The organism is Rathayibacter sp. CAU 1779, assembly GCF_054551755.1.
In genome coordinates this window covers 377,416-435,086 of the sequence record NZ_JBTOLK010000002.1, presented here as the reverse complement: position 1 = coordinate 435,086, position 57,671 = coordinate 377,416, and the positions used below count along the sequence as shown (strand labels likewise).

Here is a 57,671-nt window from a genome sequence, read left to right as displayed (position 1 = left end):
ACCTGCTTCGCGATGGCCGACTTGCGGTTCGCGGCCTGGTTCTTGTGGATCACGCCCTTGCTGACGGCCTTGTCCAGCTTCTTCGACGCGTGGGCGAGAGCCGTGGTGGCCTTGTCCTTGTCGCCGGCGGAGATGGCCTCGCGGGTGGAGCGGATCGCGGTCTTGAGCTCGCTCTTGACGGCCTTGTTGCGCTCGCGCGCCTTCTCGTTCGTCTTGATGCGCTTGAGCTGCGACTTGATGTTTGCCACTGAAGTGTTCTTTCGTTGTGAACGGACTGATGAAAGCCGCCAGAGGGTAGAGGGGCCGCCGGCGGCCATTCGCACGCGTGTGGGACACGTGCGCAAGCCGACTAACCATGGTAGCAGAGCCCCTGAGTGACATGCTGCAGTCTGTGCCGCCACTCGATGACGGACTTCGTTCAACGGCCCCGGTGCTCAGCCTTCCGAAGTGGGCACCGGGGCCGTTGCGTCCTCCGGGAGGGATCGGATGCGACTGCACGTCCCGATCCCTCCCATCACGTGTCACTGCACGGACATGGCGAAGATGTGGATCGCCGATGTCGACGGCAACTGCACGCTCTGCACGGTTTTGCCCGCCGTGAGCGGAATGGAGTTCACGAACACGCCGTATTGGTAGTTGGCATTCGCGTAGCCGGACGGCGTCGAGCGGCCGTTGGTCGTGATCGCCAGGGTCGAGCCGTAGTCCGTCGGCGGGTTCGCTGCGGAGAACAGCCAGTTCGGGAAGCCGAGCGTACCGGTCGATGTCGTCCCGTCGGTGTAATCGACCGTCACGGTGCCCGACGTGAAACCGGCCTCGGCTCCCAGGAAAGCGAGGCGCGATCCCGACCCGGACTGCAGGACGAGCTGGCCGGCGGCCTGTACGTTGTCGTTCGTCCCGACCGCCGCACTGGGCCACGTGAACGTCGCGCCCGCCGCGGTGACTGTGCTGCCGGGGGTCACGCCCGCTGCCGCCAACTGCTCAGCAGAGTAGGAGTCGCCGGAACCGTCGAAGTTGCCGTTCGTCGTTGCCGTCTGGGACGTGACGCCCACATTGTTGAAAGCCGAGGCGAGGTTCGGATACGGCGCGTTCGTCAGGACGTCGAATCCACCGGAGACGGATGCTCGCGATGACCAGCCCCAGCGGTAGGTGGCCGTCGCTGTCACGACCGTGTCCTGCGGCCCTGGCTGCGGCGCCGACACCTTCACCGTGAACCTCGCCGTCGTCGAGCCGCCGACCGGGATGCTCCCGAACCCGCGCGATGCAGGACTGATCTTCCAGCCGGACGGCGTGGAGAGGGCGATGGTGCCGCCGCTGATGCCTTGGCCGCTGTAGTTCGTGGCGATGACGGTGACGGTTCCCGAGTCGCCTGCGCTCAGCGTGCCGGATTTCACAGTCAGCGCCACGGCCGGCGCCGCGTGGTCGGTGTCTCCGACGTGCACGCGGTACATGACGGTTCCGTGCGCCGCGACATCCGCGGAGATCGTTCCGAGGGTCGAGGTTGCTGCACCGGTCACGAGATCCGTCAGCTTCAGCGGCGATGCGCCTGCGAGACCGATGTTCGCAGCGGTCGTGGTGATGGTCTGCGCCGAGGAGCCGCTGTTGAACAGCACGACCGACACGTCACCGTTGGACAACGGCTTGGCGAGAACGTCGTAGTTCGTTCCGGACTGCACGATGCTTCCCTGTGTGCCCAGACGATCCTGGTCCACCGCGATGATGTTCTTGTTCGACAGGATCTTCAGTGCGGCGGGCGACAGCTTCGTGAGGTTGGTGCTGCTGATGAGGGGCGACGCCATCTCCGCCCAGAGCGCAACCTGGGACTGCATCTCCGCGTTGCTCAGGCCGCTGTCCCCGGCGAGCAGGAAGTCCGGATCGTTCCAGTGGCCGGGTCCCGCGTACTGGCCAAGGCCCACGTTGTATCCGTAGTTGTACGTGATCGCATTCCACTTCGAGGCGGCCGATTCTTGTCCGAGTGCGGTGTCGGCACCCTCACGCCAGAGGTTGGAGATGGTGCTTGTCGCGGCGATCACGCTCTGCCAGTCAGAAGTGCCCTGGAAGTACGCCGGAGCGGATGCCGAGAAGACGATCGGACGTCCCGTCGCGATCAGCGCCTTGCTGAACTCCGCGTACGCCTGGTCGTATGTCTGGGCGTCGGTCTGTCCGGCTACCGACGGCACGTTGCACCCGTCGAGCTTGACGTAGTCGACACCCCATGAGGCGAAGAGATCCGCGTCTTGCGTGAAATGTCCCCAACTGCCGGCGTATCCGCCGCACGTCGACGTGCCCGCGTCTTCGTAGATGCCGAACTTGAGCCCGAGCGCGTGGACCTTGTCCGCCACGTACTTCATGCCGTCGGGGAACAGGGTGGTGTCCGCCTGCAGGTTGCCGTCGGCATCGCGCTGCTTCTGCATCCAGCAGTCGTCGATCGTGACAGTGTCGTAGCCGACCTTCGCCAGACCCGTGGTCACGAGTGCCTTTGCCTGCTGAAGGATCAGGCTCTCGTCGATGTTGCACTGATAGTACGACCAGTCGTTCCACCCCATGGGCGGCGTGAGTGCCAAGCCGTTGTACGACGCGTTAGTGGTGGTGGCACCCCCTTTCTTGACGGCCTTGGCGGTCTTGGAGTCGGGCGACGCGGTTGCGGTCGGCGAAGCGGTTTCGCCAGACGATGCCGGTGCAGGCGTCATCGTGGAGGTGGAGGTGGAGGTGGACGTTGGGGTTGGTGATGGTGTACCGGGTGGCGAGGCTGCGAAGGCCGGAGACGTGAGGCCGGCCAGCCCGACGATCAAACCGATGGAGACGACAACTGCACCACTTCGCATGCGCATGCGATCCCTCTTCTCTCAGGACGGTTGAGTCGACGGCACCCCACGTGACTTGGCAGACCGCTGGCCCGGAGGGCCCCCTGAACTGGGGTCTCAATGAGGCAGAGCGATGCACCCGGTTTGCGCGAAAGTGCACGTTTGGTCCTGACAGTACGCAGGATCAATCAGCTGCCAAGTGTTCTGTCGTTTCGAGCATCTTTCTGATCGACCGTGGAGCGCCGCGCACCGAATGGTCCCGTTGAGGCGAGGCGAGACCCGTTCCGTCGCCGCGCGGAGCATCCGACGGTTCATGGGAGAATTGCCGAACGATGTCCCCACGTGCCACAACGGCCCTCGAGCCCGCCGCGACAGACCCTGCGCGCATCCGCAATTTCTGCATCATCGCGCACATCGACCACGGCAAGTCCACGCTCGCCGACCGCATGCTGCAGCTGACCGGTGTGGTCGAGGAGCGCGCCATGCGCGCGCAGTACCTCGACCGCATGGACATCGAGCGCGAGCGCGGTATCACCATCAAGAGCCAGGCAGTGCGCATGCCGTGGCAGTTCGAGGGCGACACGTACGCCCTGAACATGATCGACACGCCCGGTCACGTCGACTTCACCTACGAGGTGTCGCGATCCCTGGCGGCCTGCGAGGGCGCGATCCTGCTCGTGGATGCCGCACAGGGCATCGAGGCGCAGACGCTCGCGAACCTCTATCTGGCGCTCGAGAACGACCTCGCGATCATCCCTGTGCTGAACAAGATCGATCTGCCTGCTGCGGAGCCTGAGAAGTACGCGCGCGAGCTGGCGGATCTCATCGGCGGAAGTCCCGATGACGTGCTGCGTGTCAGCGGCAAGACCGGGGCAGGCGTCGATGCGCTGCTCGACCGTGTGACGGCGCTGGTTCCCGCGCCGACGGGGGTGAAGGATGCTCCGGCGCGGGCCATGATCTTCGACTCCGTCTACGACAGCTACCGCGGTGTCGTGACGTACGTGCGCATGGTCGACGGGCAGCTCACCGCGCGCGAACGCATCCAGATGATGTCGACGCGTGCCACCCACGAGCTGCTCGAGATCGGGGTCAGCTCGCCGGAGCCGACCCCCACTCGCGGCCTCGGCGTCGGTGAGGTGGGCTATCTGATCACCGGTGTGAAGGACGTGCGCCAGTCCCGGGTGGGCGACACGGTGACGAACGCGACCAAGCCGGCATCCGATCCGCTCGCGGGATACACGGACCCCAAGCCGATGGTCTTCTCCGGCCTGTATCCGATCGACGGCAGCGACTACCCCGACCTGCGCGAGGCGCTCGACAAGCTCAAACTCTCGGATGCCGCCCTCGTCTACGAGCCGGAGACCTCCGTCGCGCTCGGCTTCGGATTCCGTTGCGGATTCCTCGGTCTGTTGCACCTCGAGATCGTCACCGAGCGCCTCGAGCGCGAATTCGGCCTCGACCTCATCACGACTGCGCCGAGCGTGATCTACGAGGTCACGACGGAGGACGGCAAGCAGATCACGGTGACGAACCCGAGCGAGTATCCGACGGGCAAGGTCAAGACGGTGAGCGAGCCGGTCGTGAAGGCGGCGATCCTCACGCCCAAGGACTATGTGGGCACCGTCATGGAGCTGTGCCAGTCCCGCCGCGGATCCCTGCTCGGCATGGAGTACCTGGGCGAAGACAGGGTGGAGATCCGGTATTCGATGCCGCTGGGAGAGATCGTCTTCGACTTCTTCGACCAGCTGAAGAGCCGCACGCAGGGCTACGCGAGCCTGGACTACGAGCCGTCCGGCGAGCAGGAGGCGGATCTCGTGAAGGTCGACATCCTGCTGCAGGGCGAGCAGGTGGACGCGTTCAGTGCGATCGTCCACCGCGACAAGGCCTACGCCTACGGGGTCATGATGACCGAGCGTCTGAAGAAGCTGATCCCGCGCCAGCAGTTCGAGGTTCCGGTGCAGGCAGCGATCGGCGCGCGGATCATCGCCCGCGAGTCCATCCGCGCCATGCGCAAGGACGTGCTCGCCAAGTGCTACGGAGGAGACATCACGCGTAAGCGCAAGCTCCTCGAGAAGCAGAAGGAGGGCAAGAAGCGCATGAAGATGGTCGGTCGCGTCGAGGTCCCCCAAGAGGCGTTCATCGCGGCGCTGTCCGGCGACGTCGAGGGCAAGGACAAGTCCAAGTAGAAGTTCGGTGGAGGTGCTCAAGGCTGTCCGAGCCGGGCGCCTCCACCCGTCACCCGACGGCGACCCGCTCGGTGTGCCGGTCCCCGTCGAACGCGCCACGCCAGGCATCCCTCGGAGCCCTTGCCGTCACGATCGCCACCCACAGACTGGCGGCGAACAGCAGAGCGTCTGCTGCGAGGCCGGAGAGGATGCCCGCTGCATACGAGCTCGGCCTCGTGCAGCCCGGTGAGGATGCCTCCGGCAACGTCGGCTAGACTGCCTGGGCGAAACGGGGGCGCGGGGTTCGTCCCGACGAATGCCCATTGCTGACACGAAGGACGAGTCCACGAACGCTATGCGCCGAAGTACCTTCACCGATCAACCGGTGACCTACGCCGCCGTCGGCGCGACGCTCGCTCATGACCTGACGCAGCATCCGCCGAAGGGATACCGTCCATACGCGCGGTCCATCAGGCTGGGCAGCGGCGACGACCGTTTCGAGACCTCGTCCCGCGCCCTGATGACCTGGGGCGTGCAGCGCGGCAGCGACGTCGAGGTCGTCAGCGTGGATCCCGGCACCGGCGAGGAATACGCCGGTGTGCGCTATGCGGACGATGGAACGCCGGAGCGTCTCGAGCGCCATCGCGGCACGGAGGCGGTGTTCGACGAGGACGGGCATCCGTACATCTCCAACGGCATGACGGCGCTGCTGCGGGTGCCGTTCGGACCCTTCCACCTCAACGCGCCCGTACGTGTGGTCTATGTGATCGAGGAGGAGAACCGCGTCGGATTCGGCTACGGGACGATGCACGGGCATCCGCTCTCCGGCGAAGAGTCCTTCGTGCTCGAGAAGCGCGACGACGACTCGGTGTGGCTCACGATGCGGTCGTTCTCGAGGACGGCAGGGGGTGCCAAGGCGTTCATCGCGCCGTTCGTGCGCATCGGACAGTCGCAGCTCGCCAAGCGCTATCTCCGGGCGTTGCATCCAGTGACGGGCAACCCGGTCATCGCAGAGGCCTCGGCGGCCGGTGAGACGGATGAGGCGACAGCGACGATTCCGTCCGTCGATGTGCAGATGCACCGCGACCCCGCTGCGGAGGCCATCGCACGGGTCGAACATGCCGAGCACACTGCCGATCGCTGATCCCGCCCCATCGGACGGCCTGCTTCCGGCATCCGCGGCCGTCGATGCGAGCTCACGGGATTTCGGCGTGTACCTCCATGTGCCGTTCTGCCGTGTGCGGTGCGGATACTGCGATTTCAACACGTACACCTCCACCGAACTCCGTGGCGTCCGCCAGGCCGACTACGCGGAGCAGGCCGCGACCGAGGTGGCGTTCGCCGCGGAGGTGCTGGAACGCTCCGCTGTGGCGAGCCGTGAGGCCGCGACGGTCTTCTTCGGGGGCGGTACGCCCACTCTCCTGCCGTCCGCCGACCTCGCGTCGATGCTCGGTGCGGTGCGATCGACGTTCGGCCTCGTGCCGGGCGCCGAGGTGACGACCGAGGCGAATCCCGACAGCGTGGATGCCCGCTACCTTGCCGACCTCGCCGACGCCGGCTTCACCCGGGTTTCGTTCGGCATGCAGTCCGCCGTGCCGCACGTGCTGCGCACCCTCGAGCGCACCCACGATCCGGAGCGGATCCCGCTCGTGGTGCAGTGGGCGAAGGATGCGGGCCTCCAGGTGAGCCTCGACCTCATCTACGGCACGCCGGGGGAGTCGCTGACGGATTGGCAGACATCCGTCGAGGCGGCGCTGGCATGCGACCCCGACCACCTGTCTGCCTATTCGCTCATCGTCGAGGACGGCACGAAGCTTGCCAGGCAGATCCGCCGCAGCGAGGTGCCGGAGCCCGACGAGGACCTGCAGGCCGACATGTACGAACTCGTCGACGAGCGGCTCGAGGCCGCCGGCTTCCAGTGGTACGAGGTGAGCAACTGGGCGAAGGATGCCGCGCACCGGTCCCGGCACAACCTCGCGTACTGGCTCGGCCACGACTGGTGGGGCGTCGGACCCGGTGCGCACAGCCATGTTGGCGGCGTGCGGTGGTGGAACGTGAAGCATCCGGCGGCATACGCTCAGCGCGTCATCTCCGGAGAATCGCCGGCGGCCGGCCGCGAGACGCTGGATGCCACCACCCGCGAGTTCGAAGACGTCCTGTTACGCGTACGCATCCGCGAAGGGTTGCCGGTCTCGGCGCTGCATGGTGCGGGGCGATCGGCGGTCGCCGGCCTCATCGCCGACGGACTCGTGGATGCCAAAGCCGCCCTGCACGGGTCGGTGGAACTGACCAGGACAGGGCGGCTGCTGGCCGACGCCGTTGTGCGTCGGCTGGTGGCGTAGCGGGCGACTTTACTTCACGAACGGGATCGACAGCGGATAGTTGTACGGCTGTCCCTGGTTCGCGCGAACCGCGGCGATGATGCTGAAGACGATGATCAGCACCTCGACGGCAAGGATGACGAGGATGCCGATGATGATGAACGTCAGGATGAACCCGACGATGTAGGCGATCAGCATCGTGAGCTGGAAGTTCAGTGCCGAGGCGGTGTGCTGACGGATGAACGGACCGCGGTCCTTGAGCACCAGGTAGCCGATGAGCGCCGGGATGAAGCTGAAGAAGATGCCCAGCACGTGGACGAGGATGGCCCACAGCTTTTCATCGGAGGGATTGAGAGGCTGCTGCGGCTGCTGGTACGGGTTCTGGGGCGGTGGGGGCGGGGGAGGGACGTTACTCATCACTGACTCCTTCGAATGGCCGCGTCACAGTGCGCGACGCTTCGCGCCAACAACATAGGGCACGACGGCTCGCAGGGGAAGAGCCCGGGACGGCGCGCCGTCCCGGGCTCCTCGTGCTGCTCAGCAGCCGCGCTTGGTCACTTGATGAAACGGAAGTTCCACGGGTAGCGGTAGCTGCCACCCGCGTTCACCCGGACGCCGCCGATGATCGAGAAGATCACGTTCAAGATCCACAGGACAAGCGGCAAGAGTCCGATGATCGGCGGCAGGAACCACAGCCCGACCGCGTAGAAGATGCCGTTGATGATCGAGACGACGATCCACAGGGCGACATAGAGGATCGTGAAGGTGATCTGCCAGTTCAGGGCTTCCTTGCCTTCGACATTCGTGCGCGGTCCGCGGTCCTTGAGCACCAGCCAGATGATGAGCGACGGAAGGAACCCGATGATGCCGCCGATGTGCGCCCACATCGCCGCCGACTTGTCGCCTTCGGGGCTCAGCGGCTGGGCGGGAGCCGCATAGGGCTGCTGCCCGTACGGCTGCTGCTGACCGTACTGCGGTTGCTGCTGTCCGTACGGTTGCTGCTGGCCGTTGGGCTGCTGCCCGTACTGCGGAGGCTGCTGCCCGTACTGCGGTTGTTGGCCGTACTGGGGCGGCTGCCCGTATTGGGGCGGCTGAGGAGCCTGCGGCGGCTGCGGAGCAGGCGGCTGCTGGGGCTGATCTGGCTGCTGCGGCTGGCCCGGCTGCGCGGGCTGTCCTGGCTGCTCAGGGCTGTTGGGATCGCTCATGGCACTGTGCCTTTCGATGGCTCGGTCGCTGTCTCGCTCTGGGCGGGAACGGGCCTGCACAGCCACGTCGCCGCGCGAGTTAGCGCTACGGTACTGCCCACGACTGTCCGGCCGCAAAGGTCTCCGTCACGGAGCGGAGTGGGCTGATCGCTACCAGAGCTTCGTTCGTGACGCCCGGTTTCGCGGTAGACAACTCGGGTCGGTATCCTGAGGCTCCTTTCACCGCGCGCACAGCAGCGGTTCAGCCGATGAGGAGACCAGCAGTGACCGATCAGGACGGCCAGAACGCCGCCCCGGCGCCCGAAAATGGCGCGCTACAGAGCCCGACCCCGGCCGCGGAGGCGGCTTCTCTCCCGACCATCGCCGATCCGCCCGCCGTGCCCGTCGCCGGCGACGCGCAGGCGCTCCCCGCCTCCGGTGCCGCGTCCTCCACCGCACCCGAGGCCCATCAGGCTGCGGCATCCGTGAACGGTGCGCAGGAAGCGGATGCCCAGGTACCGGCATCCGCTTCTCCGCAGGCAGGACAGGAGTATCCGACGCAGCCGGCCGAAGCGCCGGCACTGTATCCCGCTCAGCCTGGCCAGGCGCAGCAGTATCCCGCGTCCGGGTCGACGCAGCAGCACCCCCCGCAGCCCGGGCAGGCGCAGCCGTATCCTGTGCAGCCGGGCCAGGCGCAGCAGTACCCGGCGCAGGCCGGCCAGACGCAGCCGTATCCCGGGCAGCCCGGCCAGCCGGCACAGACGGGACAGCCGTATCCGCCCGGACCGCCGTATCCGCAGCAGGGACAGCCGACGCCCTACGGCATCCAGCCTCCTGCGCGGCCGCGGAAGGGCGTGCGTGCGTGGGTGTGGTGGCTGATCGGCGGCGTCGGCGCGTTCATCGTGCTGGGCGTCGCGGCCGTCGTCTTGATCGTGGTTCTCGCCGCGAACAGTGGCGCCAGGCCCGTTGCGCAGCAGTATGTCGACGCAATCGCGCACGGAGATGCGAAGACAGCCGACCGTCTGGCGCGCGTCACGCCGTCGACGAAGAACGATGAGCTTCTGACCGATGCGGTGCTCTCGAAGGCCACGAAGAGGATCACGCACGTGCAGGTGACCAAAACGGTCTCCAGCCGGTCGTCCGATCTGACGTATGCGAGCGTGGCGTTCCAGCTCGACGGCAAGTCGTACCACGACACGATCGAGCTCGACAAGGATGCCAACGGCTGGTTCGTCCGCGAAGGACTCACCTACCACCTGCCCGCGCTGTCCGACTCGTCGGTGTCGAGCGATGCCGGATACGCGTTGAAGGGCGGGGACGTCGCCGTCACCTCGGACACGTACGATCTCGTCGCCTACCCGGGCGTGTACACGCTCAGCGCACCGAACGAGTACTACACGCTGTCGTCCTCGACCGACATCACCGTCGCGCCCGACGCTGCGACCAGCATCTCCGGAGTGAAGCTGACGCCGTCGCAGAAGTACATCGATGCCGTGCAGCAGCAGGTGAATGCCCACTTCGACAAGTGCGCGGCGCTCACCGATTACTACGACATCGAGGACTGCGGCATCGAGTTGGGCTACACGCAGAACGTCATGTCCAGCGGGTCGAGTGTCGCGGTCAAGGTGACCGCGTATCCGAAGGTCGTCGTCGACGATTCCGACAGCTACAACCAGTTCAAGCTCGACGGCGGCTCGTTCACCGCCACGATCACCGGCGAGACGTATGACGGCGGACAGGGATCCGAGAGCATCGACGCCGGCGCCGGATACACCAGCGCCGACATCACGATCAAGGACGGCAAGGTCACGGTCACGTTCGACTGATCGCGTGGCCGGGGCCGCCGAATGTGCGAAGCGGTGACGTCGACGAACGGGGCGGGGAGGACATCCTCGCCCCGTTCGCGTCTGATGCCGTGCCGCGCACCCTGCGGCGCGGCTCAGCGCGGGTCGAGGACCGCACGATATGATTGGCACTCGAATGCCGTGAGTGCCAGCAGGCGTCGGTCACCACCGGATCCCGCGCACGAAGACGGTCGACGGACTTCAGGAGCGGGAGGGAGCGATCGCGATGGTGTCGGAACGCAGTCTCGAAGTGCTGCGGGTCATCGTGCAGGACTACGTCGCCTCCCGCGAGCCCGTCGGATCGAAGAGCATCGTCGAGCGCCACGGATTCGGTGTCTCGGCCGCGACCATCCGCAACGACATGGCGGCTCTCGAGGAAGAGGAGCTCATCGCGGCTCCGCACACGTCCTCCGGTCGAGTTCCCACCGACAAGGGCTACCGCCTGTTCGTCGACCGGATGTCCGAACTGCGGCCGCTCTCCAGCGCGCAACGGCAGGCCATAGAGCTCTTCCTCGGCCAGTCCGTCGACGTCGACGACGTGCTCGCCCGAACGGTGCGCCTGCTCGCACAGCTGACGCAGCAGGTCGCGCTTGTGCAATATCCCTCGGTGTCTCGCGCCAGAGTGCGTCACATCGAGTTCGTGCCTCTTGCTCCGCAGCGCGTGCTGTGCGTGCTCATCGCCGATTCGGGCGTCGTGGAGCAGGGCATCGCGGAGCCGGAAGGCGAGCTGTCCGAGGACGCCCTCGCCGAGTTGCGGGCGCGGGTCAACGCGGAGGCGGCCGGTCTGCGATTGTCGGACGCGGCATCCGTGCTGCGCTCGCTGGCCGAGCGGCTGCCTGCCGAGCGCTGGACGCAGGCGCGGCGCGAGGTCGCGGCATCCCTCTGCCAGGTGATCGTCGATCAGATCGAGGGCACAAGGCAGGAACGGCTGATCATGGCGGGCGCGGCGAATCTGGTGCGCACCGAGCACGACTTCAGCGGCAGCGTCACCCCGGTGCTCGAGGCCATCGAGGAGCAGGTCGAACTGCTGAAGCTGTTCGGCGAGATGGCGCAGGATCAGCACGGCGTCGCGGTGCGGATCGGACGCGAGAATGCGTCGGTGCCCCTCTCAGAGGCCTCCGTGGTCGCGAGCGGATACGCCGGGCACGGCAGCGACGTCGCCCGGCTGGGCGTGCTCGGTCCCACGCGCATGGACTACTCCAACAACATGGCCGCTGTGCGCGCGGTCGCCCGCTATCTCTCCCGCGTTCTCGGGGAATGACCCCGATCGAACAGCGGCAGCCCCCGTCTTCACACCCCCAGAGTTAAGGAATCCCCCTTCGTGGCCGACCATTACGAAGTCCTCGGTGTCTCTCGCGACGCCAGCCCCGACGAGATCAAGAAGGCGTACCGCCGTCTCGCCCGCGAACTCCACCCCGACGTGAACCCGAGCCCTGAGGCGTCGGAGCGATTCAAGCTCGTGACGCACGCCTACGACGTGCTCAGCGATCCTCAGCAGCGCCAGCAGTACGACCTCGGTCCGCAGGCCGGCGGATTCGACGGCGCCGGTTTCGGCGGGTTCGGCGACATCTTCGAGACGTTTTTCGGTGGGGGAGCCGGCGGATCGCAACGCGGTCCTCGGTCCCGCCGCGAGCGCGGACAGGATGCCCTGCTGCGCGTGGAGGTAGACCTCGACGAGGTCATCTTCGGCGCGCACCGCGACCTCGAGGTGGACACCGCAGTCGTGTGCGAGACGTGCGGCGGATCCTGTTGTCAGCCAGGCACCGCGCCCGTCACGTGCGACATCTGCCACGGAACCGGCAGCATCCAGCGCACCGTGCGCTCGCTCCTCGGCAACGTGATGACCTCCTCGCCCTGTGGAACCTGCCGCGGCTACGGCACTGTGATCGCCACGCCGTGCGTCACGTGCCAGGGACAGGGACGTGTGCGTGCGCGCCGAACGGTGCCGGTGGACATCCCCGCCGGTGTCGACACGGGACTTCGGCTCCAGATGCCGGGCAGCGGCGAGGCAGGCCCCGCCGGCGGCCCCAACGGTGACCTGTACCTCGAGATGAAGGTGCGCCACCACGAGATCTTCAGCCGCGACGGAGACGACTTGCTGTGCACGCTCAGCGTGTCCATGGCGGATGCCGTGCTCGGCACCCACGCGAAGGTGAAAGCCCTCGACGGAGACATCGACGTCGAGCTCAAGCCGGGGGTGCAGGGCGCAGACGTCATCACCGTGAAGGGCAGGGGCATCACCCACCTGCGCGGCACCGGACGCGGCGACCTTCGGGTCGGCATCCAGGTGGTCACACCGACGAAGCTGGACCGCAAGGAGCGCGAGCTCATCGAGCAGTTCGCGTCGCACCACAAGGCCGAGACCCCCACCCTCGCGCGGTTCCAGCAGGGCCTGTTCGCCAAGCTCCGCGACCGTTTCCTGTAAGAAGGCAGGCATGGCCAATCTGTACCTGCTCGAGGAGCTCGCGGATGCCGAGCCCGGCGCCGACATCGTCGTGGCGGGCCAGGAGGCCAAGCACATCGTCTCGGTGAGCCGCACGCGGGTGGGTGATGCACTGACCGTGTCGAACGGACGCGGGCTCGTGGTCGACGGCGAGGTGCTCGTCGCCGATCCGTCCCGTGTGGTCGTGCGAGCGGATGCCGTGCGTCACCTCCCTGCACCCCGACCGCGCTTGGTGCTGGTCCAGGCCCTGGCGAAGGGCGACCGCGACGAGCTGGCCGTGCAGACCTCCGTGGAGCTCGGCGTCGACGCGATCGTGCCGTGGCAGGCATCCCGATCCGTGTCGCGCTGGAGCGGCGACAAGGTGCGCAAGGGAGTTCAGCGCTGGACGGCCATCGTGCGCGAGGCGTCGAAGCAGTCCATGCGGCCCTGGATTCCTGAGGTGCACGAACCGGTGACATCCGTCCAGTTGGTGCAGTCGGTGGCGACGAGCCGGGTTCTCGTGCTCGAGCCGGGCGCGAACGAGCCGCTCAGCGGCATCCGCTTCGAGGAATCGGACGATCGGGACATCGTGGTCGTCGTCGGCCCGGAGGGCGGGATCGCTCCCGAGGAATCGGAGCGACTGGCAGCAGCGGGCGCGACGTCGGTGCGGCTGGGCGAGTCTGTGTTGCGCACGTCGAGCGCGGGGCCTGCGGCCATCGCACTTCTCAACGTCGCGCTGCACCGCTGGTAGACCGTGGATCCGCAACGGACGTACGGCGGGACGGTCAACAGGGCGGAAGTCACGCCTGCGGCGAACCACGCTGCTTTCCTGACCGGTGAGCGTCCCCTTTTCGTAGAATGGACGCCATGACGCAGACCGAGCCGAGCATCTTCACGCGCATCATCGACCGGGAGATCCCCGCCGATGTCGTGTACGAGGACGACCGAGTGATCGCGTTCAACGACATCGCACCGCAGGCCCCCGTGCACGTGGTGGTGGTGCCCAAGACGGCTGCGTTCGGCGATGTCGTCGAGCTCGCGGCAGCCGACCCCGAACTGCTCGCGCACCTCGTGAAGGTGGCGAAGCAGATCGCCGACGAGAAGGCGGACGGCGAGTTCCGTCTCGTGTTCAACACCGGCGAGGCAGCCGGTCAGACGATCTTCCACGTGCACGCCCACGTGCTCGCCGGAGGTCTTGCGGAAGGAACCCTTGGCTCGAAGTGATGAGGCGCAGGCACCGTCCGGTGTCGCGCCAGAGGGCTCTGAGGCCCGCCTGCACGTCGACGGTGTGGCCATGGTGCGGCTGCTGGGAGCCCAGGACCGCCTCCTGACGACTCTCGAGAAGCAGTACCCGCTGGTAGACGTGCACGTGCGGGGAAATGACATCTCCATCGCCGGCGATCCGGAACAGGTGGAATCCGCACGCAGACTCGTGGAGGAATTGCTGATCATGGTGCGCGAGGGACAGGACCTCAGCCCGGTCGAGGTGGCGAGCTCTGCTCGCATCATCGAGAGCGGAACGCGGCCGGCGGATGTGCTGGGGCAGGTCATCCTCACGACGCGCGGCAAGGCGATCCGTCCCAAGACGCTCGGGCAGAAGCAGTATGTGGACGCCATCGACCAGAACACCATCGTGTTCGGGATCGGACCCGCCGGAACCGGCAAGACCTACCTGGCGATGGCGAAGGCCGTTCAGGCGTTGCAGCGCAAGGAGGTCAACCGGATCATCCTGTCGCGCCCGGCCATCGAGGCCGGGGAGCGGCTCGGATACCTCCCCGGAACCCTGACGGACAAGATCGACCCGTACCTGCGTCCGTTGTACGACGCGCTCAACGAGATGCTGGACCCCGAGCTGGTGCCCAAGCTGCTCGCCAGCGGAACGATCGAGGTTGCTCCCTTGGCGTACATGCGCGGTCGCACGCTCAACGACTCGTTCATCGTGCTCGACGAGGCGCAGAACACCACGCCGGAGCAGATGAAGATGTTCCTTACGCGTCTCGGATTCGGATCCAAGATGGTCATCACCGGCGACATCACGCAGATCGACCTGCCGAACGCCGCCAGCGGCCTGCGGCTGGTGACGCGCGTGCTCGACGGCATCGACGACATCCACTTCACTCGGCTCACCAGCGACGATGTCGTTCGGCACACGCTCGTTGGACGGATCGTGGACGCCTACACGGAGTACGACGCGCGCAAGCAGGCCGACCACTACGAACGCGAGCAGGCGCGGGAGTTCGCGAACCGCGCAGAGCGCAGGGCTGGGTCCCCGCGGGACCATCTCCCCAAGCGTCGATGACGCCTCCGCAGGCCCGGGAGCGGGCACCGATCCCAGCGACCATCCCGACGAGAACGAGCAGGACACCGTGAGCATCGAAGTCAACAACGAGTCCGCGATCGAGGTCGACGAGGCGGCGTTGCAGCGCCTTGCCGCCTACGCGCTCGACATGATGCACGTGTCCACCGAGGCGGAGCTGGCGATCCTGCTCGTCGACGAGGCCGCGATGGAACAGCTCCACGTGCAGTGGATGGACGAGCCGGGCCCCACGGACGTGCTCAGCTTCCCGATGGACGAGCTCCGTCCCGGAACCGAGGACGAGCCGACGCCCGCCGGACTGCTCGGCGACGTCGTGCTGTGCCCGCAGGTCGCGGGTGCACAGGCGGAGACCGCGGGACACGACCTGATGGACGAGCTCAAGCTGCTGACGGCGCACGGCATCCTGCACCTGCTCGGATTCGACCACGCCGAGCCGGAGGAGGAGCGCGAGATGTTCGCCATCCAGCGCGACATCCTGGTGGGCTTCGCGGTCGCCGAACGCCGACGATAGGCGGCGTGCCGTGATCGCGCTGTTCTTCGTCATCGCGCTGCTCCTGGTGGCGTTCGGAGGACTCATGGCCGCTGTCGATGCCGCGATCTCGGTGCAGTCTCGTGCGGACATCGCGGAGCTCGCACAGATCTCGCGGTTTCGACGCTCCCTCGAGGCGATCGCCGCCGATCCCGGCGCCCATCTGAACGCCGTGAGCTTCAGCCGCATCATCGCCGAGACGACGGCCGCGGTTCTCGTCACGCTCGCGTTTGCGAGCATCTTCCCGCAGTGGTGGCTGGCGCTGATCCTGTCGGCGGCGATCATGACGGGGGCATCCTTCGTGCTCGTCGGGACGAGCCCGCGCAGTGTGGGACGAGCCCACGCGAAAGGGCTGCTGACGGGGACAGCATGGCTGGTGCACGGCATCCGCGTGCTCATCGGACCGATCGCGCGAGGCCTGGTGAAGCTGGGTAATCGCGTGACCCCGTCACGGGCGCGGTCGGCCGCGGTCGTGAACGAGGAGCAGCTGCTCAGCATCGTGGACGAGGCCGCGGAGTTCGAAGTGCTCGAGGAGGACGACCGCGAGCTCATCCACTCCATCTTCGAGTTCAACGAGACCCTGGTGCGCGAGGTGATGATCCCGCGCACCGACATGATCACCGTCGACGCGGATGCCACTGTCGCCGCCGCGATGAGCCTCTTCCTCGCCAAGGGGGTCTCGCGCATGCCCGTGGTGGGCGATGATGCGGACGAGGTGCTCGGCATCCTGTACCTGCGCGACGTCGCCAAGCAGGCGTACGAACGGCCCCTCGACGTGGACGTGGCCGGCATCGCGGATCTCGCGCGTGCCGCGCTGTTCGTGCCCGAGTCGAAGAACGTCGACGCGCTGCTGCGCCAGATGCAGGTCGAGTCCAACCACCTCGCGATGGTGGTGGACGAATACGGAGGGATCGCGGGGCTCGTCACGCTGGAGGACCTGATCGAGGAGCTCGTCGGCGACATCTCCGACGAATACGACCATGAGGTGCCGCTCGTCGAACCGCTCGGGGATGACACGTATCGCGTGAGCGCCAGGCTCGCCGTCGACGAGCTGGGGGACCTCTTCGGACTCGAGCTCGATGATGACGACGTCGACTCCGTCGGCGGCCTGCTGGCCAAGGCGCTGGGCAGGTTGCCGGTGGAGGGATCCGTGGCGACCGTTGGCGGCCTGCGGCTCACCGCCGAGCGCTCGGAGGGTCGTTCCCGCCGGATCAGCACCGTCGTCGTGCAGAGGGACAGGACGCTGTTCGACCTGGACGCGGCATCCGACGGCGACCGCACCTCCAACGAACATCACACCGGACCGATCCCCGCCCAGGCGGGCACGCGGGGGAGAGGACACGACCGATGAGCAGGCAGAAGCGCCCGAAGGGCGAAGCGGCACGAGAAGAGGCCGGGGAGGGACGGGTGTTCCGGGCAGGCTTCGTCTCGTTCGTCGGCCGACCCAATGTGGGCAAGTCGACGCTCATGAACGCGCTCGTGGGCGAGAAGGTCGCCATCACCAGTTCGAAGCCGCAGACCACACGGCGAGCGATCCGCGGCATCGTCAACCGGCCGGACGGCCAGCTCATCGTCGTGGACACCCCCGGCATGCACCGGCCGCGCACACTCCTCGGCGAACGGCTCAACTCGCTCGTGCAGTCGACGCTGGGCGACGTGGACGTGATCGGATTCTGCGTGCCGGCCGACGAGAAGATCGGTCCTGGCGACCGCTTCATCAACGAGCGACTCGACGAGTATCCGCGAGCGAAGAAGGTCGCGATCGTCACGAAGACGGACATCGCCTCCAAGGCGGCCGTCGCCGATCAACTCCTCGCGGTCTCCGAACTACGCGAGTGGGACCTGATCATCCCGCTGTCCGCCGTGCGCGGTCATCAGCTCGACGAACTCGTCGACGAGCTGATCGCGCTGCTTCCGTCGTCGCCGCAGCTGTATCCGGACGACACGATCACCGATGAGCAGCTCGAAGATCGCATCGCCGAGTACATCCGTGAATCCGTGCTGGAAGACGTGCGCGACGAGCTGCCGCACTCGTTGGCCGTGACGATCGACGACATCGTGGAGCGGGAGGACAAACCCCTCACCGAGATCTACGCGAACCTCTTCGTCGAGCGGGACAGCCAGAAGGCGATCGTCATCGGCAAGGGCGGATCGCGACTGCGTGCGATCGGGGAGACGGCACGCACGCAGATCGAGCCGCTCGTAGGTCACCAGGTCTTCCTCTCGATCCGCGTCAAGGTGGCCAAGGAGTGGCAGCGGGATCCGAAGCAGCTGGGTCGTCTCGGCTTCTGACGCAGTGATCGACAGGGCTGCGCGGGGGATGCTGCTGCGGATGCACGGGCATCCGTCTGCAGGATGATTCGGGCCTGATCGCCCGGTGTCGGGCGTCCGCACCGCGTACCGTTGACGGGTGATCCGTTCCATCAGCAGAGCTCAGCTCATCTACGACATCGTCGTGGCGTCGCTGCTCCTGCTGATCTCGATCTGGGACGCGACCAACGGGTCGCCCTTCGTCGGTCCCGTGGTCGTCGTGCTGATGTGCGGGTCGCTGGCGGTACGCAGGCTTTCGCCGCCGATCGCCCTCGCGGGAGTCTGGGCGGCAGCGCTGCTGCAGATGGCCACGCTGATGACGATGACCGCCGCCGATGTGGCTGTGCTCGGCGTCGCCTACGCGACGGCGGCCTATGGGCGTCGGACGGTGCGCTGGCTGGGCCTGGCATCCGCGATCGGCGGTGGTCTCATCGCCGCCGCGTATCTCTCGCTCGCCTCGCGTGACTCCTACTTCCACCCGGTCGGCGGTCTCGCCCACACGCTCGTGACGTTGTCCGCGTTGGGCATCGGCACGGTGACGCTCTTCGGACTCAGCTGGACCCTCGGCCTCCTCGCCCGCACCGTGCGGCAGTCTCGAGAGACGAAGGTGCAGGCCGCGGTCGCTGCACAGCGCGCGGCATACGAGTCCGCGATCGAGCAGGAGCGAACGAGCATCGCGCGCGACATGCACGACGTCGTCGCGCACTCTCTCGCCGTCGTCATCGCCCAGGCGGACGGCGCCCGCTATGCAGGAGCCGACAGCCCGCAGGTGCAGGCGGATGCCCTGGCCACCATCTCCTCCACGGCGCGTTCGGCCCTCACCGAGGTTCGGCTGCTCCTGACGCAGCTGCGCCAGGAGGTGCCCGACGGGCCTCAGCCGTCGCTGGACGACCTGCCGGCGCTGATTTCCGGTATGCGTCGCGCCGGCCTGCACATCGCCGAGTCGACGAGCGGCACGCCTGTACCGCTGCTGCAGGGAACCGGGATGGCGGCGTACCGCATCCTGCAGGAGGCGCTGACCAACGCGCTGCGGCACGGCGAGCCGAGCGAGACGGTCGATCTCGACGTGTTCTGGGAGCCCGAAGGGCTGCACCTGCGGGTGCGCAACGTCGTGCGCAGGGAGAGCGTGCCGATGACGGCTGCTGACGGGACGCCGCCGGCCGGACACGGTGTTCCCGGCATGCGCGAGCGTGCGGCGCTGGCAGGCGGCAGCCTCACGGCGGGCGGCATGATGAGCGGTGTGTACGAGGTGAACACCGTGCTGCCGACCGCGCCGGTGGGGAAGGCTGTGCAATGAGCGAGCGGATCCGAGTCGGGCTGGTGGACGACCAGGCGCTGTTCCGCGCCGGAGTGCGCATGTTGATCGAGTCGCAGGCGGATCTCGAGTTCGCCGGCGAGGCATCCAATGGCGTGGAGGCCGTCCAGCTGGCCACGGTCGCGCGGCCTGACGTGCTGCTCATGGACATCCGCATGCCGGAGCTCGACGGCGTCGCGGCCACCGCACGGATCGTCGAGCTCGGGCTGGGCGCTACGCCGCGCGTGCTCGTGCTGACCACGTTCGACGTCGACGAGAGCGCCGCGCGCGCCATCCAGGCAGGGGCGAGCGGATTCGTGCTGAAGGATGCCGACCCCGAGTTCCTGCTGGCCGCCATCCGCACGGTCCACGCGGGCAACGCGGTGATCGCTGCATCCGCCACCCGACGCCTGCTGGAACAGTTCACGGCGCAGGAGCCCCGCAGAGTGCCGATCGAGTTGCAGACTCTCACCGCCCGTGAACGGCAGATCTTCGATCTGGCGGCCAAGGCGCTCAGCAATTCGGAGATCGCCGAGCACGAGTACCTGTCGGAGGCCACCGTGAAGACGCACATCTCGCGCGTGCTCACGAAGCTGCGCCTGCGCGACAGGGTGCAGTTGGTCGCCTACGCGTACGAGAACGGCCTCGTCGAGTAGGACCGTGTCTGACGACTCGCGGCCGGCTGCGGTGCTCTCCGACCCCGATTCTTCAGACGAACCCGACGCCGGATGTCATCCCTGCGGCGGACCACGATGCCTCCGCCGCAGGATGCCGGGAGATGGCGCCGCCTCATAGCGTCGGTACCCATGGAGATCACTTCGTCCGACATGGGACTGACGGCGCGTGTCGCCGGCCTCACCAAGACCTACGGCACCGGAGCGAGCGCGGTCACGGCGCTCGACGACGTCTCGATCGGCCTGAGCGCCGGTCAGTTCACCGCAATCATCGGCGCCAGCGGATCCGGCAAGTCGACGCTGATGCACATGATGGCCGGACTGGATTCGCCGACCCTCGGCCGCGTCTGGCTGGGTGACGCCGAGCTCACCGGGCTGAGCGACCGAGAGCTCACGCGCGTCAGACGACGGGCGGCGGGATTCGTGTTCCAGTCGTTCAACCTCGTGCCCGTGCTCGATGTGCTGGCGAACATCCGCTTGCCGTTCGACCTGGACGGGCGCCGTCCTGGCACCGACGAGCTGCTTTGGATCGACCGGCTCGTCGCCACGCTCGGTCTCGGCGAGCGCACGACCCACCGGCCGTACGAGCTCTCGGGAGGTCAGCAGCAGCGCGTGGCGATCGCCAGGGCCCTGGCCACACGGCCCGCGGTGATCTTCGCCGACGAGCCGACAGGCAACCTCGACTCGCGCACGGGCCGCGAGGTGCTCGCCCTGCTCGCGGATGCCTCCGCCTCCTACGGCCAGAGCGTCGCGATGGTCACCCACGACCCGCTCGCCGCGAGCCACGCCGACCGCATCATCATGCTCGCGGATGGCCGGATCGTGCACGACGGACCACGCCTGGGCGCTGCCGAGGTCGCCGAGCTGATGCTGTCGACGGAGCAGGCGCGATGACCGCCACCGCAGGAACCGCGACGGCCTCCTCGCAGGGTTCGAGCGGACTCCGCACGGGCAGCGCGCTGCGCGACAACGTCGCCACACTTCTCGTCTCCGGGGTGAGTGCCCTCTTCGGCGTGGCACTCATCGAGGCGACGGTGATCATCTCGGGCGCGGTCGCCGCATCGGCAGCCTCCGGGTCCGGCACCATCGCCATCGCGCTGGGATCGGTCTCGGCGGTCTTCCTGATGCTCGCCGTCTACGTCGCTGCCGTGGTGACGGCCAACACCTTCGCGACGATCGTGGCCGGACGCCGTCGCTCGATCGCCCTGATCCGCGTGCTCGGAGCCGAGGCATCAGGGGTCCGTCGCGCACTCGCTCTGGAAGGGCTCGTCGTCGGTGCGGTCGGTGCCGTACTGGGTCTCGCGCTCGGCGTCCTCGCGGCGGGTGTCGTTGTCTCGCTCGGCACCGGCCAGGGCTGGCTGCCGGAGACGAGCTACGGAATCCTGAACCCGGCACTCGCCGCGCCGTTCGCCATCGTCGTCCTGACCACCTGGCTTGCCGCGTGGGTCGGATGCCGTACCGTCACGACCGTCTCGCCGCTGGAAGCGACGGCGGCTGCCGCAGATCCGGTGCACGGCTCCCGCACGCCCACCGCGCGCACGGCGGCGGCCATCGTGCTGCTCGTCGTCGGCGCAGCACTCGTCGTGATCGGCATCGTGGCCGGGATGCTGTCACCGCTCGCGCTCGTGATCTCGTTCTTCGGCGGCATCCTCTCCTTCACGGCGGTCATCGCGGCGGCTGGGCGGATCATGCCGTGGGTCCTGCGTGTCGTCGGCACCTGGTTCGGACGATCGCCCGCCGCGCGCATCGCGACGGCGAATGCGGCACGGTATCCGGAACGCAGCACGCGGGCGACGATGGCCCTCGTCATCGGCGTGACGCTCGTCACGACGTTCGCGGTCGCGCTCACCACCTACAGCGAGGCGACGATGCATCAGGTGCACATGTCGCCCGCGGTACGAACCGCCATGAGCAGCACGATCGGTCTGACCATCGACGTCTTCTCCGTGCTCGTCGGCTTCTCTGCGCTGATCGCCGCAGTGGGACTCGTGAACACGCTCACGGTCGGCATGCTGCAGCGACGACGCGAACTGGGCCTCCTCCGGGCGCTCGGTTTCAGCACCGGCCAGGTGCGCACGATGATCCTCGTCGAGGGCGCACAGCTCACGGTCGGAGCCGTCGTCTTCGGGTTGGTTCTCGGCGGATGCTATGGCTGGGTCGCGGCCCAGTCCCTGATGGGCAGCCTCGTGCACGGATTCGTCGCGCCGTCGCTGCCGTGGCCGATGATCGCTGTCGTGGTGGGTGGCGGGATCCTGCTGACGCTCGCGTGCAGTGTGATCGCGTCTCGGCGCGCGGGAACGGTGTCTCCGGTCGCGGCGCTGGCCGTCGAGTGAGCGAGGGGTCCGCGACAGCGGGCGCGCATCCGTAGGCTTGAGGGGTGCCTCGTCGTCCGGATCTGCCGCTGAACCACTTTCCCGCCGCCGATGGTGCAACCCTGGCGTACCGGGAGCTCGGCGAGGGCCGTCCGCTGGTGCTCATCCACGGCTTCTTCTCGACGGGATACGTCAACTGGGTCAGGTACGGAACGGCCGACATCCTGGCCGAGGCCGGGTTCCGGGTGATTATGCCCGATCTGCGTGCACACGGCGCCAGCGACAGGTCGCACGACCCTGAGCGGTATCCGCGCGACGTGCTCGCCGACGATGCCTTCGCCCTGATCAACCACTTGGGGCTGACCGACTACGACCTCGGCGGCTATTCGCTCGGGGCGCGGACGACGGTGCGGATGCTCGTGCGCGGCGCAGACCCGGGCCGCGCGGTCGTCGCCGGCATGGGGCTCGGCGGCATCACGGAGGTCGACAAACGCAACGAGTTCTACCGTGGCGTCTTCGAGGGGCTGGGCAGCCATCGGCGCGGAAGTGCGGAGTGGCGCTCGGAGGCGTTCCTGAAGACGAACGACGGGGATCCCGTCGCGTTGCGGCTCGTCCTGGAGACCTCGGTCGGCGCCACGGAGGCGGAGCTCGCCGAGATCACGACCCCGACGCTCGTCGTCATGGGCGCGGACGATCACGGCCTCGGGTCGGGCGCGGAACTGGCGGATGCGATGCCGCTCGCCCGCTACGTGGAGATCCCCGGCAACCACATGAGCGCCGTGACCGATCAGGCGCTGGGCGTGAGCATCCGCGACTTCCTCACGCGCTAGAGTTCAAGGACCGTCGGAGACATCGGATGTTTCCGTCATTCCCGTCTCGATACGAAAGCAGGCAGCGTTGCGCATCGCCAACCTCTCCGGACGTCTCGTTCTTCTCACCGACGACCGCGCCCTCGATGTCGAGAGCGCCAGCGGAGGACGCTTCGCGTCGCATCCGCAGGCCGTGTACGAGCAGTGGGACGACTTCGTGGCATGGGCGTCAGCCCAAGACGCCTCGGCAGGTGTCCCGTACGACGCCCGGGATCTCGGCCCGGCCGTGCCGCGTCCGCCGCAGGTCTTCGCGATCGGCCTCAATTACGCGAGCCATGCGGGGGAGTCCGGGCTGAGCGTGCCGGAGAACCCGATGGTGTTCACCAAGTTCGTGTCGAGCTTCGCCGGAGCCGATGTCGAGGTCGAACTCACCGGCGACACCGTCGACTGGGAGGTGGAACTGGTCGCCGTGATCGGCAAGGGCGGCCGGGACATCGCCGAAACGGACGCGTGGGACCACGTCGCCGGCCTGACCATCGGCCAGGACATCAGCGACCGCACGGTGCAGTTCTGGGGCGACCCGTCGCAGTTCTCGATCGGCAAGTCCCTCAAGAACTTCGCACCGATCGGACCCGCCGTGGTCACCCTCGACGAACTGGCACGCAGTTCCGACCGATCGGATCTCGCCATCGGCTGCACGCTGACGCGCGCGGACGGCAGCACGGAGGTGCTGCAGAACGGCCGCACCCGCGACATGATCTTCCCGATCCCGACGCTCATCGCGCGCCTGTCGGCGCTGGTCGAACTGCTCCCCGGCGACGTGATCTTCACGGGCACGCCGGACGGGGTCGGCCTCGGCCGCAACCCGCGGGTCTATCTCGAGGCGGGGCAGACCGTGACGAGCGAGATCGAGGGGCTGGGCAGCATCCGCCAGCATTTCGTGGCCAAGACCGCGGCCTGAGCCGCGCCCTTTCGTGGCGACTTACCGTCTCCGCGGCGACTTACCGCGAGCACGGCAGTCCCGGCGCGAACGATAAGTCGCCGCGGTGGGTGTAGCCTCGTATCGTGCGCTCCGGCCTGCTCCTTCTTAGCTGCCGCGACGAGGCCTAGTTCTCTCGGCCTTCCTCGTCGCGGAGTTTGTCGTCGGCTGACAACCCATCGCGAGAACGAGAAGTAGAGAAGACCATGAAGAACACCCAGCAGCCGTCGTCGATGCCCATCCACCGGTATCAGCCGTTCCATGAGCAGATCCGCGTCGATCTGCCGGACCGCACCTGGCCGGATGGCCGCATCACCAAGGCACCGCGCTGGTGCGCCGTCGATCTGCGCGACGGCAACCAGGCGCTGATCGATCCGATGAGCCCCGAGCGCAAGCGGATCATGTTCGACCTGCTCGTGCGCATGGGCTACAAGGAGATCGAGGTCGGGTTTCCGAGCGCGAGCCAGACCGACTTCGACTTCGTGCGCAGCCTGATCGAAGACGGCGCCATTCCTGATGACGTGACGATCCAGGTGCTGACGCAGGCTCGCGACCACCTCATCGAGCGCACGTACGAGGCCATCAAGGGCGCCAAGCAGGCGATCGTCCACCTCTACAACTCCACGAGCGTGCTGCAGCGCGAGGTCGTGTTCCGCACCGACCAGCAGGGCATCATCGACATCGCGCTGCACGGTGCGCGCAAGTGCGTCGAGATGGAATCCAGCGTTCCCGGCACGACGGTGTACTACGAGTACTCGCCGGAGAGCTACACGGGCACCGAGCTGGAGTTCGCGGCCGACATCTGCAACCAGGTCCTGGAGATCTTCGCGCCGACGCCGGAGCGCAACGTCATCATCAACCTGCCGGCAACGGTCGAGATGGCGACGCCCAACGTGTACGCGGACTCGATCGAGTGGATGTCGCGCCACCTGAACCACCGCGAGAACGTCATCCTGTCGCTGCACCCGCACAACGACCGCGGCACGGCCATCGCCGCCGCGGAGCTGGGATACATGGCCGGTGCCGACCGCATCGAGGGATGCCTGTTCGGCAACGGAGAGCGCACCGGCAACGTCGACATCGTGGCGCTCGGCGTGACCCTGTTCACACAGGGCATCGACCCGCAGATCGACTTCAGCGACATCGACGGCATCAAGCGCACCGTCGAGTACTGCAACCAGCTGCCCGTGAACGAGCGTCACCCGTGGGCCGGCGATCTGGTCTTCACCGCCTTCAGCGGGTCCCACCAGGACGCCATCAAGAAGGGCTTCGAGGCCATGGCGGCGCGGGCGAGCGACCAGGGTGCCGAAGTCGACGAGATCGTGTGGGCGGTTCCGTACCTGCCCGTCGATCCGAAGGATCTCGGGCGCAGCTACGAGGCCGTCATCCGCGTCAATTCCCAGTCCGGCAAGGGCGGTGTCGCCTACCTGCTGAAGAACGACCACTCGCTCGACCTGCCGCGCAAGCTGCAGATCGAGTTCTCCGGAGTGGTGCAGGCGAAGACGGATGCCGAGGGCGGCGAGGTCACGAGCGACGCGCTCTGGGCGATCTTCACCGATGAGTACCTGCCGAACGTCGAGCAGACGGAGAAGTGGGGTCGCTTCGAGGTGCAGTCCACCGCGACGACGAAGGATGCCGACGGCACGGTCAACCTGCGCGTCCAGCTGCGCGACGGCGACGGCGTGCAGTGGGCGGAGGCCGGAGGCAACGGTCCGATCAATGCGTTCCTCACGCTGCTGAAGGATCGCGGCATCGACGTGTCCCTCTACGACTACGTGGAGCACACCATGTCGGAGGGCGGCGACGCCCAGGCTGCCTCGTACGTGGAGCTGCAGGTCGGCGATCAGCGGCTGTGGGGCGTGGGGATCGACGCGGACACGGTTGCGGCATCCCTCAAGGCGATCGTCTCGGCCGTCAACCGAGCGGTGCGCGTCGGCGGCGTCGACTCCCGCCAGCTCGCCTCGGTCTGAATGGGCGATGCTTCGGTGTCCGACGACGCATCCCCTGACTCGGGGTTCGTCGTCGGCTCGCGCGACGTGAGCACACTGGCCTCAGCGCCTGACACGTCGTTCGTGGTCCCCGAACCGCTCATGAGGCGGTTCGGGGACCATATCGAAGAAGTGGTGTGGGTCAACGAGGCCGGCGGTGTCACGGTCCGGGCACGCGTCGGCGACGAGGCTGTGTTCGCGAAATGGGCTCCTCCGCACAGCGAGCTCGACCTCGAGGCGGAGGCCGAACGTCTTGCCTGGGCCGCCCGTTTCGTGCGCGTGCCGACCGTGCTCGACTTCCGTGCCGACGACGACGGCGAACTGCTGGTGACGCGAGGGCTTCCAGGGACGAATGCGGTGACCGAGCGCTGGCGCGCGGATCCCGAGCGAGCCGTGCGCGCCCTGGGCAGCGGGCTCCGGGCGTTCCACGACGCTCTTCCGGTCGAAGGATGCCCGTACTCCTGGTCCGTCGAGGATCGCATCGCCCGCTGCCGGTCCGAGGGCATCGCCGAGCGTGTGGCAGCGCTTGATGCGCTGGGACCTGTGCCGGCCGTTGACCGGCTCGTCGTGTGCCATGCGGATGCCTGTGCTCCGAACACCCTGCTGGCCGACGACGGCGCCGTGGCCGGCTACGTCGACCTGGGACGTCTCGGAGTCGCGGATCGCTGGGCCGACATCGCGATCGGTGCCTGGAGCACCGAGTGGAACTACGGCCTCGGCTACACCGACCTCTACTACGAGTCGTACGGGGTGAAGCCGGATGACGAGCGGATCGCGTTCTACCGCACCCTGTGGGACGCCACCTGATCCACGCACGCGGATCTGTTGCCGCAGCAACGATCCGATGGTGACCATCCGAGCCATCAGACGGTCGAGGAGACGACAGACGTCCGTGGCCCGCTGCGTCAGAACGGTGGCGGTCCGGACTCCGGAGGTTCCGTGTCGTCGGTCCGCTTGACCTCGCGGTAGGTGGGGATGCTGCCGGTGCGCGGGGACGCGGTGCGGGCATCCGGTCCTCGTCGGCCGAGGCGGGCGAAGCTGATGCGCGGACGGCGCAACGACAGCGTGCGCTGCTCCGGCAGGCTCCATCCGAAGCGCACGGCGAGAAGCCGCACAGCCATCGTGACGACCGTGCAGGCGACGGAGGCCGGCGCGATGGGCAGGCCGAGCTCGACGCCGACGACGAGCACGGTGGTGCCCGCGCCAGCGGCGACGGCATAGAGCGAACCCACGTGCATGACGCCGATGGGCGTGCCGAGCAGAATGTCGCGCAAGATGGACCCGCCCACCGCTGACACCACGCCGACAAAGATCGCCGGTATGCCTGGCAACCCCATCGAGAGCGCCTTGGTGGCACCGATCGCGCCGAAGAGACCGATGGTCAGGGCGTCGAGAATGGTGATCGTCCAGTCGATGCGGTGGAACAGCCGGGCGAGAAGCATTCCAGCCAGAGCGGACAGCACGGCCACCGGCAGGTACCAGTTCGTCTGCAGCGCCACGAGCCCTGTGGCGAGCAGGATGTCGCGGAGCGCGCCGCCGCCGAGACCCGTGACCGCCCCGATGATGGCCACGCCGAGCAGGTCGATGCGACGGTCGCGGAATCCGGATGCGTAGGCCGCCCCCTGCACGCTGCCGACGGCGACCGCGACGAGCTCCGCCCACAGCGGAAGGCTGAACGTCGAGGTCATGGCTCAGTTTCTACCACGCGGAATGCATCGCCCCGGGAGGCGCGAGAACGGATCCGTCCGGACGGCCGGACACGGGACGTCGGGCGCACGCGGGATAATCGACGGGTGCCCCTTTACCGTGATGAAGCCGTCGTGCTGCGCACCCACAAGCTGGGCGAAGCCGACCGGATCGTCACGCTGCTGACCCGCGGGCACGGCAAGGTCCGGGCCGTTGCGAAGGGCGTTCGACGCACCGCATCGAAATTCGGCGCACGGCTGGAACCGTTCATGGTGGCTGACGTGCAGCTGTACGAGGGCCGCAGCCTCGACATCGTGACGCAGGCGGAGTCCCTCGGCGCGTACGGTGCACCGATCGCGATGGACTACGCGAGCTTCACGTCCGCGAACGCCATGGTGGAGACGGCGGACAGGCTCACCGAGGCCGAGGGGTCCCCGCAGCAGTACCTGCTGCTCATCGGGGCGCTGCGATCGTTGTCACGAAGAGAGCACGAGGCATCCCTCACGCTCGACTCGTACCTGCTGCGCGCGCTGTCCATCGCCGGATGGGCGCCCAGCTTCGACACCTGCTCGCGCTGCGGAACCGTCGGCGAGCACGCAGCCGTCGTCGTGCAGCTCGGTGGTGTGGTGTGCGCGAACTGCGCACCGCCGGGCGCACCACGCGTGGGACGCGAGGTGATCGAACTGCTCTCCGCGCTCCTGCGCGGCGACTGGGCGGCGGCGGAGGCGTCGGATTCCGGGACTCGCGGCAAGGCGAGCGGCATCGTCGCGGCGTACACCCAGTGGCACCTGGAGCGCGGGCTGCGGTCACTGCCCTACGTGTCGCGCGAGGCGTCGCAGCGAGGCGTCGCCGACTCGGACACGGTCGCTGTTCCCGGAGCGGATGCCCACCCGTACGACCACCTCGGCGCAGAGACGACCGGAGCGACCACATGACCCCGAAGCCGTTCACGCACAAGGATGCCGTGGAGTACCGTCCCGTCGACTGGACCGGGATCTACCCGCCGGAGTTGCCGGCATCCGTCGTGCCCGACCACGTCGCGCTCGTCATGGACGGGAACGGACGCTGGGCCAACCGCCAGGGTCTGACCCGCATCGAGGGGCACAAGGCCGGCGAGGCCGCGCTGCTCGACGTCGTCGCCGGCGCCATCCAGGTCGGTGTGAAGCACCTGAGCGTGTACGCGTTCTCCACGGAGAACTGGCGCCGATCGCCCGACGAGGTGCGCTTCCTCATGGGGTTCAACCGGGACGTGCTGCATCGCAGGCGCGACCAGTTGAACGAGTGGGGGGTGCGCGTGAGGTGGGCCGGGCGCACGCCGCGACTGTGGGCATCCGTCATCAAGGAGCTGCAGTTCGCGGAACGACTCACGGCCGGAAACGATGTGCTCACGCTGACGATGTGCGTCAACTACGGCGGTCGCAATGAGCTTGCGGATGCCGTGCGAGACATCGCCACGGAGGTCGCGGCGGGCAGGCTGCGGCCCTCGGCCGTCACCGAGAAGACCATCCAACGGCACCTGTACCTGCCGGATCTGCCCGACGTCGACCTCTTCGTGCGCAGCTCGGGGGAGCAGCGCACCAGCAACTTCCTGCTCTGGCAGAGCGCCTATGCGGAGATGGTGTTCCTCGACACACTGTGGCCGGACTTCTCCCGCACGGATCTCTGGCAGGCGATCGAGTTGTATGCGTCGCGCAACCGTCGCTTCGGCGGCGCGGTGGACACGCCGGGGCGTGAGAACGGCTGACCCGCGGGTCCTCGGTCGACGTTGTTCTGCGGGGCGCGGCCGTCGGGCGATCCCACGGGTATGTGCCCGGTGGGACCGCGCGTCAGTCTCGTCTCGGTGGGTCGGCGCGTCGGTCAGCCGGTGGGACGTCAGTCCCGAAGGAAGAGTTCGACGACGGGCACGATCACGTCGGGGCGCGTCACCGGCAGGGTGATCGTGAGCGTTCCCTCCGGCTGGCCGCCGATGCCCGTGTTCTGCGCGCGGAGAGACGGATCGATCACGCGCATGCCGAGCTCGGATGCGTCATCCAGCAGTTGGGCGTACTCGACCTTGCCTGCCAGGCCCGGAAGGTGCAGGTTCTCGAACGGCCACGCGAAGAGGTGGGCGTAGAGCCGGTTGCCGCGCTGGGTGTAGCGGACATCCGCTGGCGGGGTGAAGTCGCTGGGACCTGCGCCGTAGATGGACCGCGAGTGGCGTCGCATCCACGTGCCGATGCGCTCCAACGTCGCGGAGGCCGTCGGGTCGAAGTCGCCGCGACCCGTGGGGCCGACGTTGAGGAGCAGGTTGCCGTTCTTCGAGACGCCGTCGATGAGCATCCGCACCAGCATGTCGGCCGACTTGTCGTTGTGGTTGTCCCGGTAGTAGCCCCAGCTGCCGTTGATCGTCTGGCACGCCTCCCAGGGGACGAGCATCCCGTCGACCTCCATCGGAGCGGTGGGCTGATACTGCTCGGGCGTCACGAAGTCGCCGGGGATGCCGAGACGGTCGTTCACGAGGATGCCCGGCTGAAGCTCGCGCACCAGTGCGAGCAGCTCCTCCGATGCCCAGGCCGCCGCACCCTTTCCGCCCCAGATGTCGGCGTGGTCGCTGTGCTCGTAGGAGAAGTCGAAGAAGAGATAGTCGATCTGCCCGTATTCCGTGAGCAGCTCACGGACCTGCCCGTGCAGGTAGTCGCGGTAGCGGGCGATGTCGCGGTGTTCGTTCTGCGCAGCGGCGTCTGCGTCGTCCCGTCGCGGGTGGTGGCCGTCGATCGGGAAGTCCGGGTGATGCCAGTCGATGAGCGAGTGGTAGAAGCCCACCTTGAGCCCGGCGCCGCGGACGGCGTCGACATACTCCCGCACGACATCCTTGCCGTAGGGCGTATTCATCACGGTGTAGTCGGTGAGCTTGGAGTCCCAGAGGCAGAAGCCCTCGTGGTGCTTGGTCGTGAGCACGACGTACTTCATCCCCGCCCGCTTCGCCTGCTCCGCCCACTCGGCGGGGTCGTACAGGTCTGGCTCGAAGTGGCGCGCGTACTTCTCGTACTCGGCGACCTGGATGCGCTCCCGGTTCATCAGCCACTCGTGGCGTGCGCCGAGCGAATACAGCCCCCAGTGCACGAAGAGACCGAACCGGTCGTGGACGAACCAGTCGAGCGTGGAATCGGACATCGAGCTGAATCCTCCGGGGCGGTCGGGCCGCGCGTTCGACTGACCGCGGCGTCTGGGTGCCACGGTATCGCATTCATCGGATGTTTCGTCAGCGGTCGGGGCCGGTTTCCGTCGATGTCGGATCCGCAACGCGGGAATCATCGGATCGATGGACGTCGAGCCATCGCTTCGTCTCCCGCGGATGACGCAACCGCAGGATCGTCAGCTGCGGGTATCGACTCTCGATGCCGGGCATCCGCTCGTGCCACTTCTGCAGGGTCGCGGTCTGCCAGCGCAGGATGTCTTCGTCTTCCGGCTTCGAGAACCACTTCCAGATAGGCGGTTCGACGTTCCCGTTCCACAGCTTCGTTCTGAGGATGCTCCGGCGCAGCGTTCTCCGGATGAGCCGTGATCGGACGACGCGGTACGGATAGTCGAGCCAGACGACCAGTTCGGCGCGTGGCGCCAGCAGCGCATCCGTGCCCTGGCTCCAGTACTGCCATTCGGTGATCCAGCGGTCCTCGGCGGCGAAGTCCCGGACATCGTCGAGGAACCGGGGCCGCGGTGTCCAGTTCGGACCGTGGAACAGCGCGTCGATCTCGACGTGACGCAGCCGCCATTCGGCTCCGAGGCGTCGCGCCAGTGTCGTCTTGCCCGATCCGGTCACGCCGGCGACCAGCACGCGTCGCACGGCAGGCAGCGGATCGTCCGGACCGAGCACCACAGGATGCTACCAACGGAATACGCCGCCAGCGCGTGGAGTTGAACCCCTTCGTGAGTGATCCCATCAAGATTGACATCTGGTCCGACGTCGCCTGCCCGTGGTGCTACATCGGAAAGCGCAAGTTCGAGGCGGGCGCGGGACTCTTCGCCGGATCCGGCGACGGCCGCGCCGTCGAGGTGGAGTATCACTCGTTCGAGCTGTCGCCGGACACGCCTGTCGACTTCGAGGGCAACGAGGCCGACTACCTGGCGCAGCACAAGGGCATCAGCCCTGAGCAGGCCGAGCAGATGCTCGAGCGCGTCGGCGGGATCGCACAGTCGGTAGGGCTTGCCTACGACTTCCCGGCCATGCAGCACACCAACACGGTCAAGGCCCACGAGCTGATCCACTACGCGAAGGCGCACGGCAAGCAGATCGAGATGAAGGAGCGCCTGCTGAAGGCGTACTTCATCGAGGGCGGGCACGTTGGACGCATCGATGACCTGGCGGACTACGCAGCCGAGATCGGCCTCGACCGCGAAGACGCCCGCGGCGCACTCGCGCACGACGAGTACCTCGCCGCGGTCCGCGAGGACCAGGCGACCGCGCAGGAGTTCGGCATCAACGGGGTTCCCTTCTTCGTCATCGACGGCAAGTACGGCGTCTCGGGAGCGCAGGAGGCGGCGACGTTCGCGCAGGTGCTCGAGCAGGTGTGGGACGAACGCGAATCCGGGACGGATTCCGCAGCCGACGACGCGGTGAAGGCCGGAGCATGAGCGGGTTGAAGCCGCTGGGCGACCCGAACGCTGTGGTCTGCGACGGCGACGTCTGCGCGGTGCCGTGGGCTCAGGCCGCGGAGGATGAGACGGCACCTGCCGTCGGCTGACCCTTGTGCACCTGGGGCTGAGCTCGTCGAAACCCGAGTGACCCGCTATTCCGGGTCGGTGATGTCCGCCACCGTCGCGCCGAACGCGGCGATGAGCTCATCGCCGTCGACGAAGGCGCTGTAGCCGTGCTCGCCGGCTCCCAGGGCGACGGTGTGCCCGGCGACCTGCGCGTCTGCGAACACGGGCCATGCCGTGGTGGATCCGAACGGCGTGATCGTTCCTCGCTCGTATCCGGTGGCATCCAGCGCCAGGGACGCATCGGGCAGCGAAAGCTTGTTCACACCGACCAGCGTGCGCAGCTTGGCCCACGAGATCTTGCGGCCGCCTGGCACCAGTGCGAAGAGATAGTCACCGTCGTGACGCTTCACGACGAGCGTCTTCACGATGCCGGATGGCTCGAGGCCGAGGAGTGCTGCAGCCTCGTGCAGCGAGTTCGCCTGCGGGCGCTCGACGATCAGCACCTCGACGCCGCGTGCCGCGGCGTCCTCCAGGACTCGTTCGCGTCCGTGCGCCATGCGTCCTCGTCCCTCCCGCGGGTGGTTCTCCCCAGGCTCCTGTTCTTTCAGGTGCCATCTGGGAGAATCATGAGCGATGTCTCCCTCCGCAACACTAAGCGCTGAATCCCAGACGGCAGGACAGCTGGCCATCGGCCCGCTGCGCCTCGACGCGCCGGTGGTGCTCGCGCCCATGGCGGGGATCACGAACACCGCGTTCCGCCGACTGTGCCGCGAGTTCGGCGCAGGACTCTACGTGAGCGAGATGATCACGTCCCGAGCACTCGTGGAGCGCACCCCGGAGTCGATGCGGCTGATCAGGCACCACGAGAGCGAGACGCCGCGGTCGATCCAGCTCTACGGCGTCGACCCGAAGACGGTGCGCGAGGCCGTCACGATGCTCGTCGCGGAGGACCGCGCCGACCACATCGACCTCAACTTCGGATGTCCGGTGCCCAAAGTGACGCGCAAGGGCGGGGGAGCGGCACTGCCCTGGAAGCTCGACCTGTTCCGCGACATCGTCACGAACGCCGTCGAGGCGGCGGGCGAGCTGCCGTTGACGATCAAGATGCGCAAGGGCATCGACTCCGACCACCTCACCTACCTCGAGGCCGGGCGCATCGCGGAGGACGCGGGCGTCGCCTCCATCGCGCTTCACGCGCGCACGGCATCCGAGTTCTACTCCGGCCACGCGGACTGGCCCGCCATCGCGAAGCTCAAGGAGACGGTGACGAGCGTTCCCGTGCTCGGCAACGGCGACATCTGGACAGGGCAGGACGCCATCCGCATGGTCGAGGAGACGGGATGCGACGGCGTCGTCGTCGGCCGCGGATGCCTCGGCAGGCCCTGGCTCTTCGGCGACCTGTCCGCAGCCTTCCGTGCCCATGCCGGCCAGATCACGGAGGCCGAGGCGGCAGCTGCCACGGCGCATCCGTCGCTCGGACAGGTCGCGGCGGCGTTCCGCAGGCACGCTGAACTGCTCGTCGAGTTCTTCGAGAGCGAGGAGCGCGGATGCCGCGACATCCGCAAGCACGTCGCCTGGTACTTCAAGGGGTACCCGGTCGGCGGAGAGTTGCGGGCGAAGCTGGCCACCGTCGAGTCGCTGCAGCAGCTGGACGACCTGCTCGGCACGCTGGATCCGTCCATCGGCTATCCGGGTGAGGATGCCGAAGGTCCGCGCGGCCGCGCAGGCACGCCGAAGAACCCCGCGCTCCCCGATCGTTGGCTCGAGTCCCGCAGCATTGCGGCAGAGCAGCACGCCCAGCTGGCAGAGGCAGAGGTGAACACGAGTGGCGGGTGAGTTCGGCTCCATCCCGAATGCCGGGCCGTCCCCGGAACAGCCGGACCCCTCGGCGGCGCCTCACCGCTCTGAGCCGAACGGTTCCGCGCAGGCGAGCGTTCCTGCTCACCACAACCTTTTGGCCGAGCAGGCCGGCTACACCGCGTTCGATCGCGAGCGCTGGCTGCCGGAGGAGCACTCAACCAGACGCAGCGACTTCGCCCGCGACAGGGCGCGCCTGCTGCACTCCAGCGCGCTGCGCCGACTGGCGGCGAAGACGCAGGTGCTCAGCCCGACGGCCGGTCTGGACTTCGCCAGGAACAGGCTGACCCACTCGCTGGAGGTCGCTCAGGTCGGACGGGAGCTGGCGTCCAGCCTCGGACTGGATCCGGATGTCGTCGACACCGCGTGCCTCGCTCACGACATCGGACATCCGCCGTTCGGGCACAACGGCGAGCGTGCCTTGTCGGAGTGGGCGGCGGACATCGGGGGATTCGAGGGCAATGCGCAGACGCTGCGGCTGCTGACCCGACTTGAACCCAAGGTCTTCGGTGCTGACGGACATCCGTACGGACTCAACCTCACCCGCGCGAGCCTCGACGCCAGCTGCAAGTACCCGTGGCCGTACGCCTCCTCGGTCGCCGACCCGAGCGGTCGCGCGAAGTTCGGCTTCTACGCCGGCGACGAGCCCGCGTTCCACTGGCTCCGCGAGGGTGCTCCCGACCGAGTCCGCTGCATCGAGGCTCAGGTCATGGACCTCTCCGACGACATCGCGTACTCGGTGCACGACTTCGAGGACGCCGTGGTGAACGGCTACATCGACGTGGCGGCGCTCGGCGCGCGCCTCGATCACGACGCCCTCGTGTCGTCGATGTACGAGTGGATCGGCGGCGACGTCGGCCACGACGAGCTCATCGCCGCCTTCGACCGTCTGGACAGGCTGGATGCCTGGCTCGACGACTGGGACGGCTCGCGCCGCGCCCAGGCACGCCTGAAGAACCTGACCAGCCAGCTGATCGGCCGGTTCGCCGTGACGTCGGCGCGGGCCACCAGGGACGCCTATCCGCAGAGCAGCCTGATCCGGTTCGGTGCCGACATGGTCGTCCCGAGGGAGATCCAGGCGGAGATCGCCGTGTTGAAGGGGATCGTCGCCACGTTCGTGATGTCACGCAACACGCGGCAGCCCATCTACGCCAGACAGCGCACCATGCTGGCCGAACTGGCCGACGCCCTGCTTCGCACAGAGGACGCCGATCTCGACCCGGGATTCGCCGAGGACTGGCGGCTCGCCGTGGATGACGCGGCACGCAGACGTGTGATCGTCGACCAGGTCGCCAGCCTCACCGATCAGTCCGCCATCGCCTGGTTCGAGCGCCTGACCCACGGCTCCCGGGCCTGACCGCGTTTCGGCTGCAAGGACGCTCATCCCCAGGCCCGATGGCCTCGCCGATGCCGGCCGTGCCTCGCCAGTACAATCGAGCCCATGGCGGGCCGCATTCGACAGAGCGATGTCGATGAGGTCAAGGCCCGCACCAACATCGCCGACATCGTCGGCGACTACGTCACCCTGAAGACCGCGGGCGTCGGGTCGCTCAAGGGTCTCTGCCCGTTCCACGACGAACGCAGCCCGAGCTTCCAGGTGCGCCCGGGCGTCGGTCTCTACCACTGCTTCGGATGCGGCGTGGGCGGTGACGTGTACGAGTTCCTGATGAACATCGACCACGTCACGTTCGCGGACGCCGTCGAACGGCTCGCCGCCCGCCTCGGATACACGCTGCACTACGAGGACGGCGGTCCCGCCGCCGCGGAGACCGGGAACCGCGCTCGGCTCATCGCCGCGAACGCAGCCGCAGAAGAGTTCTTCCGCGAGCGGTTGGGAGCCCCCGACGCGGATGCCGCCCGCCGCTTCCTCGGCGAGCGCGGCTTCGATCCGGTGGCCGCTGAGCACTTCGGAGTCGGATTCGCACCGAACACCTGGGACTCCCTCGGGGCACACCTGCGTGGCCGGGGGTTCACCGCGGAGGAGCTGGCGGCATCCGGATTGGTGTCGACGGGCGAGCGCGGGAGCGCTTACGACCGGTTCCGCGGACGCGTGATCTGGCCCATCCGTGACGTCACCGGGCAGACCGTCGGGTTCGGCGCACGTCGACTGTTCGACGACGACAAGGGTCCGAAGTACCTGAACACCCCCGAGACGGCGATCTACCACAAGGCGCAGGTGCTCTACGGGCTCGACCTCGCCAAGCGTGAGATCTCGCGCTCGCACCGGGTGGTCGTGGTGGAGGGCTACACGGATGTGATGGCGTGCCACCTCGCCGGTGTCGACACGGCCGTCGCCACCTGCGGCACCGCTTTCGGCGTGGATCACATCAAGGTGCTGCGCCGAGTGCTCGGCGACGACAGCGGTCTCGGCGAGGTCGTCTTCACGTTCGATCCGGACGAGGCAGGGCAGAAGGCGGCTCTGCGGGCGTTCGGCGAGGAGCAGCGGTTCGCCGCGCAGACGTACGTCGCCGTCGGGCCGCAGGGCCTGGATCCGTGTGATCTGCGTCTGGCGCAAGGCGACGCCGCTGTGCGGCGCATGATCGACACGAAGCGTCCGATGTTCGAGTTCGTCATCCGGCAGGCGCTGAGCAAGTACGACCTCGAGACGGTGGAGGGCCGCGTGGCCGCGCTGCGCGAGTGCGCGCCGATCGTGGCAGGCATCCGGGATCCCGCACTGCGACCCGGATACACCCGCCAACTCGCTCGCATGCTCGGCGTGGAGCTGGGCGAGGTGCAGACGGCGGTGCGGCGGGCACCCGCTGGGCAGGGATCCGCTCGTTCGAACGGCGGGTCCTCGGACGAACAGTCGCGAGGACGCCAGGGCGACTCCCGCAGCGAACCCGTGCTGCGTGAGCCGGAGGTGACGCTGGCGAGCCTCGGGACGGATCCGGCGACGCGTCTGGAGCGCGAGGCGCTGATGGCGCTTCTGCAGTATCCGCAGCACGTGTGGCCGGAACGCGCGCGAGCGGTTGCGGAGGCCAGGTTCTCCAACCCGTCGCTCGCCGTCGTGCGGGATGCCGTGGCCGCGAACCTCGATGTCTACGGCGCAGCATCCTGGGTGGAGCGCGTGGCAGGTGAGGTGCCACCGCCGTTCGCGAGTCTCGTTCGGCAGTTGAGCGTCGCTCCGGTGCCCGCACGCGACGAGGCGGGCGTCTCCTCGTACGCCTCATCGGTCACCGCGTCGCTCGTCGACAGGGAGCTGCTGCGACGCAAGGCGGATGCTCTTGGCCGGCTCCAGCGCGCCGATCCGGCCGATGCAGCTGCGCGCACAGCGGTGCAGCAGGAGCTCGTGCTGATCGATGCCGAGCGCTCGCGCCTGCGTGGCGAGTGATGTGTCTGCCGGAGCGCACGGCGCGCTGATCCGTTCGATGCTGCCGGTGCACGCGCTTATAGGCTGAAGCCCATGCACGCCGGAGCCTCAGCATGAACGCAGCGCAGTACCGAGACCCGATCGTGCTCAGCGACCTCTCCGCCGAGTACCCGCCGCACGGCCCGTCGGCGGGATGCGTCGCTCTCCGCGGCATCAGTCTGAGGGTGCGGCCCGACGAGGTGCTGGGCATCCTGGGCGAGAGCGGATCCGGCAAGAGCACGCTCGCCCGCATCATCTCCGGACGTGCCGGGCTGGACGGCGGCGCCGCGCCGCGCATCACAGGCGGGGACGCAACGGTGATGGGCTACTCCATGCGGCGGCTGCGCACGCGGGACCGCCGGCGTCTCACGTTCCATGTCGGCTATCTGCAGCAGAATGCCGGCACCCGACTCGACCGCACGGCCACCGTGGCGCAGCTGGTCGCCGCACCGATCTACGAGCGCGACAAGCACTTCGACACGCGTGAGGCCGGCGTGCGCGTCGCCTCGATGCTCGACTCGGTGCAGCTGTCGCTGGGCGTGCTGGAGAAGTATCCGTACGAGCTCAGCAGTGGCCAACGTCAGCGCGTGGCGATCGCACAAGCGCTCGTCCTCGGCCCGAGCGTGCTCATCGCGGATGAGCCAACGGCGGGCATCGACGTCACCGTGCGGGACTCCGTCGTCGACCTTCTCGCCCGGCTGCACGGCGAGCACGATTTCGCTGCGGTGATCGTCAGCCACGACGCCCGCGTGCTGCGTAACGCGACGGCGACGGTGGCCGTGCTGAAGTCTGGCTCGCTGGTCGGCTACGGCACGATGGAGGCCGTGTTCACGGCGCCCACGCATCCGTATGTCGCACAGCTCGCAGACGCCCTGAGACTCAGCGAATGACGCAGACAGTACAAGCGCGCCCGGAAGTGTTCTCGTTTTTGTTCGCCGCCGTCGCTTTGCTAAAGTAGTCAAGCCCCTTCCGGGGGCATTCCTCCATAGCTCAATTGGCAGAGCAGCCGGCTGTTAACCGGCAGGTTCTTGGTTCGAGTCCAAGTGGGGGAGCAGATGCAGAAGGCCCTCTCCGTGAAAACGGCGGGGGTTTTCTGCATGAGTGGGCGCGGAAATCGCATCGGCACGGAGGCAGCACCGGAGGGCGGCGGACGGAGGCCGTCGAGCCCCGCGGCGAAGTCGCTACCGTTGAGGGATGCCTGAGCGCTCCGACCTGCTGATCACCCCCGACGACCTGGCACACGAGCTCGCGACCTTCGCAGCCGGAGGACGTCCCGTTCGGATCCTCGACGTGCGGTGGCGGCTGGACCGGCCTGACGGTCGCCCGGAGTACCTCGAAGGGCACATTCCCTCCGCGGTATATGTCGACCTGGATCGGCAGCTCGCGCAGAAGGGCGATCCGAGAGAGGGGCGGCATCCGGTCCCTCCGGTCGAAAACCTGCAAGCGGACGCCAGGGGCTGGGGTGTCTCGGACGGCGACCTGGTCGTCGTGTACGACGACCTCGCGAACATGTCGGCCGCCCGGGCATGGTGGCTGTTGCGCTACGCCGGTTTCGACAACGTGCGGATGCTCGACGGCGGCCTGTCCGCCTGGCGTGCGTCCGGCCGCGAGCTCGAGTCCGGCGCGGTGGACGTGGCCCAGGGCGATGTCCACCTCGCCTACGGCTCGCTTCCGGTCGTCACGGCAGATGAGGCCGCAGCAGTGGCCCGCGACGGATCCCTGCTCGACGCCCGGGCGGGCGAACGGTATCGCAGGGAGACCGAACCCATCGACCCGCGTGCCGGCCATATCCCGGGTGGGCTGAGTTCGCCGACTACCGAGAATGTCGACGCGTCTGGGTGCTTCCGCACCGCAGACGAGCTGCGAGCCCGGTTCGTGGCGCTGGGCGTCGACGCCGACGCGCCCGTCGCGACGTATTGCGGATCAGGCGTCACCGCTGCGCACAACGCGGCAGCTCTGATGCTCGCGGGCTTCGAACCCGCGTTGTATCCCGGGTCGTACAGTGCCTGGTCGCAGCAGTTCGAGCGACCGGTGACGACCGGCGAGGAACGTCGCGTACTCCCACGGGAGTAGCGGTCGGCAGCCCGGGGGCCGATGGGCGCTCAGACCGCCCTGGCTAGCATGAGGGAATGCCGTACCCGCCCTGGCTGCGCACCGGGCCCGAGCCGTCGCAGCAGCAGCGGGCCAGGCGATCGCTCCGTGCACGCGTCTTCGCCGCGGCACTGAGCGCGTTCGTGCAGCTGCCCGGCCTGGCGTTCACGGTCGCCCAGGGTTGGCACAGTGCTCATGGCACACCCGTCGATCCGATGCAGGTCGTGGCGGTGATCCTCGGATTCGTCGCCTCCGGGATGCTCCTGTTGCGTTGGCGGGGCCCGGCCGTGGCCGTCGTGGCGGCGCTCGCGACGCCGGCGATCGCGTTGGCGCCTGGACCCCCGCTCGCGGTGCTCGCCATCGCCTTTGCTGCGGCACGCGCCGTGTTTGGCGGCAAGGCCGCGTGGACCTGGATCAGCCTTGCGGGGATGGCCATCGTCGGGGTCGTGCTGATCGCCGTACCCGGGCTCACCGGTGACGGGATCCGCGTGCTCGTGACCACGATCCTGCTCTGCGTCATTTCGGGCGCCGTGACCGGTGCGAGTGCGCGACGCGAGCGGTTCCGCGCTGCGACTCGAGAGGCGGCGTCCAGGAGGCGGTCTGCCGCCGAGGAGGAGCGCCTTCGGATCGCGCGCGAACTGCACGATGTGCTCGCCCACTCCCTGTCGCAGATCAGCGTGCAGGCGGGCGTCGGGCTCCATCTGTTCGACGACGAACCCGAGAGGGCACGGGAGAGCCTGCGGGTGATCCGCGAGACCAGCGCGTCCGCTCTCGAGGAGGTGCGCGGCGTTCTGGGTGTCCTGCGTCAGGACGACGAGTCGGATGCCCTACTACGGCCCGGCCCGACGCTCTCCGATATCCCGCGCCTGCTGGACGAGGCCAGGGCGTCCGGACTGAACGTGCAGGCGACGGGGAACGTCGTGGAGGGAACACCGCCCCCGGATGCCGCGGACCTCGCGTCGACCGCAGGACCCGCCCTGGGGTCGGCCGCCTACCGGATCGTGCAGGAGTCTCTGACGAACGTGCGACGGCACACCCGGACCGTCGACGTTTCCGTGCGCGTCGATGCTTCATCGCGCGGGATCGAGCTCCGCATCGAGAACGGACCAGCGTCCCTTGATCGGTCGTCCGACGGAGAGGCCGCGTCGAGCGCCGCCTCCTCGACGAAGGGACAGCCCTTGGCGGACAGCGCGAACGGCGGACACGGCGGGCGTGGCATCCTCGGGATGCGGGAGCGCGCCGCGGCGCTCGGCGGCACACTGGACGCAGGGGCAACGGCCGACGGCGGATTCCGTGTCACGGCCTGGTTGCCCGTGCGCGGGGAAGAGGAGCATCCGTGATCCGAGTCGTCCTTGCCGACGATCAGCACCTCGTGCGTGCCGGATTCCGCGCGCTCCTCGACCACGAGCCCGACATCGAGGTCGTCGGAGAAGCGTCGACCGGACGCGAGGCCGTCGCGCTCGTTCGGCGCGAGCATCCGGATGTGGTGCTGATGGACATCCGCATGCCGGATGGCGACGGCCTCTGGGCGACGGACGAGATCGTGCGCGATCCCGGACTGGGCGACGTGCACGTGGTGATCGTGACCACGTTCGAGCTCGACGAGTACGTGTCGGAAGCGATCCGGGCCGGTGCGAGCGGGTTTCTCGTGAAGGACACCGAGCCCGTTGAGCTGATCCGTTCCGTGAGAGTCGCGGCCGCCGGCGACGCCCTGCTGTCACCCGGCGTGACCAGGCGACTGCTCTCGCGACTGGCGGCGACGCCGCGGCCGGAGGTGACGGCATCCGTGCTCGAACCGCTCACCGAGCGCGAGCGCGAGGTGCTCGCTCTCGTGGCCGAAGGGCTCAGCAACGCCGAGATCGGCCTGCGGCTCTTCATGAGCCCGCTGACGGCGAAGACGCACGTGTCCCGCATCCTGACGAAGCTCGGTGCGCGCGATCGCGTGCACCTCGTTGTGATCGCCTACGAGTCGGGGCTCGTGACGCCCGGTCGCTTCTGACCGGTGTCGGCGGCCCGTGGTCGACGCGCCGCAGCCCGCTACTGCGCGCTGCCCGCCGCACCGATCGCTACGCCCGCCTGGCGTCCGACTGCTCCCACGGGAGCACACGGATGCCTCCCTCCGGCGGACGCGCGCCGGTCGCGTCGGCTGGAGTCTGGAATCGGCCCGCGAACGGGCTCACCCGCAGGGTGTGAACAGCACAGAAAGGCAGTGACACATCATGAGCGCACTCGTCGCTTCTCTTGGCGCGACGGCCGCAGCCGCGCACTGGGTCGGACCGTGGGCGGGCGGGTTCTTCCCGTTCTTCTTCATCATCCCGATCTTCTGGATTCTGGTGATCGGGTTGATCATCTTCCTGGTGTCCAGGCGGCGCCGCAGCTACTGGCGCGAGCACGGCCCGTACGGCTCGTGGGCAGCCAGCAGCAACGCAGAATCCACCCTTGCCGAGCGGTTCGCCCAGGGCGACATCGACGAGGTCGAGTACCGCAAGCGTCTCGAAGTGCTGCGGGCCAACCGCCCCGGCCCTTCACCGCGCTAACGGATGCTCCGCCCGCGCGATCACGCCGGTCGCGCGGGCGAGCACCCGCGGCGGCTCCACGCCGTCCGTCTCAGTCTTCGAGGTGGTCCACGCCGGGCAGCCAGCTTTGTCCTGGGATGCCCCAGCCTCGCTTGCGCTCGATCTTCGCAGCGGTGCGTGCGTAGCCGTCCGTGAGACGGTCGACGTAGATGAGGCCGTCGAGGTGGTCGTACTCGTGCTGGAAGATCCGTGCCAGCCAGCCTTCGGCGCGGACCTCGAACGGCTCGCCGTCCGCGTCGACGGCCTGGAGGATCGCCTGGGAGGAGCGCTTCAGCGGGAACCGCTCGCCGGGGAAGGAGAGGCATCCTTCGGACTCGGTGTCGGGATCGGCATCCGCTGCAGGCGTCGGCGTGATCCAGAGCGTGGGATTCACGGCGACTCCGCGGTGACGCACGTCGGCGTCATCCGTCCAGTCATAGACGAAGAGCCGTCGCGCGACGCCCACCTGCGGACCGGCGAGGCCTACACCGGGGGCAGCCGCCATGGTGTCGAACATGTCCTGGACCAGGTCGTGCAGTGCCGCATCGAACTCCGTGACGTCGTCGGCAGGGGAGTGGAGCACGGGATCGCCGCAGATGCGGATGGGGAGAACGGCCATTCGACCAGGGTATCTGCGCGTCGAGCCATTAGTGTCATGGGGTGATCACCGACCTGGCCGCATCGTCGACCGACCTGGTGGCTCTTCAGCCGCGGCAGTTCATCGGCATCCCCATCGCCCTGCTGGGAGCCGTGTTCATGTCGCTCGGCGCCCAGCTGCAGCACCGCGGCGTGACCAAGGTCGAGCGGAACACGGACCACGACGGTCGCGGCGGACTGCAGTTCCGCCAGCTCGCCCTGCTCCTTGCGCGTCCGTCGTGGGTGCTCGGGTCGCTGATGCTCGGCCTTGCGATCGTGTTGCAGCTCACGAGCCTCGCGTTCTCGCCGCTCATCGTCGTGCAGCCGCTCGGCGCGGTGTCGCTCGTGATCACCTCGATCATCAATGCGCGCGTGAGCAGCACGAAGCTCAACAAGCGGACCATCGTCGCGATCTGTCTTTGCGTCGGCGGTGTCGGCGCATTCGTGCTGGTGGCGGCCTTCGCCGCCCGCGAGCAGCCGGTGACGGAACACGATCTGGTGGAGATCCTGATCGTGCTGGGATGCGTCCTCGTCGTGTTCGGGACCGCCTTCTTCTTCCTGCGCAAGCGCCTTCGCGCCATCGGGTACGTCGTCGGTGCCGGTGTGCTCTACGGATTCGTCGCGACTCTGGCGAAATCCGTCATCTCGCGCATCGAGCAGGAGGAGTTCGACCTGCTCACCCTCTTCTGCGTGATCGCTCTGCTGGCGGCAGTCATCCTCGGCGCCTACTTCGTGCAGAACGCGTACGCATCCGGGCCGCCCGACCTCGTGATCGCCGGCCTCACCGTGATCGATCCGCTGGTGGCGGTTGCGATCGGCATCACGATCCTGAACGAGGCCGCCGGCGCCGCCTTGTGGCAGGTGGTGGCGTTCGTGCTCGCGGGCGTCGTCGCCATCGTCGGCGTCTTCCTGCTGGCGAGCGCGCATCCCGGGGTTCGGTCATATGACGACGCGGCCACATCGGAATCCACCGGCGACCAGGGCGCTGCATAGACTAGTGCCTTGTATTCCGGCCGGGGATGAGTCTCCGGCGAGATGATCGTGCCGACGCCCCCCAATGCGGCACGAAGAAAAGGATGACTCCTTGTCGGACTCAAGCGATACGACTGCGACCCCTCCGGTAACGCAGGCGCCGCAACGCACGCCTCTGAAAGTTCTGATCGGCGTCGACACTTTCGCACCCGACGTGAACGGAGCCGCCAGGTTCGCGGAGCGTCTGGCGGCCGGACTGGTGGAGCGTGGGCACGAGGTGCATGTGATGGGGCCGTCCGCCGGCCGCAAGCACGGCACCTGGATCGAAGAGCACGAGGGTCGACGAATGATCATGCACCGGCTGTACAGCTGGCGCTGGCATCCGCATCCCTGGCTTCGGTTCGCCTTGCCGTGGACGATCAAGAAGAACAGTGCGCGTGTGCTCGACGAGGTGAAACCCGACGTCGTGCACTTCCAGTCCCCGGTCATCGTTGGTCGCGGCTTGTCCATCGAAGCGAAGAAGCGCGGCATCCGTCTCATCGGCACCAACCATCTGATGCCGGAGAACATGGTCGAGTTCTCCCTCATTCCGAAGTGGCTGCAGGACTGGTCGGTGCGCATCGCCTGGAAGGGCGCGGAACGCACCTTCCGCAGAGCCGAGGCCGTCACCACCCCCACGCACAAGGCCGCGCAGTTCCTCGAGGAACACACCGGCCTGCGGGGCGTCTACGCCGTGTCCTGCGGAGTGGACGCCCACAAGTACGTCCCGAATTTCGAACAGCGCACCGAGAACCGCATCGTGTTCGTCGGACGCGTGACGGGAGAGAAACAGATCGACGTGCTCCTGCGCGCGGTGAGTCTCCTTTCGGAAGACCTCGACGCCAAGTTGGAGATCGTCGGTGACGGGGACCAGCTCAAGCATCTCGAGCAGCTCGCCGATCAGTTGGGGATCCGCGACCGCGTGACGTTCACGGGCTACGTCTCCGACGACGAGCTCCGCGAGGCATACACGCGCGCCACAGTGCTCGCGATGCCGTCGATCGCGGAACTGCAGTCGATCGTGACGATGGAGGCCATGGCATCCGCTCTGCCGGTGGTCGCGGCGAACGCCATGGCGCTGCCGCACCTGGTGCACGATGGCGCGAACGGATACCTGTTCCAGCCCGGCAACGCGCAGGAGCTCGCAGACAAGCTCGAGCTCGTCCTCCGCATGCCGCACGACGAGCTCACCGCCATGAAGAAGGAGTCGCTGCGCCTCATCGCGGCCCACGACATCCAGCGCACTCTGAACACGTTCGAGTGCCTGTATCGTGGTGAGGCGGTTCCGGACCTCGTCGTGGACGACGTGGCACCCGCAGCCACGGACTAGTCCCCACGGACGGTCCGTCCGAGGGGCGGTAGCTCAGCTGGTTAGAGCAGGGGACTCATAATCCCTGGGTCGCGGGTTCAAGTCCCGCCCGCCCTACTCCCGTTCCGGCGGGCGATCGTCCGGCGCCGCGATCGTCTAGCCGGCCGCGGGAACGGCGACCCAGGTGATCGTCCCGTCTGTCGCCCAGGTGACGGTGACGGTGACGTGTCGCCCGTTGTTCGCCTGCACCGCATCCTTTGCGAGCCAGAGTCCTTTCCGCGTGATGTCGTCGAGGGTCGCGCATACATCGGCTGCGCGGCCGGCGCCCGTGACCGCGACGAGGCAGTAGGCGCCGTCGAGCCGGCGGGCGGCGTAGATCGCGCTGCTTTCGCGTGTGCTCACGTCGCCTGCGACGAGTCGAAACGACGTCGCGTCGAAGCCGCGGGTCGTGTCGAGCGAAAGGGGCAGCGCTGTCGGTGTGTCCGCGAAGTATCGCGCTACCGCCGAGAGCGTGTCCGCCTCGTCGCCGTCCCCGGTGCCGACCGCGGCGATGCCGGGCGGAGCGAGGGATGCGCGCGACATCCCACCCGCCGCGTCCTGTGGCGGATCCGACGTCGCGGTGTCCTCGACACCCAGCGTGAGAAGGGATCCGAGAACCAGGCCGCCCACGGCAGCGAGCACGGGCACGGCCCTCAGCGGGCGGCTCGTCGATTCTCCGGATCCTCGCCTTGACGTCAGCGCGGCCGGCGGAAGAACGTCGCCGATCGCATCCGCCCTACGATCCGACCGCTGTACGGCGTTGTCGTTTCGCCTGGCGACCTCCGCTGGGTCGCCTGTGTCATCCGCGTGCGCGCGATCGTATTCGGTGAGCGCCCACTCGCTCGACGTCATGCGAACGGTCTCGCCGGTGACGGGGTCCAGGCGCGGCTCTGGCTTCTCGGATGCTCCGGCGCGCGAGTACACGCGCTCCAGGAGCAGCCTCCGCTCGTCCACGACCTGCACCTCTCGCGACCTCCACTCCGCGTGACGGAGCGATCAGAGTCAGGTTAGTTCCGCGGCCGCAGGTCAGGATCCTGCGCCGCTGGGTCGCGGTGCGGATCGCGGACGTCGTCCGGTGCGGCAGGGGGTTCATTTCGCCTCGGTAGACTCGCCGGATGCGCTCGGGGGAGCGGCATCCATCGAAGGGGGATCGATGTACTACAGCAATGGCAATTACGAGGCGTTCGCCCGTCCGCGCAAGCCGGAGGGTGTCGACGAGAAGACCGCGTGGTTCGTCGGGGCCGGGCTGGCATCCATGGCGTCGGCGACCTTCATGATCCGCGACGGCAGACTCTCCGGCGATCGCATCACCATTCTCGAGCGGCTGAAGCTGCCCGGCGGCGCACTCGACGGCATCAAAGAGCCGAAGAAGGGCTTCGTCATCCGCGGCGGCCGCGAGATGGAAGACCACATGGAGTGCCTGTGGGATCTGTTCCGCAGCATTCCCTCGCTGGAGATTCCCGACGCGAGCGTGCTCGACGAGTTCTACTGGCTCAACAAGGACGACCCGAACTCCTCGTTGTGCAGGGTCACGGAGAATCGCGGACAGGACGCCAACACGAACAATCAGTTCGGGCTGAACGAGAAGGCACAACGCGACATCGTGAAGGTCTTCCTGGCCACACGCGAGGAGATGGAAGGCAAGCGGATCGACGAGGTCTTCGGAGAAGACTTCCTGGCCAGCAACTTCTGGCTGTACTGGCGCACCATGTTCGCGTTCGAGGAATGGCACAGCGCGCTCGAGATGAAGCTGTACATCCACCGCTTCGTGCATCACATCGGTGGCCTTCCCGACCTCAGCGCGCTGAAGTTCACGAAGTACAACCAGTACGAGTCTCTCGTCCTGCCGATGTACCGATGGCTGCTGGACCAGGGCGTGACGTTCCACTTCTCGACCGAGGTCACCGACATCGACTTCGACCTCGCAGAGGGACGCAAGGTCGCAACGCGGATCCGTTGGGTCCGGGACGGCGAGGAGGGCGGTGTCGACCTCGGCGAGGACGACCTCGTCTGCGCCACGATCGGCTCGCTGACCGAGAACTCGAATGACGGCGACCAGCACACTGCCGCGCGTCTCGACACCGGACCGGCGCCCGCTTGGGAGCTGTGGAAGAAGATCGCCGCGAAGGATCCGTCGTTCGGGCATCCCGAGGTCTTCTGCGGCGACATCCCGAAGACGAAGTGGGAGTCGGCGACCGTCACCACGCTGGACCAACGCATCCCGGAGCACATCCAGCGCATCTGCAAGCGTGACCCGTTCAGCGGACGCGTGGTCACCGGCGGCATCGTGACTGCCAGGGATTCTGCCTGGCTGATGAGCTGGACGGTGAACCGTCAGCCGCACTTCAAGCAGCAGCCGAAGGATCAGATCGTCGTCTGGGTCTACGGCCTCTTCGTGGACGTTCCGGGCGACTTCGTGAAGAAGCCCATGCAGGATTGCACGGGGGAGGAGATCACCCAGGAGTGGCTCTACCACCTGGGGGTGCCGGAGGCGGAGATCCCGGTGCTGGCCGCGGAGGCGGCCCGTGCCGTTCCCGTGATGATGCCGTACGTGACGTCGTTCTTCATGCCGCGGCACGCAGGAGATCGACCGGATGTCGTCCCCGACGGCTCAGTGAACTTCGCGTTCATCGGGCAGTTCGCCGAGACCACGCGCGACACGATCTTCACCACCGAGTACTCCGTCCGCACCGGGATGGAGGCCGCGTACCGCCTGCTCGGCGTGGACCGAGGTATCCCGGAGGTGTTCGGCTCGACGTACGACGTTCGCGCACTCCTGACGGCCACCAGCCGCCTCCGCGACGGCCAGAAGGTGAACCTGCCCGGCCCCGCCATCCTGCGGAACCGGCTGTTCGCGAAGCTCGACGCCACGCAGATCGGAGAGCTCCTCACCGATTTCGGACTCGTCCCCGAACAGGCGGGAACGGCAGCGAGGCAGCGCACGGACGACGCGGTGGAGTGACCCGGTTCGGTCGCAGTGACGGTCGATCACGCTGAGAGGACGCTCACGGGACGCGGGCGCGGCAGTGGGTGGGCGTGGCACGACATGTGCGTGGGCTGTCACAATTCTGAAGCACGCGCTCAGCCGGTCGAGGGCGCCCCGGTGAAGGAGAAGACTCGTCCGCGATGACCTCCGTGAAAGCCACGACGACGACCGCGCGCGACGGGACGAGGCGTCGGGTGGTCGAGGCCATATCGAGGATCCCGTTCACCATCGTCTACCTGAGCGTGGTGGCCGTGACGACCCTGGTTCTCGTCCGTCCCGGCGGTCGCCGGGTGCCCGTCTCGTGGATGCTGGCCACCGGATTCGAGCCGCTCGCGTTCTGGGGCCACTGGTGGTCGCCCGTCACGTCGCTGATGCTCGCGGAGGGCTACTTCGCCCTGGCCGTGGCACTCGTGGGCGGTGGGATCCTGCTGGCCGTCAGCGAGCGTCGTCTCGGGACCGGACGGACCATCCTCGCGTTCCTCGCCACCGCGATCGCGGCCGACGTTCTGGGCGCCGCCTTCCAGGCGGTCATCGGTTACGCGGGCGGGATCTGGGATGCGAGCGTTCGCGCATCCCTCGTCCTCGATCCGCTCACGGGCGTTGCAGGAGCGGTGATGGTGGCGAGCGCGTTCGCCACCCCGAGGACGAGGCGCAGGATGCGCGTGCTCACGACGCTCGTCGCCCTCATGTTCCTGCTCTACCGCGGCGATCCTGTCGACGTCTACCGGGCGTTGGCGGTCGGGATCGGATTCCTCCTCGGCGTCGCGCTCCGACCGGCGGAGCGGGCGCGCGAGTGGGGGCGCAGCTCCCATCACGAGATCCGGGTGTTCATGGCATCCGTCGTCGCGGCGGGAGCGATCGGGCCGCTGATCGCCGCAGCGTCGCGTCGGCCGCACGGCCTGCTCGCGCCGATCGCGATGCTGCTCGACGTGGGGTCGGCATCCGATCCGCAGGGCCTTCGCGCGTGCAGCGTCTACGCCGTGAGCCGTTCGTGCGTCGAGGCCATCACGCTCGAGAGGATCGCCTCGCCGGGCGCCATCGCCCTGAGCGTCCTCCCTTTGCTCACCCTCCTGGTCGTGGCGTGGGGCGTGCTGCGCGGACGCCGGTTCGCGGCCGGACTGGGCATCGCCATGAACGTCGTGCTGGCCGTGTTCGCCGGCTACTACCTCGGATTCCTGCCGCACGCGGGCGTTCCCGGCGTCGAAGGCCTTCCGCAGAGGGGATCGTGGGGCGTCGTCGTCACGCTCGGCGCCACCGTTGTGGCCCCGACCGTGACCGCCGTGCTTCTCGTCGCCACGCGGCGCAGCTTCACCGTGGCACCGTCACGTCAGGCCGTGCTGCGCTATCTCGTGATCGTGGCGGGCGCGGCGATCGCCCTCGCGGTGCTCTACGTCTCGCTCGGCTGGGCCCTGCGCGACGTCGCCTTCGACCGCCCGGTCACCGTGTGGGAGCTCATGTTCGACGCCCTCGAGCGGTTCGTGCCGGTGGAGTTCCTGCATCGCGAGGTGCCCGATTTCCTGCCGTCGACGCCGGTCGGAGCCATCCTGTACCACGGGATCGGACCCGCGTTCTGGGCCATCGCCATTCTCGCGGCGGTGCCGGCGATCCTCACACGGCCAGGGTCGTCCGCGGCCGAGGCGGAGCGCGCGAGGCGGATCCTCACCACCTTCGGCGGCGACCACTTGTCTTTCATGACGACGTGGACGCAGACGTCGTACTGGTTCGGCGCGGGCGGCGACACAGCGGTCGGGTACCGCGTGGTGGGCGGCGTGGCGATCACGATCGGCGGCGCGTTCGGCCGCGAGGAAGCCAGATCGGGCGCGATGGCGGAGTTCGCCCGGCACTGCGACGACCACGGCTGGACCCCCGTGTTCTACAGCATCGACGCCGGCGACTGGGACGACCACTTCGAGCGCATCGGCTGGGACCGCATCGTCGTGGCCGAGGAAGCGGTCATCTCTCCGCAAAACTGGTCGACGAGCGGTAAGCGCTGGCAGGATGTCCGCACCGCCGTGAACAGGGCCAGGCGCGACGGGCTCACTCTGGAGTGGACGAGCCATTCGAGGCTCTCCCGCGAGACGGTGTCGCAGATCGCCGACATCTCCGAGCAGTGGGCGGCGCAGAAGGACCTGCCGGAGATGGGCTTCACGCTCGGCGGCCTGGACGAGCTGCGCGACAGCGACGTCGCCCTCATGCTCGCTCGAGCAGGCGACGGTTCAATCGAGGCGGTGACCAGCTGGATGCCCGGTTTCGATGGAGGACAGGTCGTCGGCTGGACGCTCGACTTCATGCGCCGACGCATCGACGGCCCTCACGGTGTGATGGAGTTCCTCATCGCCGGCGCCGCCGAGCAGGCGCGCGACGACGGGATGACGTACCTGAGCCTCTCCGCCGCGCCGCTGGCACGCAGCATCGCGTCGGGAGGCTCAGCGGAGAGCACCGTCGACGCCGTGCTTCGCCTCATCGCGTCCTCGCTCGAGACCATGTACGGATTCCGTTCCCTCCTCGCCTTCAAGCGCAAGTTCCAGCCGGAGCTCCGACCGTTGCTGCTTGCGTATCCCGATCCGGCTGCACTCCCCGCGATCGGACTCGCGCTGGTGCGTGCATACCTCCCCGGTCTGACGCTGCGCGACGCGATGTCGGTGCTCCGGCCCCAGTAGTCCGCCCGGTCGGACGCAACCACTACGATCGAAGAGAGTTTCGAGTCGTCCGGCTCGAGACACGATCCGTCGATTCCCGCGAGGAGCCATGGCCGTCCCATCCGACGACGTCCGACGCGCCGTGTATGTGCTCTCACGGAACGCCGACGGCCGAGATCGCAGAGATCGCGAACGGGATCGTGACGGCGCGAGCGGGAGCCCGGATGGGGCGAGCAGAGTGCTCGTCACCGGGACGGATGCCGCAGGAGTCCCGCTCGAGGAAGATCGATGCACGATCGCGGAGTGGCGAGCGCTCGTGTCGCACGGGGAGACCGAGCGTCCGCGGTGGGTCTGGCGCACGTCGCGCACGTGGTATCCGCGACTGCTCGAGGCGGGCATCCGAGTGGAGCGCTGTGTCGACCTCGCGCTCTGCGGTGCCATTCTGCGCGGTTCGGCGACGACGCAAGGGTCGTCGCTGAACGGCGCACCGCCGCCGTGGCCCACGGAGACAGCGGAGACCCCAGAGCCGGATGACGCCCTGTTCCGCCTCGACGTCGATCCCGAGGACGAGATCGGGGCGACCGACGAACTCGTGGAGTTGCGCAGCCAGGCGGATGCCATCGCCTCCGTCGGCGACGCTGCCGCCGCATCCCGCCTCCGGCTCCTTCTGGCTGCCGAATCGGCCGGCTCTCTCGTCGCGGCCGAAATGCGTCATGCGGGCCTGCCGTGGCGGGCGGACGTCCACGACCGTCTCCTGACGGATGCCCTCGGCCCGCGCGGCTCACAGGCTCGTCGCCCGGAGCGCATGGAGGCCCTGGCGGAGGAGATCCGCACACATCTCGGCGCCCCGACACTGAACCCGGACTCACCGGGCGACCTCGTGAGGGCGCTTCAGCGCGCCGGCATCAACGCGACCTCGACCAGGGCCTGGGAACTGCGCGAGGTGGAGCATCCGGTGATGCCGGCTCTGCTCGAGTACAAGAAGCTGTCGCGGCTTTTCACCGCCAACGGCTGGACCTGGCTCGAATCGTGGGTGCATGACGGCCGGTTCCGCCCCGAATATGTGCCCGGCGGCGTCGTCACGGGGCGCTGGGCCACGAACGGCGGGGGAGCGCTGCAGCTGCCGAAGCAGATCCGCGCGGCAGTGGTGGCGGATCCCGGCTGGAAGCTCATCGTGGCCGACGCGGCGCAACTGGAGCCGCGCATCCTCGCCGGGCTGGCGCACGACGAGCGGATGGCGGACGCCGGCCATGGTCGCGACCTGTACGACGGACTCGTGGCATCCGGCGTCGTGGACTCCCGTCAGCACGCGAAGGTCGGGATGCTGGCAGCGATGTACGGCGGGACAACGGGTGACGGCGCTCGGGTGCTGCCGCGTCTGGCGCGCGCGTACCCACGGGCTCTCGCGCTCGTCTCCGAGGCCGCAGAGGCCGGGGAACGCGGCGACCGCGTGAGCACACTCCTCGGCCGCACCTCGCCGTCACCCTCTGAGACATGGTTCGAACAGCAGCGGGACGCCTCGCTGCCGGATGCCGGGGCCGAGCAGGAGCGCCGGGCCCGTTCGCGGGCACGGGACTGGGGCCGGTTCACCCGCAACTTCGTCGTGCAGGGCACGGCAGCGGAATGGGCGCTGTGCTGGATGGCCGAGCTCCGCAACCGACTCGCGACGATGCAGGCCGACCCGCCGGGCAGGGCGGCTCCGCCCTTCGACCGGAGCCCGCATCTCGTCTACTTCCTGCACGACGAGGTCGTCGTGCACGCGCCGAAGTCGCTGGCCGAGGAAGCGGCGGATGCCGTCCGCGAGTCCGCGAGATCCGCAGGCAGGCTGCTCTTCGGCGGCTTCCCCGTCGAGTTTCCGCTGAGCGTCGCGATCGTCGACAGCTACGACCAGGCGAAGTGACCGAGACCGCGGGCATCGGCTGCGAAGTCGGCGCGGGACGGCGGCATAAAGCGCCGGCGTCCGCCGTTGCACCGATCACGTCACACGGCGACAGCCTGACCACCGACACCCCTCCGACCCATCAGGATGGAAGCATGACCGACACCGTGACCCCTGCAGATCCCGCCGAGCTCCTCGACACCTTCCACTCCCGTCGCGAGCTCTCCGTCGTCCAGCCGACGGGCAATCTCGCTCTCGTGAACACGCAGTGGATCACGGATGCCGCGCCGCAGCCGGTCTGGGCAGCAGCCGGACTCTGGTCGCCGTTGCCGGTCGGGGAGTCCGGGCTGAAGGTCACGGCATCCGCTGCGGATGGCGTCGTCGTCGACGGCACCGTGGTGGACGGTGAGGCGCTGGTCCGCGGAAAGGACTCGGACGCGCCCAGCACGATCGCGTTCAGCGATACCGTGACCGGCACGGTCATCGCGAACGAAGCAGGCGAGTACGGCCTCCGGGTGTGGGACACGCAGTCCGAGGGCATCCAGGAGTTCGGGTCGATCGACGCCTACCCCTACAACCCCGAGTGGGTCATCCAGGCTGCCTTCACGCCCGTCGAGGGCCTCTCGGTCGGTTTCGAGCACCTCAAGGATGAAGGCGCCTCCCGCGAGAAGGCGATCCCCGGCGAGATCACCTTCCAGAAGGACGGCGTCGACTACAACCTCGCCGCGTTCAAAGCCGGCCGCGCGCTGCAGCTCGTCTTCTCGGATGCCACGAGCGGAGCCGACACGTACTCGGTCGGCCGCTTCCTCTTCGTCGCCCCGAATGCCGACGGCACGATCACCCTCGACTTCAACCGGGCGATCCTCCCGCCGTGTGCGTTCAGCTATGCCTTCAACTGCCCCATGCCGCCTCGGCAGAACCGGTTCGGCGTCGCCATCGAGGCCGGGGAGAAGAACGTGTTGAAGAAGGACGGCTCGCTTCTGCACGAGTTCTGATCCGCCTCGAGCTGATCCGGATGCCTGTGCTCAGCCGAGCGGGTCGGCTCCGGCAGCGCGGCGCAGCAGTTCGTCCCGTTCCCGTTCGTTCGACGTGAGGGCGGCGGCTTCCAGGAACGCGCTCCGCGCCTCGGACAGTCGTCCGAGGCGCTCGAGCAGATCTCCGCGCACGGCGGGCAGCAACGCGTATGACGACAGCGCCTTGACGGAGTACAGCGGCTCGAGCGCCTCAAGACCCGCCTCGGGACCGTACGCCATTCCGACCGCGACAGCGCGGTTGAGATCGATGACGGGCGAGGGTGTGCGTTCGGCGAGCGCGTCGTAGAGACCGGCGATCTGCGCCCAGTCCGTGTCCTCGGTGGTCGCGGCCCGCGCATGACAGGCGGCGATCGCCGCCTGGAGCGCATACGTGCCGCGCTCACCGCCGAGGGCATCGGCGCGCTGCAGTGCGGCAAGGCCGTGGGCGATCAGGATCCGGTCCCAGCGGGTGCGGTCCTGCGTCGCGAGCGGAATCGCCGCGCCATCCGGCGCCCTGCGGGACGCGAACCGTGAGGCGTGCAGCTCCATCAGCGCGACGAGCGCGTGCGCCTCTGCGTGATCCGGCACGAGTTCGGCCAGCACGCGACCGAGCCGCATGGCCTCCTCCGCGAGTGTCGGTCGCATCCACTCTTCGCCGGATGTCGCCGCGTATCCCTCGTTGAACACGAGGTACACGACCTCCAGCACAGACTCGAGCCGCTCGTCGAACTCAGTGCGATCGGGCACTTCGAACGGAACGTTGGCGGCCTGCAGCGTGCGTTTGGCCCGCGTGATCCGCTGTCCGATCGTGGCGGACGGCACAAGATACGCGCGCGCGATCTCGTCCGTCGAGAGTCCACAGAGCACACGCAGTGCCAGGGCCACTCGCGACGCGGCGGGGAGCACCGGGTGGCAGCAGACGAACACGAGCCGCAGCAGATCGTCGTCGATGCGCGTCTCGTCGGGTTCCGGTTGTTCCTCGTCTCCGGCGTCGGCCGCCGCGATGAGCGCGTACTTCTCGCTGGCGCGTTCGTCACGACGCCAGGCATCGATGGCACGACGCTTCGCGACCGAGGTGAGCCACGCTGCTGCGTTCCTCGGGATGCCGGTGCGCGGCCACGACTGCATCGCCTCGACCAGCGCATCCTGGGCGAGATCCTCCGCACGCCCCAGATCGCCCACCGTGCGGGTCAGGGTCGCCACCACCTTGGCCGCTTCGAGCCGCCACACGGTCTCGATCTCCCGCCGGACCGCGGCCGTCGTCGCCGCGTCAGCGCCGTCCGATCCGCCGCTCACCTCGATCGCGTCTGCCATGTGTCCTCACCCGTGTCATCCACCGAGTGCAGTCTCACACGCGCAGCGCCCCTCGCGTGCGTGTGAGGTTCCGCCGGGTCGAGCACCTTCCGCACCTCGACGGTGCCGTCGGTGAGCGGCATCCGGCGCGCCCACTCCACGGCTTCCTCGCGCGAGGCGACCTGCAGGATCCAGAAGCCGCAGACCGGCGCCGTTGGCGCAGGGAACGTCCCCTCCGTCACGGCTCTGCCGTCACCGGAATACGTCACGCGGATGCCGGCGCCTCCGACCTCGAGACCGTCACCGGCGAGGAGCACCCCGGCGCGGATCAGGCGCTCGTTGAACGCATTCATCGCAGCGGCATCCGCTCCCGGCAACGCCCCGTCGTTCCGCGCTGGATCGGATGCCTGCAGCAGCATGTACTTCATCTGACGTCTCCTGGCTGTCGGGGTGGATGAGGGCTCGCGCCTCACACAGACGTCGAACGGGGCACACCGGATCCGACACAGCCGTTCCCGCGGCGGCGCGCGAGCCCATCCCGACCGTCCGCAGAGACATGGGGATCACACCCTTGTGATTCGCGTCCTCACCGGGGGATAATGCTGTGCGTCGGCGTCAGCCGGCAGATATCGCCGCATGGCGCATCCGTTTCGTGGTCGTAGGGGAAGACGTACCACATCGAACGGAGGACATCATGGCGGCAACACAGGCTCAAGGAGTGCTGTACGTGCACTCCTCTCCTCGCGCGCTCAGCCCCCATGTCGAATGGTCGGTGGGGCGCGCTCTTCAGCGTCCCGTCTACTTCCAGTGGCAGGACCAGCCGGTGCTGCCCGGAGCGGTCCGTTCCGAATTCTTCTGGGAGGGCGAACGCGGATCCGCCGCTCGGATCGCCTCCGGTCTGCTCGGCTGGCAGCACCTCCGGTTCGAGGTGACGGAGGATGCCGGCCTCGGCACGGACGGCGGACGGTGGATCCACACGCCTGCTCTCGGCATCTTCCACGCCCAGACGGACACGGCGGGCAACATGGTCGTTCCGGAGGATCGCGTGCGCTACGCGATGGAGATCGCGGGCGCCAATGCGATGGAGCTGCAGCGCGAGCTGCGGCTGGCGTTGGGACAGGCCTGGGATGACGAGCTCGAACCTTTCCGGCACGCCAGCGATGACGCGCCGGTGATCTGGCTGCACAAGGTGGGGTGAGGCCGGCACAAGGGTTCTTCTGCGGGCCCGCGGCGCGACTAGCGGTAGCCGGATGTGCATTCCCGGCGCTGCGAAAGCGAAGCGGGCCCGCGGGGGGACAAGGGGCGGCACACGGGGAGACGACGACGCCGGGAGGATCCGATGATGGATCCCTCCCGGCGTCAGGTCCGTGCGAACTGCCTGCTGGTCAGTCCACGCTGCGGAACGCGACGACGGCGTTGTGACCGCCGAATCCGAAGGAGTTGGAGACAGCGAGCTGCGGGCCGTCCGACAGCTGCTGCGGCTCGTCCGACACCGACAGCGGGATCTCCGGGTCCTGGGTGGTGATGTTGATGGTGGGCGGAGCGACGCGGTCGCGCAGCGCGAGCACCGTGAACATCGCCTCGAGCGCGCCCGTGCCACCGAGCAGGTGGCCGGTCGATGCCTTGGTCGCGGAGGTCGGGATCGAGTTCACGCGGTCGCCGAAGACGGACTTCAGCGCGACATACTCGGCGATGTCCCCGACAGGGGTGCTCGTGGCATGTGCATTGATGTGCGTCACCTCGTCGGGAGTGGCACCCGCCTGCTCGAGTGCGAGGAGGAGCGCACGTCGCGCGCCTTTGCCCTCGGGATCGTTCGCCGTGATGTGGTACGCGTCGGCGGTCACACCGCCGCCGGCGAGCTCTGCATAGATGCGGGCGCCGCGGGCGAGCGCGTGCTCTTCGGTCTCCAGGACCAGGCTCGCGGCACCCTCGCCCATGACGAAGCCGTCGCGATCGACGCTGTACGGGCGCGAGGCGTGCTCCGGGTCGTCGTTGCGCTTGGACATCGCCTGCGCCGACGCGAACGCGGCCATGGTGATGGGATGCACCGCAGACTCGGATCCGCCGGCGATCACCACGTCGGCCAGACCGGCCTGCAGGTGCTCGTACGCGTTCGAGATCGATTCGGTGCTCGACGCGCACGCCGACGCAACCGTCCGGGCGAAGGCCCTGGCGTTGAAGTGCATCGAGATCGCGGCCGCGGGTGCGTTCGGCATCAGCATCGGAACCGTGAGCGGCATCACACGGCGCGGACCGCGCTCACGCAGCGTGTCCCATGCGTCCAAGAGCGTCCACATGCCGCCGATACCGGTCGCGAAGTCAACACCCAGTCGGTCCGGGTCCACCTCGGGTGCCCCGGCATCCGCCCACGCCTCCAGCGCGGAGACGAGCGCGAACTGCGACACGGGGTCGAGCCGCTTCGCAACAGGGCGCTCCAGGACCTCCTCGGGACGCACCTTCGCCTCGGCCGCGAACGTGATCGGGAGTTCGTACTTCTCGACCCATTCGTGGGTGAGTGTGTGCGTTCCGGATTCGCCCGCCAGGAGAGCGTTCCAGCTTTCGACTGCGGTGCCGCCGATGGGCGTGCTGGCGCCGATACCGGTGACGACGATCTTCTTGGGTGTCATGTGTCCGAACCTCGGGCGCGCTGAAGCGCCTGTGCAAGCGGGTGGAAAGAAGGAGAGGATCGGGGGGGGAAG

The 57,671-nt window shown here is 68.0% G+C and carries 52 protein-coding genes and 2 tRNA genes (1 of these 54 running past the window's edge); 40 read left to right on the top strand and 14 right to left on the bottom strand.

Annotated features, from left to right (window positions below; all coding sequences use genetic code 11):
• Positions 1-248, bottom strand: partial view of a 30S ribosomal protein S20 gene (gene rpsT, locus ACX9R5_RS12950; RefSeq protein ID WP_459409440.1) — the 5' portion only. Its footprint begins 13 nt before the window's first position; only the first 248 of its 261 coding nucleotides appear in the window; the start codon lies at positions 246-248; its stop codon lies beyond the left edge, outside the window.
• Positions 249-521: 273 nt separating this feature from the next.
• Entirely contained in the window at positions 522-2,687 is a 2,166-nt protein-coding gene (locus ACX9R5_RS12945) for an NEW3 domain-containing protein (RefSeq protein WP_459409439.1), read from the bottom strand.
• Positions 2,688-3,133: 446 nt separating this feature from the next.
• Here ACX9R5_RS12945 and lepA point away from each other — a divergent pair, with 446 nt between their 5' ends.
• On the top strand, positions 3,134-4,987 hold the full coding sequence (gene lepA / locus ACX9R5_RS12940; RefSeq protein ID WP_459409438.1) for a translation elongation factor 4: 1,854 nt from the start codon (positions 3,134-3,136) through the stop codon (positions 4,985-4,987).
• Between the two features lie 49 nt (positions 4,988-5,036).
• Here the strand turns inward: lepA and ACX9R5_RS12935 are convergent, their stop codons facing one another.
• Complete coding sequence (locus ACX9R5_RS12935) at positions 5,037-5,231, bottom strand: hypothetical protein (protein ID WP_459409437.1); 195 nt, start codon at positions 5,229-5,231, stop codon at positions 5,037-5,039.
• 90 nt (positions 5,232-5,321) lie between these two features.
• On the opposite strand from ACX9R5_RS12935, the gene ACX9R5_RS12930 reads away from it, so the two are divergent.
• Together ACX9R5_RS12930 and hemW are read left to right on the top strand one after the other, a co-directional pair.
• Complete coding sequence (locus ACX9R5_RS12930) at positions 5,322-6,110, top strand: DUF1990 family protein (RefSeq protein WP_459409436.1); 789 nt, start codon at positions 5,322-5,324, stop codon at positions 6,108-6,110.
• The gene (gene hemW, locus ACX9R5_RS12925; protein ID WP_459409435.1) at positions 6,085-7,308 is read left to right on the top strand and encodes a radical SAM family heme chaperone HemW; all 1,224 of its coding nucleotides are present in this window, start codon (positions 6,085-6,087) and stop codon (positions 7,306-7,308) included. The genes ACX9R5_RS12930 and hemW overlap by 26 nt, the downstream gene beginning before the upstream one ends.
• A gap of 9 nt (positions 7,309-7,317) precedes the next feature.
• On the opposite strand, the gene ACX9R5_RS12920 is transcribed toward hemW, so the two are convergent.
• Positions 7,318-7,704: a DUF4870 domain-containing protein gene (locus tag ACX9R5_RS12920; RefSeq protein WP_459409434.1), complete on the bottom strand. Its 387-nt coding sequence runs from the start codon at positions 7,702-7,704 to the stop codon at positions 7,318-7,320.
• A 137-nt stretch (positions 7,705-7,841) separates the two neighbouring features.
• Positions 7,842-8,492: a DUF4870 domain-containing protein gene (locus tag ACX9R5_RS12915; protein ID WP_459409433.1), complete on the bottom strand. Its 651-nt coding sequence runs from the start codon at positions 8,490-8,492 to the stop codon at positions 7,842-7,844.
• A 263-nt stretch (positions 8,493-8,755) separates the two neighbouring features.
• Between ACX9R5_RS12915 and ACX9R5_RS12910 the strand changes: the two genes are divergently transcribed.
• From ACX9R5_RS12910 to ACX9R5_RS12830, 17 genes are all read left to right on the top strand, one after another.
• On the top strand, positions 8,756-10,297 hold the full coding sequence (locus ACX9R5_RS12910; protein WP_459409432.1) for a hypothetical protein: 1,542 nt from the start codon (positions 8,756-8,758) through the stop codon (positions 10,295-10,297).
• A 244-nt stretch (positions 10,298-10,541) separates the two neighbouring features.
• Complete coding sequence (gene hrcA / locus ACX9R5_RS12905) at positions 10,542-11,576, top strand: heat-inducible transcriptional repressor HrcA (RefSeq protein WP_459409684.1); 1,035 nt, start codon at positions 10,542-10,544, stop codon at positions 11,574-11,576.
• Positions 11,577-11,636: 60 nt separating this feature from the next.
• On the top strand, positions 11,637-12,740 hold the full coding sequence (gene dnaJ, locus ACX9R5_RS12900) for a molecular chaperone DnaJ (RefSeq protein WP_459409431.1): 1,104 nt from the start codon (positions 11,637-11,639) through the stop codon (positions 12,738-12,740).
• Positions 12,741-12,750: 10 nt separating this feature from the next.
• Positions 12,751-13,488: a 16S rRNA (uracil(1498)-N(3))-methyltransferase gene (locus ACX9R5_RS12895; RefSeq protein ID WP_459409430.1), complete on the top strand. Its 738-nt coding sequence runs from the start codon at positions 12,751-12,753 to the stop codon at positions 13,486-13,488.
• Positions 13,489-13,604: 116 nt separating this feature from the next.
• Complete coding sequence (locus ACX9R5_RS12890; protein WP_459409429.1) at positions 13,605-13,961, top strand: histidine triad nucleotide-binding protein; 357 nt, start codon at positions 13,605-13,607, stop codon at positions 13,959-13,961.
• A 70-nt stretch (positions 13,962-14,031) separates the two neighbouring features.
• On the top strand, positions 14,032-15,036 hold the full coding sequence (locus ACX9R5_RS12885) for a PhoH family protein (RefSeq protein ID WP_459409683.1): 1,005 nt from the start codon (positions 14,032-14,034) through the stop codon (positions 15,034-15,036).
• Positions 15,037-15,103: 67 nt separating this feature from the next.
• Positions 15,104-15,565, top strand: a complete 462-nt coding sequence (gene ybeY / locus ACX9R5_RS12880) for an rRNA maturation RNase YbeY (protein WP_170023994.1) — start codon at positions 15,104-15,106, stop codon at positions 15,563-15,565.
• A 10-nt stretch (positions 15,566-15,575) separates the two neighbouring features.
• Entirely contained in the window at positions 15,576-16,934 is a 1,359-nt protein-coding gene (locus tag ACX9R5_RS12875) for a hemolysin family protein (RefSeq protein ID WP_459409428.1), read from the top strand.
• Positions 16,931-17,875, top strand: a complete 945-nt coding sequence (gene era / locus ACX9R5_RS12870; RefSeq protein WP_459409427.1) for a GTPase Era — start codon at positions 16,931-16,933, stop codon at positions 17,873-17,875. The genes ACX9R5_RS12875 and era overlap by 4 nt, the downstream gene beginning before the upstream one ends.
• 118 nt (positions 17,876-17,993) lie before the next feature.
• Positions 17,994-19,190 carry a sensor histidine kinase gene (locus tag ACX9R5_RS12865; protein WP_459409426.1) on the top strand — a complete coding sequence of 399 codons (1,197 nt, stop codon included), beginning with the start codon at positions 17,994-17,996 and terminating at the stop codon, positions 19,188-19,190.
• Positions 19,187-19,843: a response regulator gene (locus ACX9R5_RS12860; protein ID WP_459409425.1), complete on the top strand. Its 657-nt coding sequence runs from the start codon at positions 19,187-19,189 to the stop codon at positions 19,841-19,843. The genes ACX9R5_RS12865 and ACX9R5_RS12860 overlap by 4 nt, the downstream gene beginning before the upstream one ends.
• Before the next feature lie 150 nt (positions 19,844-19,993).
• Complete coding sequence (locus tag ACX9R5_RS12855; protein ID WP_459409424.1) at positions 19,994-20,755, top strand: ABC transporter ATP-binding protein; 762 nt, start codon at positions 19,994-19,996, stop codon at positions 20,753-20,755.
• Complete coding sequence (locus ACX9R5_RS12850; RefSeq protein WP_459409423.1) at positions 20,752-22,194, top strand: ABC transporter permease; 1,443 nt, start codon at positions 20,752-20,754, stop codon at positions 22,192-22,194. The genes ACX9R5_RS12855 and ACX9R5_RS12850 overlap by 4 nt, the downstream gene beginning before the upstream one ends.
• A 44-nt stretch (positions 22,195-22,238) precedes the next feature.
• On the top strand, positions 22,239-23,003 hold the full coding sequence (locus ACX9R5_RS12845) for an alpha/beta fold hydrolase (protein ID WP_459409422.1): 765 nt from the start codon (positions 22,239-22,241) through the stop codon (positions 23,001-23,003).
• 67 nt (positions 23,004-23,070) lie between these two features.
• Positions 23,071-23,943 carry a fumarylacetoacetate hydrolase family protein gene (locus tag ACX9R5_RS12840; protein WP_459409421.1) on the top strand — a complete coding sequence of 291 codons (873 nt, stop codon included), beginning with the start codon at positions 23,071-23,073 and terminating at the stop codon, positions 23,941-23,943.
• A gap of 224 nt (positions 23,944-24,167) precedes the next feature.
• Positions 24,168-25,931 (top strand): 2-isopropylmalate synthase, encoded by a 1,764-nt coding sequence (gene leuA / locus ACX9R5_RS12835; RefSeq protein WP_459409420.1) that lies wholly within the window; start codon positions 24,168-24,170, stop codon positions 25,929-25,931.
• Positions 25,932-26,756: a phosphotransferase gene (locus tag ACX9R5_RS12830; RefSeq protein ID WP_459409419.1), complete on the top strand. Its 825-nt coding sequence runs from the start codon at positions 25,932-25,934 to the stop codon at positions 26,754-26,756. It abuts the gene before it with no gap.
• Positions 26,757-26,854: 98 nt separating this feature from the next.
• On the opposite strand, the gene ACX9R5_RS12825 is transcribed toward ACX9R5_RS12830, so the two are convergent.
• Entirely contained in the window at positions 26,855-27,637 is a 783-nt protein-coding gene (locus ACX9R5_RS12825) for a trimeric intracellular cation channel family protein (RefSeq protein WP_459409418.1), read from the bottom strand.
• Between the two features lie 105 nt (positions 27,638-27,742).
• Here ACX9R5_RS12825 and recO point away from each other — a divergent pair, with 105 nt between their 5' ends.
• Both recO and ACX9R5_RS12815 read left to right on the top strand, forming a co-directional pair.
• Positions 27,743-28,570, top strand: a complete 828-nt coding sequence (gene recO, locus ACX9R5_RS12820) for a DNA repair protein RecO (protein WP_459409417.1) — start codon at positions 27,743-27,745, stop codon at positions 28,568-28,570.
• Entirely contained in the window at positions 28,567-29,379 is an 813-nt protein-coding gene (locus tag ACX9R5_RS12815; protein ID WP_459409416.1) for an isoprenyl transferase, read from the top strand. The genes recO and ACX9R5_RS12815 overlap by 4 nt, the downstream gene beginning before the upstream one ends.
• Before the next feature lie 128 nt (positions 29,380-29,507).
• On the opposite strand, the gene ACX9R5_RS12810 is transcribed toward ACX9R5_RS12815, so the two are convergent.
• Both ACX9R5_RS12810 and ACX9R5_RS12805 read right to left on the bottom strand, forming a co-directional pair.
• Complete coding sequence (locus tag ACX9R5_RS12810) at positions 29,508-30,788, bottom strand: alpha-L-fucosidase (protein WP_459409415.1); 1,281 nt, start codon at positions 30,786-30,788, stop codon at positions 29,508-29,510.
• A gap of 88 nt (positions 30,789-30,876) precedes the next feature.
• Positions 30,877-31,488 carry a P-loop NTPase family protein gene (locus ACX9R5_RS12805; RefSeq protein ID WP_459409414.1) on the bottom strand — a complete coding sequence of 204 codons (612 nt, stop codon included), beginning with the start codon at positions 31,486-31,488 and terminating at the stop codon, positions 30,877-30,879.
• Between the two features lie 53 nt (positions 31,489-31,541).
• Between ACX9R5_RS12805 and ACX9R5_RS12800 the strand changes: the two genes are divergently transcribed.
• Positions 31,542-32,246, top strand: a complete 705-nt coding sequence (locus tag ACX9R5_RS12800; protein ID WP_459409413.1) for a DsbA family oxidoreductase — start codon at positions 31,542-31,544, stop codon at positions 32,244-32,246.
• A 155-nt stretch (positions 32,247-32,401) separates the two neighbouring features.
• Here ACX9R5_RS12800 and ACX9R5_RS12795 read toward each other — a convergent pair whose 3' ends face one another.
• A complete protein-coding gene (locus ACX9R5_RS12795; protein WP_459409412.1) occupies positions 32,402-32,872 on the bottom strand; it encodes an aminoacyl-tRNA deacylase in 471 nt (156 codons plus the stop codon).
• A 76-nt stretch (positions 32,873-32,948) separates the two neighbouring features.
• Between ACX9R5_RS12795 and dusB the strand changes: the two genes are divergently transcribed.
• The 9 genes from dusB (at position 32,949) to ACX9R5_RS12750 (ending at position 42,149) form a co-directional block, all read left to right on the top strand.
• Positions 32,949-34,151, top strand: coding sequence for a tRNA dihydrouridine synthase DusB (dusB, locus tag ACX9R5_RS12790; RefSeq protein ID WP_459409411.1), 1,203 nt, complete (start codon positions 32,949-32,951; stop codon positions 34,149-34,151).
• A 118-nt stretch (positions 34,152-34,269) separates the two neighbouring features.
• Entirely contained in the window at positions 34,270-35,529 is a 1,260-nt protein-coding gene (locus ACX9R5_RS12785; RefSeq protein ID WP_459409410.1) for a deoxyguanosinetriphosphate triphosphohydrolase, read from the top strand.
• Positions 35,530-35,613: 84 nt separating this feature from the next.
• A complete protein-coding gene (gene dnaG, locus ACX9R5_RS12780; RefSeq protein ID WP_459409409.1) occupies positions 35,614-37,503 on the top strand; it encodes a DNA primase in 1,890 nt (629 codons plus the stop codon).
• 92 nt (positions 37,504-37,595) lie between these two features.
• Positions 37,596-38,411: an ATP-binding cassette domain-containing protein gene (locus tag ACX9R5_RS12775; protein ID WP_459409408.1), complete on the top strand. Its 816-nt coding sequence runs from the start codon at positions 37,596-37,598 to the stop codon at positions 38,409-38,411.
• 89 nt (positions 38,412-38,500) lie between these two features.
• Positions 38,501-38,573 (top strand) — tRNA-Asn (locus ACX9R5_RS12770).
• A 142-nt stretch (positions 38,574-38,715) separates the two neighbouring features.
• Positions 38,716-39,594 (top strand): sulfurtransferase, encoded by an 879-nt coding sequence (locus ACX9R5_RS12765; RefSeq protein WP_459409407.1) that lies wholly within the window; start codon positions 38,716-38,718, stop codon positions 39,592-39,594.
• Positions 39,595-39,650: 56 nt separating this feature from the next.
• On the top strand, positions 39,651-40,952 hold the full coding sequence (locus tag ACX9R5_RS12760) for a sensor histidine kinase (protein ID WP_459409406.1): 1,302 nt from the start codon (positions 39,651-39,653) through the stop codon (positions 40,950-40,952).
• Entirely contained in the window at positions 40,949-41,611 is a 663-nt protein-coding gene (locus ACX9R5_RS12755) for a response regulator (protein WP_459409405.1), read from the top strand. The genes ACX9R5_RS12760 and ACX9R5_RS12755 overlap by 4 nt, the downstream gene beginning before the upstream one ends.
• Positions 41,612-41,831: 220 nt before the next feature.
• Positions 41,832-42,149, top strand: coding sequence for an SHOCT domain-containing protein (locus tag ACX9R5_RS12750; protein ID WP_459409404.1), 318 nt, complete (start codon positions 41,832-41,834; stop codon positions 42,147-42,149).
• Between the two features lie 70 nt (positions 42,150-42,219).
• Here the strand turns inward: ACX9R5_RS12750 and def are convergent, their stop codons facing one another.
• Positions 42,220-42,786 (bottom strand): peptide deformylase, encoded by a 567-nt coding sequence (def, locus tag ACX9R5_RS12745; RefSeq protein ID WP_459409403.1) that lies wholly within the window; start codon positions 42,784-42,786, stop codon positions 42,220-42,222.
• 41 nt (positions 42,787-42,827) lie between these two features.
• On the opposite strand from def, the gene ACX9R5_RS12740 reads away from it, so the two are divergent.
• The 3 genes from ACX9R5_RS12740 (at position 42,828) to ACX9R5_RS12730 (ending at position 45,240) form a co-directional block, all read left to right on the top strand.
• Complete coding sequence (locus ACX9R5_RS12740) at positions 42,828-43,796, top strand: DMT family transporter (RefSeq protein ID WP_459409402.1); 969 nt, start codon at positions 42,828-42,830, stop codon at positions 43,794-43,796.
• Between the two features lie 64 nt (positions 43,797-43,860).
• Positions 43,861-45,144: a glycosyltransferase gene (locus ACX9R5_RS12735; protein ID WP_459409401.1), complete on the top strand. Its 1,284-nt coding sequence runs from the start codon at positions 43,861-43,863 to the stop codon at positions 45,142-45,144.
• A 22-nt stretch (positions 45,145-45,166) separates the two neighbouring features.
• Positions 45,167-45,240 (top strand) — tRNA-Ile (locus ACX9R5_RS12730).
• Positions 45,241-45,279: 39 nt separating this feature from the next.
• Here the strand turns inward: ACX9R5_RS12730 and ACX9R5_RS12725 are convergent.
• Positions 45,280-46,116 carry a hypothetical protein gene (locus ACX9R5_RS12725; RefSeq protein ID WP_459409400.1) on the bottom strand — a complete coding sequence of 279 codons (837 nt, stop codon included), beginning with the start codon at positions 46,114-46,116 and terminating at the stop codon, positions 45,280-45,282.
• A 199-nt stretch (positions 46,117-46,315) separates the two neighbouring features.
• Between ACX9R5_RS12725 and ACX9R5_RS12720 the strand changes: the two genes are divergently transcribed.
• From ACX9R5_RS12720 to ACX9R5_RS12705, 4 genes are all read left to right on the top strand, one after another.
• On the top strand, positions 46,316-48,124 hold the full coding sequence (locus ACX9R5_RS12720; RefSeq protein WP_459409399.1) for an oleate hydratase: 1,809 nt from the start codon (positions 46,316-46,318) through the stop codon (positions 48,122-48,124).
• Positions 48,125-48,288: 164 nt separating this feature from the next.
• Positions 48,289-50,808, top strand: coding sequence for a phosphatidylglycerol lysyltransferase domain-containing protein (locus tag ACX9R5_RS12715; RefSeq protein ID WP_459409398.1), 2,520 nt, complete (start codon positions 48,289-48,291; stop codon positions 50,806-50,808).
• Between the two features lie 88 nt (positions 50,809-50,896).
• Positions 50,897-52,687 carry a bifunctional 3'-5' exonuclease/DNA polymerase gene (locus ACX9R5_RS12710; protein ID WP_459409397.1) on the top strand — a complete coding sequence of 597 codons (1,791 nt, stop codon included), beginning with the start codon at positions 50,897-50,899 and terminating at the stop codon, positions 52,685-52,687.
• 134 nt (positions 52,688-52,821) lie between these two features.
• A complete protein-coding gene (locus ACX9R5_RS12705; RefSeq protein WP_459409396.1) occupies positions 52,822-53,661 on the top strand; it encodes a DUF1684 domain-containing protein in 840 nt (279 codons plus the stop codon).
• 30 nt (positions 53,662-53,691) lie between these two features.
• On the opposite strand, the gene ACX9R5_RS12700 is transcribed toward ACX9R5_RS12705, so the two are convergent.
• Both ACX9R5_RS12700 and ACX9R5_RS12695 read right to left on the bottom strand, forming a co-directional pair.
• Entirely contained in the window at positions 53,692-54,993 is a 1,302-nt protein-coding gene (locus ACX9R5_RS12700; protein WP_459409395.1) for an RNA polymerase sigma factor, read from the bottom strand.
• Positions 54,972-55,400 (bottom strand): YciI family protein, encoded by a 429-nt coding sequence (locus tag ACX9R5_RS12695; protein WP_459409394.1) that lies wholly within the window; start codon positions 55,398-55,400, stop codon positions 54,972-54,974. Before ACX9R5_RS12695 ends, ACX9R5_RS12700 begins: the two co-directional genes overlap by 22 nt.
• A gap of 266 nt (positions 55,401-55,666) precedes the next feature.
• Here ACX9R5_RS12695 and ACX9R5_RS12690 point away from each other — a divergent pair, with 266 nt between their 5' ends.
• Positions 55,667-56,170, top strand: a complete 504-nt coding sequence (locus tag ACX9R5_RS12690; RefSeq protein ID WP_459409393.1) for a DUF3145 domain-containing protein — start codon at positions 55,667-55,669, stop codon at positions 56,168-56,170.
• 187 nt (positions 56,171-56,357) lie between these two features.
• On the opposite strand, the gene ACX9R5_RS12685 is transcribed toward ACX9R5_RS12690, so the two are convergent.
• On the bottom strand, positions 56,358-57,599 hold the full coding sequence (locus tag ACX9R5_RS12685) for a beta-ketoacyl-[acyl-carrier-protein] synthase family protein (protein ID WP_459409392.1): 1,242 nt from the start codon (positions 57,597-57,599) through the stop codon (positions 56,358-56,360).
• Between the last annotated feature and the right edge of the window lie 72 nt (positions 57,600-57,671).

Bases quoted from the DNA above. Each gene is read 5' to 3' on its own strand.
- ACX9R5_RS12945 (WP_459409439.1), bottom strand. From the start codon at position 2,687: ATGACGCCTGCACCGGCATCGTCTGGCGAAACCGCTTCGCCGACCGCA.
- lepA (WP_459409438.1), top strand. From the start codon at position 3,134: ATGTCCCCACGTGCCACAACGGCCCTCGAGCCCGCCGCGACAGACCCT.
- ACX9R5_RS12930 (WP_459409436.1), top strand. From the start codon at position 5,322: ATGCGCCGAAGTACCTTCACCGATCAACCGGTGACCTACGCCGCCGTC.
- hemW (WP_459409435.1), top strand. From the start codon at position 6,085: ATGCCGAGCACACTGCCGATCGCTGATCCCGCCCCATCGGACGGCCTG.
- ACX9R5_RS12920 (WP_459409434.1), bottom strand. From the start codon at position 7,704: ATGAGTAACGTCCCTCCCCCGCCCCCACCGCCCCAGAACCCGTACCAG.
- ACX9R5_RS12915 (WP_459409433.1), bottom strand. From the start codon at position 8,492: ATGAGCGATCCCAACAGCCCTGAGCAGCCAGGACAGCCCGCGCAGCCG.
- hrcA (WP_459409684.1), top strand. From the start codon at position 10,542: ATGGTGTCGGAACGCAGTCTCGAAGTGCTGCGGGTCATCGTGCAGGAC.
- ACX9R5_RS12895 (WP_459409430.1), top strand. From the start codon at position 12,751: ATGGCCAATCTGTACCTGCTCGAGGAGCTCGCGGATGCCGAGCCCGGC.
- ACX9R5_RS12890 (WP_459409429.1), top strand. From the start codon at position 13,605: ATGACGCAGACCGAGCCGAGCATCTTCACGCGCATCATCGACCGGGAG.
- ACX9R5_RS12885 (WP_459409683.1), top strand. From the start codon at position 14,032: ATGGTGCGGCTGCTGGGAGCCCAGGACCGCCTCCTGACGACTCTCGAG.
- era (WP_459409427.1), top strand. From the start codon at position 16,931: ATGAGCAGGCAGAAGCGCCCGAAGGGCGAAGCGGCACGAGAAGAGGCC.
- ACX9R5_RS12860 (WP_459409425.1), top strand. From the start codon at position 19,187: ATGAGCGAGCGGATCCGAGTCGGGCTGGTGGACGACCAGGCGCTGTTC.
- ACX9R5_RS12855 (WP_459409424.1), top strand. From the start codon at position 19,994: ATGGAGATCACTTCGTCCGACATGGGACTGACGGCGCGTGTCGCCGGC.
- ACX9R5_RS12850 (WP_459409423.1), top strand. From the start codon at position 20,752: ATGACCGCCACCGCAGGAACCGCGACGGCCTCCTCGCAGGGTTCGAGC.
- leuA (WP_459409420.1), top strand. From the start codon at position 24,168: ATGAAGAACACCCAGCAGCCGTCGTCGATGCCCATCCACCGGTATCAG.
- ACX9R5_RS12830 (WP_459409419.1), top strand. From the start codon at position 25,932: ATGGGCGATGCTTCGGTGTCCGACGACGCATCCCCTGACTCGGGGTTC.
- ACX9R5_RS12825 (WP_459409418.1), bottom strand. From the start codon at position 27,637: ATGACCTCGACGTTCAGCCTTCCGCTGTGGGCGGAGCTCGTCGCGGTC.
- ACX9R5_RS12815 (WP_459409416.1), top strand. From the start codon at position 28,567: ATGACCCCGAAGCCGTTCACGCACAAGGATGCCGTGGAGTACCGTCCC.
- ACX9R5_RS12810 (WP_459409415.1), bottom strand. From the start codon at position 30,788: ATGTCCGATTCCACGCTCGACTGGTTCGTCCACGACCGGTTCGGTCTC.
- ACX9R5_RS12795 (WP_459409412.1), bottom strand. From the start codon at position 32,872: ATGGCGCACGGACGCGAACGAGTCCTGGAGGACGCCGCGGCACGCGGC.
- dusB (WP_459409411.1), top strand. From the start codon at position 32,949: ATGTCTCCCTCCGCAACACTAAGCGCTGAATCCCAGACGGCAGGACAG.
- dnaG (WP_459409409.1), top strand. From the start codon at position 35,614: ATGGCGGGCCGCATTCGACAGAGCGATGTCGATGAGGTCAAGGCCCGC.
- ACX9R5_RS12775 (WP_459409408.1), top strand. From the start codon at position 37,596: ATGAACGCAGCGCAGTACCGAGACCCGATCGTGCTCAGCGACCTCTCC.
- ACX9R5_RS12765 (WP_459409407.1), top strand. From the start codon at position 38,716: ATGCCTGAGCGCTCCGACCTGCTGATCACCCCCGACGACCTGGCACAC.
- ACX9R5_RS12760 (WP_459409406.1), top strand. From the start codon at position 39,651: ATGCCGTACCCGCCCTGGCTGCGCACCGGGCCCGAGCCGTCGCAGCAG.
- ACX9R5_RS12750 (WP_459409404.1), top strand. From the start codon at position 41,832: ATGAGCGCACTCGTCGCTTCTCTTGGCGCGACGGCCGCAGCCGCGCAC.
- def (WP_459409403.1), bottom strand. From the start codon at position 42,786: ATGGCCGTTCTCCCCATCCGCATCTGCGGCGATCCCGTGCTCCACTCC.
- ACX9R5_RS12735 (WP_459409401.1), top strand. From the start codon at position 43,861: ATGCGGCACGAAGAAAAGGATGACTCCTTGTCGGACTCAAGCGATACG.
- ACX9R5_RS12720 (WP_459409399.1), top strand. From the start codon at position 46,316: ATGTACTACAGCAATGGCAATTACGAGGCGTTCGCCCGTCCGCGCAAG.
- ACX9R5_RS12715 (WP_459409398.1), top strand. From the start codon at position 48,289: ATGACCTCCGTGAAAGCCACGACGACGACCGCGCGCGACGGGACGAGG.
- ACX9R5_RS12710 (WP_459409397.1), top strand. From the start codon at position 50,897: ATGGCCGTCCCATCCGACGACGTCCGACGCGCCGTGTATGTGCTCTCA.
- ACX9R5_RS12705 (WP_459409396.1), top strand. From the start codon at position 52,822: ATGACCGACACCGTGACCCCTGCAGATCCCGCCGAGCTCCTCGACACC.
- ACX9R5_RS12700 (WP_459409395.1), bottom strand. From the start codon at position 54,993: ATGGCAGACGCGATCGAGGTGAGCGGCGGATCGGACGGCGCTGACGCG.
- ACX9R5_RS12695 (WP_459409394.1), bottom strand. From the start codon at position 55,400: ATGAAGTACATGCTGCTGCAGGCATCCGATCCAGCGCGGAACGACGGG.
- ACX9R5_RS12690 (WP_459409393.1), top strand. From the start codon at position 55,667: ATGGCGGCAACACAGGCTCAAGGAGTGCTGTACGTGCACTCCTCTCCT.
- ACX9R5_RS12685 (WP_459409392.1), bottom strand. From the start codon at position 57,599: ATGACACCCAAGAAGATCGTCGTCACCGGTATCGGCGCCAGCACGCCC.